Annotated in this window: 46 protein-coding genes; 37 read left to right on the forward strand and 9 right to left on the reverse strand. The window is 38.4% G+C overall.

The features are described 5' to 3' along the window. Positions 1–146: 146 nt before the first annotated feature. Positions 147–989 (forward strand): DegV family protein, encoded by an 843-nt coding sequence (locus CHI06_RS21070; RefSeq protein WP_095250553.1) that lies wholly within the window; start codon positions 147–149, stop codon positions 987–989. A gap of 27 nt (positions 990–1,016) precedes the next feature. Here the strand turns inward: CHI06_RS21070 and CHI06_RS21075 are convergent, their stop codons facing one another. After that, positions 1,017–1,904, reverse strand: coding sequence for an MBL fold metallo-hydrolase (locus CHI06_RS21075; RefSeq protein WP_095250554.1), 888 nt, complete (start codon positions 1,902–1,904; stop codon positions 1,017–1,019). 194 nt (positions 1,905–2,098) lie between these two features. On the opposite strand from CHI06_RS21075, the gene CHI06_RS21080 reads away from it, so the two are divergent. The 6 genes from CHI06_RS21080 (at position 2,099) to CHI06_RS21105 (ending at position 8,061) form a co-directional block, all read left to right on the forward strand. Beyond that, a complete protein-coding gene (locus tag CHI06_RS21080) occupies positions 2,099–3,616 on the forward strand; it encodes a spore germination protein (RefSeq protein WP_095250555.1) in 1,518 nt (505 codons plus the stop codon). A 12-nt stretch (positions 3,617–3,628) separates the two neighbouring features. Then, positions 3,629–4,750: a GerAB/ArcD/ProY family transporter gene (locus CHI06_RS21085; protein ID WP_095250556.1), complete on the forward strand. Its 1,122-nt coding sequence runs from the start codon at positions 3,629–3,631 to the stop codon at positions 4,748–4,750. Further along, a complete protein-coding gene (locus CHI06_RS21090; protein ID WP_095250557.1) occupies positions 4,734–5,888 on the forward strand; it encodes a Ger(x)C family spore germination protein in 1,155 nt (384 codons plus the stop codon). The genes CHI06_RS21085 and CHI06_RS21090 overlap by 17 nt, the downstream gene beginning before the upstream one ends. A 77-nt stretch (positions 5,889–5,965) precedes the next feature. Next, on the forward strand, positions 5,966–6,544 hold the full coding sequence (lptM, locus tag CHI06_RS21095; protein WP_095250558.1) for an LPS translocon maturation chaperone LptM: 579 nt from the start codon (positions 5,966–5,968) through the stop codon (positions 6,542–6,544). Between the two features lie 108 nt (positions 6,545–6,652). Further along, on the forward strand, positions 6,653–7,477 hold the full coding sequence (locus CHI06_RS21100) for an SGNH/GDSL hydrolase family protein (protein ID WP_095250559.1): 825 nt from the start codon (positions 6,653–6,655) through the stop codon (positions 7,475–7,477). Positions 7,478–7,485: 8 nt separating this feature from the next. Beyond that, a complete protein-coding gene (locus CHI06_RS21105) occupies positions 7,486–8,061 on the forward strand; it encodes a YpmS family protein (RefSeq protein ID WP_095250560.1) in 576 nt (191 codons plus the stop codon). A 31-nt stretch (positions 8,062–8,092) separates the two neighbouring features. On the opposite strand, the gene CHI06_RS21110 is transcribed toward CHI06_RS21105, so the two are convergent. After that, entirely contained in the window at positions 8,093–8,839 is a 747-nt protein-coding gene (locus tag CHI06_RS21110) for a DUF4397 domain-containing protein (protein ID WP_095250561.1), read from the reverse strand. A gap of 307 nt (positions 8,840–9,146) precedes the next feature. On the opposite strand from CHI06_RS21110, the gene rsgA reads away from it, so the two are divergent. The 3 genes from rsgA (at position 9,147) to msrB (ending at position 11,348) form a co-directional block, all read left to right on the forward strand. Further along, complete coding sequence (gene rsgA / locus CHI06_RS21115; RefSeq protein WP_095250562.1) at positions 9,147–10,217, forward strand: ribosome small subunit-dependent GTPase A; 1,071 nt, start codon at positions 9,147–9,149, stop codon at positions 10,215–10,217. Positions 10,218–10,381: 164 nt separating this feature from the next. Beyond that, on the forward strand, positions 10,382–10,924 hold the full coding sequence (gene msrA / locus CHI06_RS21120) for a peptide-methionine (S)-S-oxide reductase MsrA (RefSeq protein ID WP_095250563.1): 543 nt from the start codon (positions 10,382–10,384) through the stop codon (positions 10,922–10,924). Next, complete coding sequence (msrB, locus tag CHI06_RS21125) at positions 10,914–11,348, forward strand: peptide-methionine (R)-S-oxide reductase MsrB (protein WP_095250564.1); 435 nt, start codon at positions 10,914–10,916, stop codon at positions 11,346–11,348. The genes msrA and msrB overlap by 11 nt, the downstream gene beginning before the upstream one ends. Positions 11,349–11,373: 25 nt before the next feature. On the opposite strand, the gene CHI06_RS21130 is transcribed toward msrB, so the two are convergent. Continuing rightward, positions 11,374–11,964 carry a DUF502 domain-containing protein gene (locus CHI06_RS21130; protein WP_095250565.1) on the reverse strand — a complete coding sequence of 197 codons (591 nt, stop codon included), beginning with the start codon at positions 11,962–11,964 and terminating at the stop codon, positions 11,374–11,376. A 119-nt stretch (positions 11,965–12,083) separates the two neighbouring features. Here CHI06_RS21130 and CHI06_RS21135 point away from each other — a divergent pair, with 119 nt between their 5' ends. Both CHI06_RS21135 and CHI06_RS21140 read left to right on the forward strand, forming a co-directional pair. Then, positions 12,084–12,233: a YjcZ family sporulation protein gene (locus CHI06_RS21135; protein ID WP_095250566.1), complete on the forward strand. Its 150-nt coding sequence runs from the start codon at positions 12,084–12,086 to the stop codon at positions 12,231–12,233. A gap of 178 nt (positions 12,234–12,411) precedes the next feature. Beyond that, positions 12,412–13,878, forward strand: a complete 1,467-nt coding sequence (locus CHI06_RS21140; protein WP_095250567.1) for an NAD(P)/FAD-dependent oxidoreductase — start codon at positions 12,412–12,414, stop codon at positions 13,876–13,878. Positions 13,879–14,002: 124 nt separating this feature from the next. Here the strand turns inward: CHI06_RS21140 and CHI06_RS21145 are convergent, their stop codons facing one another. Next, entirely contained in the window at positions 14,003–15,367 is a 1,365-nt protein-coding gene (locus CHI06_RS21145) for a TrkH family potassium uptake protein (RefSeq protein ID WP_095250568.1), read from the reverse strand. Positions 15,368–15,509: 142 nt separating this feature from the next. Here CHI06_RS21145 and CHI06_RS21150 point away from each other — a divergent pair, with 142 nt between their 5' ends. The 10 genes from CHI06_RS21150 (at position 15,510) to CHI06_RS21195 (ending at position 29,292) form a co-directional block, all read left to right on the forward strand. Continuing rightward, positions 15,510–19,478: a tetratricopeptide repeat protein gene (locus CHI06_RS21150; RefSeq protein ID WP_179292726.1), complete on the forward strand. Its 3,969-nt coding sequence runs from the start codon at positions 15,510–15,512 to the stop codon at positions 19,476–19,478. A gap of 103 nt (positions 19,479–19,581) precedes the next feature. Next, the gene (locus CHI06_RS21155; protein WP_095250596.1) at positions 19,582–20,928 is read left to right on the forward strand and encodes an aspartate aminotransferase family protein; all 1,347 of its coding nucleotides are present in this window, start codon (positions 19,582–19,584) and stop codon (positions 20,926–20,928) included. Beyond that, positions 20,929–21,621, forward strand: coding sequence for a CoA transferase subunit A (locus tag CHI06_RS21160; protein ID WP_095250570.1), 693 nt, complete (start codon positions 20,929–20,931; stop codon positions 21,619–21,621). Next, positions 21,606–22,271 (forward strand): 3-oxoacid CoA-transferase subunit B, encoded by a 666-nt coding sequence (locus CHI06_RS21165; protein WP_095250571.1) that lies wholly within the window; start codon positions 21,606–21,608, stop codon positions 22,269–22,271. Before CHI06_RS21160 ends, CHI06_RS21165 begins: the two co-directional genes overlap by 16 nt. A 34-nt stretch (positions 22,272–22,305) precedes the next feature. After that, positions 22,306–23,586 (forward strand): peptidase, encoded by a 1,281-nt coding sequence (locus tag CHI06_RS21170; protein WP_095250572.1) that lies wholly within the window; start codon positions 22,306–22,308, stop codon positions 23,584–23,586. Between the two features lie 63 nt (positions 23,587–23,649). Continuing rightward, the gene (locus CHI06_RS21175; protein WP_095250573.1) at positions 23,650–25,071 is read left to right on the forward strand and encodes an aldehyde dehydrogenase family protein; all 1,422 of its coding nucleotides are present in this window, start codon (positions 23,650–23,652) and stop codon (positions 25,069–25,071) included. A 68-nt stretch (positions 25,072–25,139) separates the two neighbouring features. Further along, the gene (ablB, locus tag CHI06_RS21180) at positions 25,140–25,994 is read left to right on the forward strand and encodes a putative beta-lysine N-acetyltransferase (RefSeq protein WP_095250574.1); all 855 of its coding nucleotides are present in this window, start codon (positions 25,140–25,142) and stop codon (positions 25,992–25,994) included. Positions 25,995–26,047: 53 nt separating this feature from the next. Beyond that, positions 26,048–27,433: a sigma-54 interaction domain-containing protein gene (locus CHI06_RS21185; protein WP_095250575.1), complete on the forward strand. Its 1,386-nt coding sequence runs from the start codon at positions 26,048–26,050 to the stop codon at positions 27,431–27,433. A 133-nt stretch (positions 27,434–27,566) separates the two neighbouring features. Beyond that, complete coding sequence (gene ablA, locus CHI06_RS21190; protein WP_095250576.1) at positions 27,567–29,000, forward strand: lysine 2,3-aminomutase; 1,434 nt, start codon at positions 27,567–27,569, stop codon at positions 28,998–29,000. A gap of 10 nt (positions 29,001–29,010) precedes the next feature. After that, the gene (locus CHI06_RS21195; protein WP_095250577.1) at positions 29,011–29,292 is read left to right on the forward strand and encodes a YokU family protein; all 282 of its coding nucleotides are present in this window, start codon (positions 29,011–29,013) and stop codon (positions 29,290–29,292) included. A 37-nt stretch (positions 29,293–29,329) separates the two neighbouring features. On the opposite strand, the gene CHI06_RS21200 is transcribed toward CHI06_RS21195, so the two are convergent. Then, complete coding sequence (locus CHI06_RS21200) at positions 29,330–30,433, reverse strand: AI-2E family transporter (protein WP_095250578.1); 1,104 nt, start codon at positions 30,431–30,433, stop codon at positions 29,330–29,332. Between the two features lie 116 nt (positions 30,434–30,549). Here CHI06_RS21200 and CHI06_RS21205 point away from each other — a divergent pair, with 116 nt between their 5' ends. After that, positions 30,550–30,771: a YozE family protein gene (locus tag CHI06_RS21205; protein WP_257009403.1), complete on the forward strand. Its 222-nt coding sequence runs from the start codon at positions 30,550–30,552 to the stop codon at positions 30,769–30,771. 127 nt (positions 30,772–30,898) lie between these two features. Further along, on the forward strand, positions 30,899–31,609 hold the full coding sequence (locus CHI06_RS21210; protein WP_095250580.1) for a hypothetical protein: 711 nt from the start codon (positions 30,899–30,901) through the stop codon (positions 31,607–31,609). Between the two features lie 3 nt (positions 31,610–31,612). Here CHI06_RS21210 and CHI06_RS29965 read toward each other — a convergent pair whose 3' ends face one another. Continuing rightward, the gene (locus CHI06_RS29965; RefSeq protein WP_179292727.1) at positions 31,613–31,780 is read right to left on the reverse strand and encodes a hypothetical protein; all 168 of its coding nucleotides are present in this window, start codon (positions 31,778–31,780) and stop codon (positions 31,613–31,615) included. A gap of 177 nt (positions 31,781–31,957) precedes the next feature. Between CHI06_RS29965 and CHI06_RS21215 the strand changes: the two genes are divergently transcribed. The 5 genes from CHI06_RS21215 (at position 31,958) to CHI06_RS21235 (ending at position 34,481) form a co-directional block, all read left to right on the forward strand. Beyond that, positions 31,958–32,131, forward strand: a complete 174-nt coding sequence (locus CHI06_RS21215) for a YozD family protein (protein WP_081954691.1) — start codon at positions 31,958–31,960, stop codon at positions 32,129–32,131. Positions 32,132–32,303: 172 nt separating this feature from the next. After that, complete coding sequence (locus CHI06_RS21220; RefSeq protein ID WP_095250581.1) at positions 32,304–32,483, forward strand: hypothetical protein; 180 nt, start codon at positions 32,304–32,306, stop codon at positions 32,481–32,483. Positions 32,484–32,491: 8 nt separating this feature from the next. Next, the gene (locus CHI06_RS21225) at positions 32,492–33,289 is read left to right on the forward strand and encodes a serine/threonine protein kinase (RefSeq protein WP_095250582.1); all 798 of its coding nucleotides are present in this window, start codon (positions 32,492–32,494) and stop codon (positions 33,287–33,289) included. Positions 33,290–33,303: 14 nt separating this feature from the next. Then, positions 33,304–34,074 carry a sporulation protein gene (locus tag CHI06_RS21230; RefSeq protein ID WP_095250583.1) on the forward strand — a complete coding sequence of 257 codons (771 nt, stop codon included), beginning with the start codon at positions 33,304–33,306 and terminating at the stop codon, positions 34,072–34,074. A 98-nt stretch (positions 34,075–34,172) separates the two neighbouring features. Then, positions 34,173–34,481: a YodL domain-containing protein gene (locus tag CHI06_RS21235; RefSeq protein WP_095250584.1), complete on the forward strand. Its 309-nt coding sequence runs from the start codon at positions 34,173–34,175 to the stop codon at positions 34,479–34,481. Between the two features lie 262 nt (positions 34,482–34,743). Here the strand turns inward: CHI06_RS21235 and CHI06_RS29970 are convergent, their stop codons facing one another. After that, complete coding sequence (locus tag CHI06_RS29970; RefSeq protein WP_095250585.1) at positions 34,744–34,881, reverse strand: hypothetical protein; 138 nt, start codon at positions 34,879–34,881, stop codon at positions 34,744–34,746. 159 nt (positions 34,882–35,040) lie between these two features. Here CHI06_RS29970 and deoD point away from each other — a divergent pair, with 159 nt between their 5' ends. From deoD to CHI06_RS21260, 4 genes are all read left to right on the forward strand, one after another. After that, positions 35,041–35,745 (forward strand): purine-nucleoside phosphorylase, encoded by a 705-nt coding sequence (deoD, locus tag CHI06_RS21245; RefSeq protein ID WP_095250586.1) that lies wholly within the window; start codon positions 35,041–35,043, stop codon positions 35,743–35,745. 104 nt (positions 35,746–35,849) lie between these two features. After that, a complete protein-coding gene (locus CHI06_RS21250) occupies positions 35,850–36,650 on the forward strand; it encodes a M15 family metallopeptidase (RefSeq protein ID WP_095250587.1) in 801 nt (266 codons plus the stop codon). Between the two features lie 131 nt (positions 36,651–36,781). After that, the gene (locus tag CHI06_RS21255) at positions 36,782–38,278 is read left to right on the forward strand and encodes a S41 family peptidase (protein WP_095250588.1); all 1,497 of its coding nucleotides are present in this window, start codon (positions 36,782–36,784) and stop codon (positions 38,276–38,278) included. A gap of 109 nt (positions 38,279–38,387) precedes the next feature. Further along, positions 38,388–39,185, forward strand: a complete 798-nt coding sequence (locus tag CHI06_RS21260) for a hypothetical protein (RefSeq protein ID WP_095250589.1) — start codon at positions 38,388–38,390, stop codon at positions 39,183–39,185. Positions 39,186–39,222: 37 nt separating this feature from the next. Here CHI06_RS21260 and CHI06_RS21265 read toward each other — a convergent pair whose 3' ends face one another. Further along, a complete protein-coding gene (locus CHI06_RS21265) occupies positions 39,223–39,933 on the reverse strand; it encodes an AlbA family DNA-binding domain-containing protein (protein ID WP_095250590.1) in 711 nt (236 codons plus the stop codon). 117 nt (positions 39,934–40,050) lie between these two features. Between CHI06_RS21265 and CHI06_RS21270 the strand changes: the two genes are divergently transcribed. After that, entirely contained in the window at positions 40,051–40,989 is a 939-nt protein-coding gene (locus tag CHI06_RS21270) for a CobW family GTP-binding protein (protein WP_095250591.1), read from the forward strand. Positions 40,990–41,059: 70 nt separating this feature from the next. Next, positions 41,060–41,881: a hypothetical protein gene (locus CHI06_RS21275; protein ID WP_095250592.1), complete on the forward strand. Its 822-nt coding sequence runs from the start codon at positions 41,060–41,062 to the stop codon at positions 41,879–41,881. 40 nt (positions 41,882–41,921) lie between these two features. On the opposite strand, the gene CHI06_RS21280 is transcribed toward CHI06_RS21275, so the two are convergent. Next, positions 41,922–42,164, reverse strand: a complete 243-nt coding sequence (locus tag CHI06_RS21280) for a DNA alkylation repair protein (protein WP_095250593.1) — start codon at positions 42,162–42,164, stop codon at positions 41,922–41,924. 96 nt (positions 42,165–42,260) lie between these two features. On the opposite strand from CHI06_RS21280, the gene CHI06_RS21285 reads away from it, so the two are divergent. Beyond that, positions 42,261–42,548, forward strand: coding sequence for a hypothetical protein (locus CHI06_RS21285; RefSeq protein WP_257009402.1), 288 nt, complete (start codon positions 42,261–42,263; stop codon positions 42,546–42,548). 2 nt (positions 42,549–42,550) lie between these two features. Continuing rightward, complete coding sequence (locus CHI06_RS21290) at positions 42,551–43,012, forward strand: FixH family protein (RefSeq protein ID WP_095250595.1); 462 nt, start codon at positions 42,551–42,553, stop codon at positions 43,010–43,012. The last annotated feature ends 22 nt before the right edge of the window (positions 43,013–43,034 follow it).

The following is a 43,034-nucleotide window of genomic DNA, read 5'->3' on the forward strand; positions in this document are numbered from 1 at the left end:
TCGCCGGCTTGTCTTATGCCTGTCGCCCCTGAACGAGGCGCCTCCGCTTTTTTGTTCACATTTATTTCATGAAAATAGGGGAATTTATATCTTATAGAAAAGGGAACATGTATAATACAATGGAGTAATCCTAGGGATGTGAGTAAATGAGCAAGATTAAGATTGTCACGGATTCAACGATGGATATGACAATAGAACAGGCTGAACAACTAGGTGTAGTGGTTGTGCCACTATCCGTAACGATAAATGGTGAAACCTATTTAGACCGTGTAGAAATTCAACCTGCTGAATTTATGGAAACGATGAAGGGCTTAAAGGATTTACCGAAAAGTTCGCAGCCTTCCGCTGGAACCTTCCTTGAAGTGTATGACCAACTTGGGGAAGAAGGCTATGAGGTAATCTCTATACATATGACAGGTAAAATGAGCGGGACGGTTCGTTCTGCTGAAAGTGCTGCGCAAATGACCAAAACTAAGGTAACGGTAGTTGACTCTGAGTTTATATCGATTGCACTCCAGTTTCAGGTTCGAGAAGGTGCTGAAATGGCAAAGCAGGGTAAAAGTATAGAGGAGATCCTCAACCGTCTAGATTCTATCCGCCAAAACTCGAAGCTATATATTATGATAGATACTTTAGAAAACATGGTGAAAGGTGGACGGATTGGGAAAGGGAAGGCATTTATTGGTTCCTTACTTAATATTAAGCCGATTGCTTCATTAGAAGGTGCAGAATACAATCCGGTTGCAAAGGTCCGCAGCCATTCTCAAGTGGTTAAATGGCTCACCAAACAATTTGTAGAGGATTTAAAAGGAAAGGCTGTCAAACGTGTGGGCATTGTTCATGCAGAAGCACTCGAGTTGGCTACAAAATTAAAAGACTCTATCATTGAATTAACAGGCTACACCGATATTTCTGTTGATCACACCGGTCCAACAATCAGTACCCATACAGGACCGGGTACGATTGCTATCATGTATTACTATGAATAAAATGTGGATGGTGCAGTCGCACCATCCTTATTTGTTGACCAATTGTATCTCAGATCCATGAACTGAAAACCCAAGTCGCTGCAAATGCTTGCGAATCCCGCTCCGCTCCCACGTCTTTAGAATCAACGCATCCAGCATTTTTTTCGGATAGAAGATACCGATATTTGTTAACTCTTCGAAATTCAATCCCTGACGCACATACTTCTCAATCAATTCGTCACGTTGATCAATTATCCCAATATATTTGTCCATAGCTTCTATAAATTCCTGTTTCGTGAAAACCCCTTTTTGATGGCCGGTGATGTAGGTTTCTGCATCCAACTCTAACAGTACTTTACTAGATGCAATAAATTCATCAATATCCCCATCCGTTCCAAAGTACCACGGTCCAAAGGAGGTCATATCAAAATCCCCGACATAGACGACTCCTAACTCCGAAAAATAGGGAGAGGTATATCCTTTTGTGTGGCCGGGTGTATGTAGAAAGTTTACCTTCACACCACTAAAGCTGTATTCTTCATCGTATTGATACGTTCCGGAAATTTCTCCGAGGTTTTGAACCCATTCCTTTGGCATGTGCTTTCGCAATGCTTCTACACCTTCAGGACCCCATTCCTGGTAGACTCCGTTCCCTCTTGCTATTCCTTCGATTGACTGAATGGTTTCAAACTCCAGTGGATTTATCCATTTTTCTGTATCCCGAAACAAATGGTTATGCAAAGTATGATCAGGATGGTAATGTGTGTTCACAACCAATTCCACTCCATATTCTCCATCTAAAGCACGGAGCTCCGCTGGGTCTGCACCGGTATCAATAAGTACCTTATCTTTACTATCAATATACAAGCTTCTTGAAAACGGAACTTTACTATTATTAGCTCCTTCAATAATCATTATTGGACCAATTCGCCTCATCACTTCACACCTCTATATCATTTATCAAAATATTCCATTTTATTGAGTGAATACTCATTCATGATACCATAACTTCCTTCTTCAATAAACCTTATTGCATTAAGTCTATTGCCCCATCTTTGCAAATTTGATTTTGGGTAAAATTAGAATATTTGGTAAAGCTATAAAAAAATGATTTTTCAAAGGTGCTGCCAATGTTTAAATGGATGTCAGCAAAGAAAACGCCCGAAGGCGAAAAGGCACATAGCTTAATAATTGATGAATTAAAGGAACAATTGAAAAAAGAGCTTGTAGCTTGTTCAGACTTATTGTTTCGAACGTTAAAAAGAAAAGATAAAAAAATAGTAATTTGTTTTGTGAGCAGCTTGATCGATAAAACGGGTGTGGATGATTACATTCTAAAGCCAATTCAAGAGAGTACAGAATCAGGCTGGAGTGTTGAAGAGCTCGCACAAATACTTCCGATAACAGATTTATCAGGGGCTAATCAATTAAATGAAATTGTTAAGGCCTTAATCGAAGGGAAAACATACATTTATTCGGAAGGCGAACCATTCGGTTTGCTAGCCAATTTGAGTAATACGGTCGAAAGAAGTTTATCACATGCAGAAACGGAATCACTTGTCTTTGGTCCGAAAATTGCTTTTACTGAATCACTCATCGGGAATGTCAACATAATAAGGAACAATATAAAAGATCCTAATTTATGTATGGAAGATTTAGCAATTGGAACCAGGTCAAAAACGAGTGCTAAACTCGTTTATATAAAGGGCATTGCAGAAGAAGAAAATATTAACACATTCAGGCAAAGAGTGAGTCAACTAGAAATTGATCATGTGCAAGGGACCACAGTGCTGGGTCAGTTGATTGAAGGAAACAGCTGGTCTATTTTCCCGCAATTGATGACAACCGAGCTTCCAGACCGGATTACACTTGCGCTAATGTCTGGAAGAGTTGCCGTCTTAATGGACCGAAGTCCTGATGCCATTTATGGACCAACACCCTTTTTTACCTTTTTTGAGTCAACTGAAGATGTCTATATGCGTTGGAATATGGGACTTTTCTTACGGATTCTGCGCTTAACAGCCACCTTTTTATCCGTCCTTTTGACACCAGCCTATGTAGCTGTTCTGACGTATCATTATGAAGTCATTCCATCACCATTACTTGTGTCATTAGGCCAATCAAGGTCGAATGTACCTTTTCCACCCGTCTTTGAAGCCTTTCTTCTTGAATTTGTTATTGAATTATTACGAGAGGCTGGAGCCAGGCTGCCAACAAAGGTTGGTCAGACGATGGGTATCGTAGGCGGTATCGTTATCGGACAAGCGGCAGTAGAAGCAGGATTTACAAGTAATATTTTGATCATTATTATTGCATTAAGTGCACTTGGCTCTTTTACAACTCCTAGTTATTTGATGGGTACAGCCATCAGGATTATTCGCTTTCCCATCATTTTATTGGCTGGCTTTTGGGGGGGGATTGGGATTATGGTCGCATTTTGCTTTTTCATCATTCATCTTTTGAAATTGGACACATTAGGCAGGCCCTATCTTGCACCAGTCTATCCTTTGAACTTGAAGGATTTGGGGTATAGTATATTTCGATTTCCGAGTCAATTTCTTTCCTACCGTCCAGTAACAAACCAACCTGATGATAAAGAGAGATATTCAGCAAAAAAAGCAAAGCAGAAAAAGGATGTAGATGAATAGGAGCGGTTAAAAATGAATGTGAATTTACATCCAAAGGAAGGAATACTTTTTAGCGCTTATCTTTTATTTTTTGTCATACATGGTGTGCAGACTGGTGTAGGAATTGTAGGACTACCGAGAATTGTGTATTTAAGCGCAAAACATGACGCATGGATTTCCGTATTAATAGCGGGGGCGCTTACTTCTGTTGTTCTATGGTTTATGATTATGATGCTCAAGCAATACGATAGTGCTGATTTGTATGGTATCCATGTTGATGTATTTGGAAAATGGGTAGGGAATTCACTTAGCATCATTTACATGCTTTACATGATTAGTAGTTTTTTTATTATTTTTATGAATTATATCGAAATTGTGCAAGTATGGATTTTTCCTAACTTAGCAACCTGGCAGCTTGCTCTCGTTCTCATCTTGTTAACTGTGTATGCTGTATATGGTGGAGTAAGAATTATTGTCGGAGTTGCGTTTCTATCCGTAGTAGGGACAATGTGGATCCTTTTGGTTGCATTTGTTCCGTTACGGTATGCTGATTTCAATCATTTGTTTCCCATTATGAATGTTGGTTTTGGGGCAATCCTTAAAGGAGTGCAAAGTACCACCCTTTCCATGATGGGTTTTGAATTGATCATGTTTCTTTATCCCTATATTAAGGAAAAGAAAAAAAGCATGAAGTATGTTCAAATAGCCAATATTTTTACCACCATCCTCTTTGCTTTTGTGACACTTATTTCGATTGTATTTTTTGCCGGAGATAGCTTAAAAGCCACGATTTGGCCCGTACTATCCATGTTTAAAATTGTCCGTCTTCCCAATCTAGAGCGATTTGAATTTATCGCTGTATCTTTTTGGATGTTAATTATTTTACCTAACATGTGTATCTATTTGTGGGCATCATCAAAAGGGTTTGCGAGAGTTCTAAAGAGAAAACAGAAAACGGGAGTATGGGTTATTGCAATCGTAGCTTTTGGGGCAACCTTCTTCTTCCAAGCAAGATATCAAATGAATATGGTAACAGATTTGGTCGCAAAATCAGGGTTTTATGCTGTGATATGCTATCCAGTTGTTCTATCTATTATTGTCCTTGTGAAAAAATGGTGGTCTAAGAGGAGAAATAGTCATGCAAAGGCGTCATAAATGGAGAATAATCATGGTGAATATTGCATGTGTCTTGACCTTGTGTAGTTGTGTAGAAACAAAGCAATTGGAAAAATTGGGACTTATAACAGCTCAGGGTTATGATTTAGAAAAAGAAAATGAAATTAAAGGAACAGTGGTAGTTCATAAGTTTGATCCGCTAGCTGAGAATTTGACAAAGGTCATCAGCGTTAAATCACATACTAGCAAGGCATTAAGACAAGAGCAGAATCTTGAAATCGACCAAAAGCTCGTCACTGGACAGCTTCGTTGTGTGATTTATAGTAAAGAGCTAGCGAAAAGAGGACTTTCACAGCTCGTTGATGCCCTAAATCGTGACTCTACCATTGGGAATATGGTTTATTTAACAGTTGCAGACAAAGATGCATTTTCGATTGTGAATATAGATGAGAGTAAAATTAAGGTTAACCTAGGGACTTATTTATATAATTTAATCAAACAAAATGTTGAAAGTGAACAGCTTACTTCGCCTACTCTGCATGAATTTAATCATAATTTACAGGACCATGGGAAGGACCCCGTACTGCCAATATTAAAACTTAAAGGTGATGGCGTGTCCATTTATGGAATTGCACTCTTTAGAGACGATCGTATGGTAGCTGAATTGCAAAGTGACAAGCTCTTTTATGCGAAAATACTTAATGATAAATATAGATCTGGGACTCATGAGCTGGGATTTAAACGTTCACTTTTTGAAAAAATTATTAAGACTCAAGGCCGAAAAAATAGGGAAGTATACGATAAGTTATTTATCAGTATTGATAATATTCGAAGCCAATCGAAAATTAAATTGATTGACAAAGAAAAACTTCTTTTTAGAGTGGATGTTACCTTAGATTCTCGGTTACTTGAAGCAACAGAGCCACTAGATTTAACCACTACTAAGAACATCAAGTTTATTGAAAAAAAAGTAAACAAAGAAATGGAAAAGCAAATCAAACAGCTTCTTGAATATTTCAAAAAGATACAGGTTGACCCTGTGGGAATAGGGAATGAATATATGGCTAATTCACGAAAAAAACCACTATCTAAACAGGAATGGAGAGAGCTGTATAAGGATGTAAAATTTGAGGTGCGCGTAAATAATACCATTGTAAAAACAGGGGTCATTGACTAACAAACGCTTTTCTTTCCTCTTGCCCGAATCTTTGTTAAACTAATCACATAAAGAATAAAGGTTACGGGGGATTTTATATGAAGCATCGTTTATACATTTTTTTATTAATAATTTGTGCATTACTACTATCTGCATGTGGTCAAAAAGGGATTCAGAATCCACTGGATTATCCGGTGAAAGATTTTACGGCTGTGACACAAGAGAATAAAGCTTTTGAAAAAAAGAATTTGGACGGAAAAATATGGGTGGCAGACTTTATTTTCACCAATTGTGCAGATGTTTGTCCGCCAATGACGGCTAATATGACCAAGCTGCAAAAGATGGTCGAAGATAAAAAGTTGGAAAATGTTGAGTTTGTTTCATTTAGTGTCGACCCTACTGTTGATACACCCGAAAAACTAACAGAGTATGCGCAGAACTTCGGGCTGAAGGATGATAATTGGACTTTTTTAACAGGCTATTCACAAGAATTTATTGAGACCTATGCGAGAGAAACATTCAAAACTTTAGTGAAAAAACCACAGGAAGGTGACCAGGTTATTCACCAGACATACTTTTTCTTAGTGGGACCAGATGAAAAGGTTAAGAAAATTTACGATGGGTACAAAGAAGTCCCGTATGATGAAATGATTAGTGATATAAAAGCATTGCAATAGACCTTTTCCTAGGTCTATTTTTTTGATGAGTCATAGGATTTAGTACTAGCATGTTTTGAATTATTTACGTCATGTTATAATATCATTAGTAAGAGGGTGGTGAAGAAAATGGAAAAAATTTTCATCCTTCTCATTCTTTCGACTTTTTTCTTAAGTTCTTGCAGTCAATCTGATCGCTGGGAATTGCATAAAGAACGGAGTGCTTCGGCTGTTGTTTATGAAGAGGTTCCTGCCGATTTTGTCCCAAAGGAGATAAGCATTATTTCCGCTGGTGATTCCTTAACAGAAGGTATTGGCGATACTACAAAAACTGGAGGATACCTGCCTTACTTAAGAACTTTGCTCGAGGAAGAAAAGGGAATTAAGGAAGTTGATTTTTATAACTTCGGTGTAAAAGGTAATCGTACCTCGCAATTATTAAAAAGGCTGCAAACAGATGAGATAACAGACAAACTTTCTACTGCTGATTTAGTGATATTGACCATTGGCGGCAATGACATTATGAAGGTAGTAAAGGATAATATCTCAAATCTCCAACTATCCGTTTTTGATAAGGAAAAAGAAGTATATATTAATAATTTATACCAAATCATGAATATGATAATACGAGCAAATCCCGATGCCTATATTGTTTTGGTTGGGGTTTACAATCCATTTTCTCAATGGTTTTCTGAAATAAAAGAGCTCGACCAGATTGTTTCAGATTGGAATGTTGCCAGCCAAAGTGTCGTTTCTAATTATCAGAATGCTTATTTTGTAGGAATCGAAGATATATTTCAGAACCCAACAGAGAGTCTATTGCATACAGATAACTTTCATCCGAATAATAAAGGGTATGAATTGATTGCCGAGCGGTTAAATGATACCTTAGAAGAACGGACATTACCTGATCTCGTAAAGAAGGCGTATATGGTCAGTAAAGAGGAGAATTAGGGCTTTCTATGAAAAATAAATGGAAAACGGGATTCTTTCTTATATTAGGGTTAAATCTTTTTATTGTTATCATTCTTATATCTTTAATCATGGTTCCTGCCGATAAGAAAGGAAAAATTCAAAGTGTCCCAGACGACAAGAGTGTTTCTTTTCAAGTCAAGTCGAATAAGGCTGATTTAAATGTGTTAGTAAACCAGTATATTAAAAAGGAAGCGGCAGATTCACCGATAGATTACAGTATCCAACTTCAGGATGAAGTGGAATTATACGGGACATTAAAATTCTTTAGTCAAGAAGTAGATTTAAAACTTACCTTTGTTCCAGAGGCATTAGATAATGGCGATTTAGTCCTAAAGCAGAAGTCAATTTCGGTTGGCAGTTTGCCGTTGCCTGTATCCTATGTGCTGAAATTTATAAAAGACAATTATAAACTCCCTAAAGGGGTCGAAATTCAGCCAAATGATAAAATGATTCATGTACACATGGAGCAATTAAAGTTAAAGAGCGATGTAAAAATAAAGGCAAATAAGTTTGATCTAGTAAAAGATGATATTGCTTTTACCATAGTTGTACCCGTTGAATAAGGTGGCTCACATACGTGAGTCACCTAATTTTTTAATCCTTCAAAATCATCGCTTGTAATTTAGGCTCTTCGTTTGAAAGACCAATTAATACAATCGTATAGGTTTCATTTGGACGAAACTGTGCTTTTGGCATTGGCAGGATGATGTTTTTCGTTCCAGCCTCTCTAACCTCTAAATCCACAGTCATCGGCATAATACCTAGATAGTCTGTAGTCTGTTTGTATGCGATATTCGGAAAGACTACATCCCGGTCTTTCACAGCAATATCTAAAGCTCCTGTATCCGGTGACAAATGCAGAAAACGTATTTTTGATTCATTCATTGGCACTTGCGGTTGATTAAGGTATGGAAGCAGGCGCATTTTTTTAACCGGGTCAATGATTGCCATTGTATACGATTTATCAGGTTCAACGGTAATCTTTTTATTGAGTATACTATCTACCGAGTTTCCGGTTGGGTAAATGTCAATGTGATACTTTCCAGGCTTCAATGGCAGATAATTGCTAGCCACTCTAAAAGGAAGGCGTTTCACTTTCATTTGACCATTGATATAAATGTCAACCTCGGGGGCATCAGGTGAAGTATGAAGGAACCGGACCCTGCCTTCAGTTTGAGATTGTTGGATATTACGTTCCGTCATCGCTTTATTCATATATTTTAGGTGTTTCAAATAGTATTGCATGTGTAGGTTTGGATTAGAGTATTTATAATTGTGAGCCAACAAATCATACATTGCAGCTCGTTGAAGATAATCAGAATGATTTCTATTTCCAGACATACCCTTCGCTCCTTTCTTTCGTTCTTTACAAATTAATTTATTCAAGCATGTTTAGGTGGGTGTCTATATTCTGATTTTTTGTTTACAAATGGATAAAGTTAACATATACTTATTACAAATAAGTCGGAAGGCGGGTGAAGTGTAATGTTAAATGAAAATACGTTAATTGCCGTTAGTTTCAATATCCTTTGCACAGCCCGCAGATTCACCATTTAGGGGAATCTATTCCCATTATTCCTTTTGCGAATAAAACCATGGGCTGTGTTGCCTATGGTTTTTTATTATGCGAATTTTTGGAGGAATATGGATGAATTTAACCAATATTGGATTAACTGAAAAAATAAATAACGATTTTTTAGCGCAAAAACAAAGTGAAGAGATGATTATCGGTCGTGTTGCTCTAGAACATAAGCATATGTATCGTGTATGGACGGAGCATGGAGAACTACTTTGCGAGGTTTCTGGAAAATTTAACTTTGATGCGATCAATCGTGACGATTATCCTGCGGTCGGGGATTGGGTCATGCTGAAGCCCCGGTTGGAAGAAGGTAAAGGTACAATTTATTCGGTAATGCCGCGGTTCAGCAAGTTTTCTCGTAAATCGGCAGGGAGAACGGCTGAAGAACAAATTGTTGCGGCGAATGTGGATACGGTTTTTCTTGTAAACTCACTGAATGACGACCTTAACTTAAGAAGAATTGAACGCTATCTGCTGCTCACATGGGAAAGCGGTGCAAATCCAGTTATTGTCTTAAGTAAGGCAGATTTATGTGAAAATATTGAAGAGAAGCTTTCAGAAGTTGAAGCCATCGCTTTTGGCGGAGTACCAGTGATAGCAATTAGTGCTGAAATGAAGATTGGAATTGAAGAGCTTGAACCTTACTTACAGCCTGGAAAAACCATTGCATTATTGGGTTCATCGGGGGTAGGAAAGTCAACCTTAACAAATTTGTTATTGGGATCTGATAAGCAGGCAGTCAAGGAGATTCGTGAAGGGGATGACAAGGGCCGCCACACCACCACGCACCGCGAAATGGTATTATTGCCAAATGGCAGTGTCTTGATCGACACTCCAGGAATGCGAGAAATACAGCTTTGGGAAAGTGCAGATGGTTTAACTGAAACGTTCTCTGATATTAATGAGTTAGGTGAAATGTGCCGATTCAGGGATTGTAAGCATAAGGATGAGCCGGGCTGTGCGGTTTTGGAGGCCATTGAAGAAGGTACGATGGATTCCGGACGCTTAACCAGCTACAACAAGCTGCAAAAAGAACTCGCCTATATCGAAAGAAAAGCCGACAAACGGGCGCAAACAGAAGAACAGAAAAAGTGGAAGAACATCACAAAACAAACGCGACAAAAAAAGAAAATTAAGTAGAAGATTGCGGCCGAACCTGGAGATTGGTTCGGCTTTTGTGCGTGTTGTTAGGATTTTATTAAAATAAGGAAATTTTCTATTGATTTAATCAGCAAATTGTATTTCTACAAAGAGTTTCGGTATACTCATTATCAAGGCAAATTAATTCCAAAGGGGTGGGTATCATGGAAGAAAGTAAACAACTGGCTACGTTCGCAGGCGGCTGTTTTTGGTGTATGGTGAAGCCGTTTGATGAGCAGCCGGGAATTATTAGTGTTATCTCTGGATATACCGGCGGACACGTCGAGAACCCTACATATCAACAGGTATGTTCGGAGTCAACAGGGCATTATGAAGCTGTTCAAATTACTTTTAATCCAGAAATTTTTCCATATGAAAGTCTGCTTGAATTATATTGGCAGCAAATCGACCCGACCGATCCTGGCGGTCAATTTTACGACAGGGGTCTGTCCTATCAAACAGCGATTTTTTATCATAATGAAAAACAAAAAGAGCTTGCTGAACAGTCAAAGCAAGTTTTACAGGATAGCAGACGGTTTACAAAACCGGTAGTAACACCGATTTTACCAGCAAAAACCTTCTATCCAGCGGAAGAGTACCATCAGCATTACTATAAGAAAAATAAAGCTCATTATGAAAGTTACCACGTAGGATCAGGGAGAGCTGGATTTATCCAGGCACATTGGAGGGAGAAAAATGAAAAATAAAGAACAGTTAAAGAAAGAATTATCACCGATACAGTATGAGGTAACGCAAAACAACGGAACAGAACCTCCTTTTCGAAATGAATATTGGAATGAAACAAGAGACGGAATTTATGTAGATCTCGTTTCTGGAAAACCACTATTTAGCTCGCTTGATAAGTTTGATGCAGGGTGCGGATGGCCGAGTTTTACCAAGCCAATTGTTGAGGAAGAAGTAATTGAAAAAGAGGATTACAGCCATTTTATGGTCCGTACAGAAGTTAGAAGCAAATCAGCAGATTCCCATTTAGGTCATGTCTTTGATGACGGACCGGGTCCAAATGGATTGCGCTATTGTATTAACTCTGCAGCCTTACGTTTTATTCCCAAAGAGGAATTAGATGAGCAAGGATACGGAGCTTATAAGAAGTTATTTGACGAGAATTAATAAGGCCGCGATTTCGCGGCTTTTCTTATTTTCCTTTTGCTTTAGAAGTGGAGGTCATTCCACCTGAAAGAATAAATTTCATTGCATCCTCGGGTTTAACATCGATAATTTCGACTTGCTCCTTTGGTATTAAGAAAGTAAATCCGGCAACTTGAAAGGTTTGTGGAACATAAACAGCTACATGGTCCTTAAGCGGACTATAAAAATCCTCCAACTGTTCAGCAGTAATAAACCCCATACTTCTCATTTCCGTACCAGGAATGACAACAAGCGCCACTTTTGAAAAAGACTTTTTCTCGCCCAAAAAGGATTGAACCGTATCTTTTATTACGGAATAGATCGTTTTTACAACAGGAATCTTTTCAAGCCATTTATCAATGAGCCTGATAATGCTTCCGGTAACAAATTTTGTAGATAGCCAGCCTAACAACGTAATTAAAACAATCGTCGTCAGCAATCCAATCCCAGGAATATAATCATCCTTTAAATAAGGTCTTAATGTGTTTCCGAGCAGTCCATCGAGGAACAGAAACGTTTTGTAAATAACAAAGATTACAAGAATAATGGGAACAATGGTCAAAATACCGTTAACAAAGCTCTTCAAGAGAGTTTTCATTTTATCACCTACAATTTTATCATTGATTCTCATAATATAGGCGAATGCACAGACAGGTCAAGTACCTATTACATAAAGTAAGAGTGTTAACAGATAAAAACCTTAAGGAGTGAATAGGTATGTATGGACATGGATTTGGTGGTCAAGATTGTTGTGGATTTGGTTATACAGCACCAGCTGTAGGTGGATGTGGTTATGGATATGGCACTTTCGTATTAATCGTGGTGTTGTTTATTCTATTAATCATCATCGGCGCTAGCTGGTGCTAACCACTAAAAGACTCAGGTGAAAAGCCTGAGTTTTTTTGTTATTTTCTAAAAACAAGCTAAACACGAACAATGGTTAGTTATTTTTATTTATAGTTCGTTTTTGTTGTTGACGGGGAGATTAATCTCTGATATATTTACCAAGGGTTAAGTAAATACATACGTCTTGGAGGTTTGGACAATGGAAAATAGATATGATGTTATAGTAGTGGGTGCAGGCCCAGCGGGGATTTTTACCTGCTATGAACTTACACTGAAAATGCCGAACGCAAAGGTGCTGTTGGTGGATAAGGGGCATGATATTTATCGGAGAAATTGTCCAATTCTAGAAAATAAAATTGAGAAATGTCCTCCAGCAGCGGGCAAGAAAGAGTTTGCAGGATGTTTACCAGCGTGTTCAATCACTGCAGGCTTCGGTGGTGCAGGCGCATACTCAGATGGAAAGTTTAATATCACGAGCGAATTTGGGGGTTGGATGACGGATTATCTTCCAGATTCTCAAGTTGTCGATTTGATTAAATATGTTGATTCTATAAATTTGAGTCATGGTGCAACAGAAAGTATTACCGATCCACTTACAGATAAAGTTAAGGATATCGAGCGCCGCGGCTATGCAGCAGGTTTAAAACTATTACGTGCACAGGTTCGTCACCTTGGAACCGAACAAAATTTAAAAATTATGAAAAGTATCTTTGAATACTTAAATGATAAAATTGAAATGTCATATAAAACAGAAGTCCAGGATTTAATTACTGAAAGAACTCCTGATGGGTATGTTGTAAAAGGAATCAAGCTGAAAGGTAATAAGGACATTTATGCAGATAAGGTCGTTATTACTCCAGGTCGTGATGGTTCGAAATGGCTGACTGAGATTCTTAAGTCACGTCGCCTGAAAATGACTAGTAATCAAGTAGATATCGGCGTTCGTGTAGAGACGTCTGACATTGTTATGAAAGAAATCAATGACAATTTGTACGAAGGGAAATTTATTTTCAATACATCCGTTGGAACACGAGTACGGACGTTTTGCAGCAATCCATCCGGACATGTTGTCGTTGAAAATCACTCTGGTATCATGCTTGCAAATGGCCATGCCTATAAGGATCCGAAGCTTGGAAGTCCAAATACCAACTTTGCCTTGCTTGTATCTCATACATTTTCAGAACCTTTCGATAAGCCGACCGAATACGCGCATGAAGTATCACGCCTTGCAAACGCCCTTTCAAATGGCGGCTTAATTGTCCAAAAGTATGGAGATATCTTAAAAGGTCGTCGTTCAACGGATAGAAGAATTAAAGAGGGATTCATCGAGCCTACCCTTAAAGAGGCGGTTCCAGGGGATCTTGGACTGGTACTACCGTATAATACACTTAAGAGTTTAATTGAGATGACCGAGGCGTTAAATCAAATTACACCAGGATTAGCTTCAGAGCACACATTATTCTACGGAGTGGAAGCGAAATTCTACTCTGCACGACCAAAGCTCAATGACCGTTTTGAATCAGAGATCAGCGGTTTGTATGTCGGCGGAGATGGCGCAGGAATTACCCGCGGTCTAGCCCAAGCAAGCGCATGCGGCGTCTGGATTGCAAGAGATATCATCAAAAAAGCAACAACTGAGCGTGAAAAAGAAGTAGTCATGGCCTAAACTCGCTAAAATTAGCGGGTTTGTTTTTTTGATATAGCTACATATCCGCGATAAATAGATATATCTGCGATGCCTCTGATTCCATAAAAACTATACAAAAAACAGGGAAATTCTCCCTGTTTTTTCAACCAATCGTAACTTTTTCTTTCGGATAATGAATTTTCTCCTGGCTTGTATCTTTGCCTCTTAGAATCAGTAAGCAGGTTACAATCCCCAATCGTCCGATAAACATTAATAAGATTATCAGGATTTTCCCAAATGTTGTTAGCATGGGTGTTAAGCCCATAGACAATCCATTCGTTCCAAACGCTGATGTAACTTCAAAGATTACTTGGATCAAGGTACCCTTTTCCGTAATAGAGAGGATTAATATCGAGGCTAAACAGAGCATGGCTGCTGTGGAGATTACGATAAAGGATTTAAGCACATCCTCATTATTCAATTCTCGTCTAAATACTTTAATGGAACCTTTTCCACGTGCATAAAAGAAAATCGCGAGCAAAACAATCGCAAACGTTGTCGTCCGGATTCCACCGCTGGCACTGCTCGGTGAACCGCCGATAAACATTAATAACGACATAAAGAGTTGATTACTTGGTGTGAAATCATTCAAATCCATCGTTGCCAACCCTGCACTTTTGGTGGTGGCAGAATTGAATAAGGAATAGAAAAACGTTTCATGCCAAGATTTATCAGCAAAGAAATGATAACTATCTAGTAAGTAAATCATAATGCCACCAACAATGGTTAGGATGACAAACGTTACAGTAGTTAATTTAGTAAATAAAGTGAAATGATACCTTCTTTTACTCTTCAAACTTAAGAAGTATTCATAAACCTCAACAATAACCGGGAAACCAATTGCTCCGATAATCATCAATAAAATGATGACCGTTTGAACAAAGTAGTCATTACTAAAAGGGATTAATGAACCCCCGGTAATATCAAATCCTGCATTTGTCGTGGCACTAATGGAGCCGAAAAATCCATGTTTAAAAGCTGAAAAGGGGCTGTCAAAGTAATTCAAGAACCGTAATCCTAAAATAATCCCGCCGATAATTTCAACTGAAATAATGGTAATAAAAACCCTCTTTGCCAGCTGCACTAAACCAGATAAGCTGGATTGATTTTGATCTACCATGATCAGTTGGCGTTCCCTTAATCCTACTTTTTTTCCAATCATTATCCATAGGAAGGTACTAAGAGACATTACCCCTAATCCGCCTAATTGGAGAATGATACACAAAAGAAATATTCCGAAATTATTAAAGGTATCTTTTAAGGAGATTACACTCAAACCTGTTACACTTACAGCACTAGCTGATGTAAATAAGGCATCAATAAAACTAATGGATGCATTTTCATGATGTGCCAATGGTATTTTTAAAAGAAATGTTGAAATGATTAAAGCAGATAAGTAAAAAATAACGATTAATTGAATTGTTGATAATTCTTTCTTTTTAGAGAATCGTTTTCTCGAAATATTCATTTGATCCTTCCTTATGTAAATCTATGTGTTATTTTATATTAACCGCTCTTAAAAGTAAAAGATAGTTTTCCCACTAGAATTTTCTGACATTTTTATATATGCTAGTGTTATTAGGACAAAGGATGCCTGGGGGACTATGGATATGATCACAAAGTTGAAATCCTTATATGACCAGAAAGAATACTATCAAGCTTTAGATATCATAAATCAAGAGATACATGTGTTAAAATCGCTGGGCTACTCTGAATTAAAACAAGAGCTAAACAGAATAAAGTCTGCAGAAGAATTTCAGGTATTGATTCGGTTGACAGACCATTTTTTGATGTATCAATATAGTTCTTTTATAGCTCGTTACGCTTACCGCCGTTTCCCTTGCGTTTTAACACTTTCTTGGTATTGTGAGGAGCTTATTGATAATGGAAAGCTGTTAGAAGCAGATGAGCTTATTTCTGCCGCAATTGCTGAAAACCAAGAGGACAATCAGGATGGTGAAGAAGTCGAACGGCTTTATTTTTGCAAGATTCGTTGTTTGTTAGAAATGAAGCTATTTAAACAAGCAGAATTGCTCGTGGAAAAAGTGAAGGAATCTTCCCGCCCTCTACATGACAAGATTGGTTACGTATTTATGCAAACCGGGAATAGGGAGACAGCAGAGAAGTACTTTCAACAAGGCCTAAACGATTCTGAAAAAGGAAGGATTTGTTATTTGCTGCTGGCCGATTTAAAAGCATCAAATGGACAAATTGAAGAGGCGTTAGCGCTTATCGAACAAGGGGAGAAACTCTACCCTGAAACACCTTCTTTCACTTTAGAAAAAATAAGACGTTACCGTGATCTCGGTAAAATGACAGAAATGCTTGATTTGATACAGGAATTGAATGAAAGAATAGCTGAGCATGCCTATCAAAAGTATTTTCGCCATTTAACAAAAACGGCCTACTACCAATTAGGAGAATTTGATCTCTTAAGGAACGAAGAGAAGGGGGAGAAATCCCTTTTTACTGTAAAAAATGAACAGGGTGAATTAATAAAACTTACTATCAAGCCCATTATTCAAAAAAGCAATTATTGTGTTCCAGCAAGCTTAGAGATGATTCTGACCTTTTTTGGAAAAGACATTACCCAGGATGAAATTGCCACTCATATTTTTGATTTTACTGGTTCGAAGCTGTCGACGACTGTTGACTATCTTGAAGAAAACGGATATGAATGTCGATATTTTGTAGGCAAGAAAGAGCTTTATCAAGAATTATTGAAAAGGAATATTCCAATTCTGTTAAGTGTTGATTTTGAGCATTCTTCCCATGTACAAGTGATGACAGGATATGACAGTATGTTTGATTTTTATCATATACAAGAACCTAACCTATTGGAAACGATGTATTTAGCTGCAGATGATCTGGAAAAGGCAAATGCATCAACGAGTTATATGTCCATCGTTTGCGTTCCAAAGGAAAGAGCCCAAGAACTTTCCTTTTTAACAAAAGAAGAGGATGATTATTTCCGCAGATTGCATGATTTAGGCGAAAAGCTGGAGGAGGATGAAGAAAAGTACAAAGAGACTTTTTTAGAATTCTTAAAGGCTGTTATCGATGTCGCTTACACACCAATTTATGTGGTAAAGCATTTTTCTTTTGAGGAATATAGTGATTTCATCGTTCAATGTGCTGAAAAAATGTTAGAGTCTTATCCAAATAATGACTTTATGAATCTACATGTGGCCCAAGCCTATATGCGTCTCCAAAGAATGGAGCAGGCTAGGGAGCAGCTTAACTATACGGCACGGAAAACCTTCTCTCCGCTCTATCATTTTCTTAATGGAAGAATTAGCCTTTATTTTGATGAAATGGAAGAAGCAATTGGCTGCTTTCGGAACTCCTTGCAGCTTGATCCGGACCAATACTATACATGGAGCTATCTTGCGCTCGCCTATCTTTATTCGGATGATGTTAAGAAGGCAGAGTATTTCTCTTCTATTAGTATGGAGCTTGCACCGAAAGAAAGATTTGTCCGAATCAATCATGCAGCAGTATTAATTGAAAAGCAGAAGTACGATGAAGCTCGGGGGATTTATGATCAGCTAATTCGAGAAATACCTACGGATGGTCATGCATGGTATGAACGAGCGCGTCTTGACCAGAAGCTGGGGAAAATAAGAAAGGCGTTGCGTGGTTATTTAATGGCAATTAATTTGGAAGACAATATTCCTTTTGCCGTAATTGCAGCTGCCGACCTCTATGATTACGAGTTGAAGGAGCCTGCAAAAGCAGAAGAAATATTACAATCAGGCATAAATACCGCTGTTTCTGCCCAGCTTTTGGTACGTCTCGGAGATTTCTATCATGAACGTGGGGAAATCGAAAAGTGTAGGGACTGTTATCAAGAATGTATCGATTTATTTCCAGATGAAGGTTTTGCCTATATTGGTTTAGCAGGAATCCTAGGCAGGCAGGATAATAAGGAAAAGGCAGTTGAATTTCTTAAAACCCATGCAGCCAAATTTGATAAAGATAGTGAATACTTGATTAATAGTGGAAGTATGATGGCTGAATGGGCGATGGAAGAAGATAATAATCAGTTAATAGAAGAATCCTTAGAGTTAATAGAGAATGGAATCAACCATATTCACTCCAATTTCAATGAAGCTTTAGAGCTTTATGTAAAAATAGCTGGTGAGACACCTTTCATTATCCGAGCTATTGATTTTCTCAAACAAAAGTTTACAGATAATTCTAGTGTGATAGAAATCAAATGCTATGAGGGAACATTGTTCGAGGAACAACAGCAATACGCTCCTGCTTTGGATTGTTATAAAACTGCCATACAGGTAAGAGAAGATTCTTTTCCTTATTATCGATTGGGGGAAGTATACTTTAAGCTTGGAATGTATGAGCCTGCAGCAAGTGCTTATAAAACGAGCATAAGTATTGACCCTGCCATTGAGCCTGCCTATTTGCGATTAGCTGAAATAGCAGCATTCAATGAAAATCACGAGGAAGAAGCTGAATATCTCCTCCGCCTGCTGGAATTTGCTCCAGTAAGTGTAAATATAGAATATTTAGTTTCAATTTTAGATGAAGACAAACAGAGACAATTACTAGCTACGCTTCAATCATTGCCTAAAGGGTTAAATGAAATTTGGAGGCTTGATTCAGAAGCTTATGTATATGGTGCTCTAGGTGAAACGCAGCTTGAACAAGAGAAGGTAAATGCTGCTCTTCAACTAAATCCAGACTTTTCGGAACTGCTTCATCATCAGGCTAAGATTTTTATTAAAGCAAAAAAGTGGAAGAAGGCTCGGTCTATCTTAACATTGCTTTTAAATAATGACCCTGAGAATGGGGATTTATATCGAACACTCATTATCTACAGTGCTGCTGCAAATAAATGGTCAAGGCTCCCGAATTTCCTGACAAAACTTGGAGGGAAAGATGAAGGTAAAAGCACGAGGTTTTTATTAGCCGCAGAGGCGGGAAAACAATTCGTTCTGGATATGAATTTGAATGATGAAGTTGAAGGTGAAGGGAATGCGTTTGGTCGTTTTGTCACGAAGCTAAAAAACCACACCAAGCAAATTTACCTTTTTGGATCTATCATCGAGCTGTATGAGATGGCGATTAGATTGGATAAAAATAATCTATCAGCAGTAAGTCATTTTGCTAAACTTTATGAGGATTTTGAACTAACTGAGGATGCCATAAAAATTTTACAAAAGGGTCTGAAGAAAAAGTGGGATGAACCTCTTGCTTATCAGTTAGGAATGAATTATTTGAATGAGGAAGATTATTTTTCAGCACTGCCGCTGTTTGAACGTCAATTAAACAGTGACCCAGAGGATTCCCATCTCCGCTATTTGGTTGCATTGTGTCATTGTGAAATGGGAGAAACACGTGTAGCAGAAGACATGATGATGAGGATTATCAAGGAAAACCCTTATGAACATGACGTCCATTTACGGTTAGGGCGTCTATTCAATGAACAAGGCAGACATTTAGGGGCAAAGGATATCCTTGAAAAAGGAATGGAATACCATCCATACGACGCTGAAATCAGGGAAGAGCTTCAACTGACAAATCAGAATTTAGAAAAGTCAATAGTACTCACTAACTAAAACAGATGCGAAGGCGTATCTGTTTTTTTCTATATACAAATATAAGATGAAAGTATTAAAAACCTCGCTCATACAATGAACTAAAAGGGGAAGTGGTGTGGCGGTGGAACGTACGTATTTAATTAAACCATTACTCGATGAATCCTTACCGATGATTGATTATGGTAAAGGGATTTATTTGTATGATAAGGATGGAAAAAAATACCTTGATGGTGCATCAGGCGCTGTTACAGCCAACATTGGACATGGGGTATCTGAAATTATTGAAGCGATGCAGGAACAGGCGAAAAAAGTCTCTTTCGTGTATCGCTCGCAATTTACGAGTGAAAGTGCTGAGAAACTCGCAGAGAAGATCGCAGCTTTAACACCAGCTGATTTAAATTGGTGCTTCTTTGTTAATAGCGGTTCCGAAGCGGTAGAAACCGCAATGAAAATGGCCATCCAATATTGGCAGGAGAAAGGCATACAAACGAAAACGAAGGTGCTTTCAAGGTGGGTCAGCTACCATGGAATCACGTTAGGTGCGCTTTCCTTGTCCGGTCATACTGGCAGGAGAGCACGATTTGTTCCACTTCTAGAGGATTTTCCAGTCATTAATCCTCCATATTGTTATCGTTGTCCCTACAACCTTGAAGCTCCATCCTGTGGCTATCTTTGCGCTCAGGAATTAGAACTTGCGATTAAACGGATTGGTGCCAATCATATTGCGGGCTTTATAGCAGAGCCTGTCATCGGTGCTGCGGGGGGAGCGATTGCACCACCAGAGGGATATTTTAAGAAAATCAAAAAAATCTGTGAAGACCATGACATCCTTTTTATTGCAGATGAGGTGATGACTGGTTTTGGGCGAACAGGATCGATGCTTGCTATGGAGCAATATGGGGTAATTCCTGATATTGTGGCTTTAGGAAAAGGAATGGGGGCAGGCTACGCTCCAATTGCGGCTGCGCTTGCAAGTGAAAAGGTCATTGAGCCCATTTTAGCGGGGACAAAAGTGGTGATGAGCGGACATACCTTAAGTGCCAACCCGCAATCCTGTGCCGTTTCTCTAGCGGTACTAGAATACTTGGAAAAAAATCAGGTTGTTAGCGAAGTAGAATCCAAGGGAGATTACTTAAAAAATATGCTCTTACATTTAAAAAATCAATATTCCTTTATCGGTGACATTCGCGGTAAAGGCTTAATGCTCGGAATTGAATTTGTTGAGGACGTCACCACTAAAGCACCTTTTCCTAGGGAGGCACTCGTTACCAAAGAGATAATTTCCCTTGCTAAGGAAAAAGGGCTGCTTGTTTATCCGGCAGGTTCTGGTATTGATGGTGTCAACGGTGATTCCATAATCATCGCGCCGCCATTAACCATTACCAAAAATGAAATAGACGAATTGGTTTCACTCATGCAAGCAACCTTTGATGCTTTTACTCTGCAATTGAAAACGGGTGGTGTTTAAATGGAAAATCCATTTGGAAAAATTACAACCTTAGAAAAGGTTTTGGAACTTTTCTATAACGGAATGACCTTAATGTTTGGTGGTTTTGGCGGTGTTGGGTCTCCACCAACCCTGATTGATGGAATCCTTGAAAAAGGGATAGAAAGGTTGACTCTAATTGGGAATGATACAGGGTTTCCGCACATCGGCATTGGAAAATTAGTTAGTCAGGAAAGGGCAATAAAGGTAATTGCCTCTCATATTGGTTCTAATCCCATTGCCGGAAAACTCATGCATGAAGGAAAGCTAGAGGTGGAGTTTTCACCGCAAGGAATTTTAGCAGAAAGGATTCGTGCAGGAGGAGTCGGTCTTCCTGCGATTCTAAGTGATATTGGAATGGATAATGATCTAGTATCAAAAAACAAGCCCCATTTTTTCCTCAACGGAAAGGACTACTTAATTGAAACAGCGTTAACCGCAGATGTATCAATACTTTATGCCAAAAAAGCAGACCCCTATGGAAATTTAATTTATGACAAAAGTGCCCGAAATACAAATCCTCTTGTCGCAATGGCAGGGGATATCACGATTGCAGAGGTAGAGGAGATTGTTCCACTTGGAAGCCTCAATCCTGATGAAATTATTACCCCTGGAGTGTTCGTCGATCACATTATCCCTTCGAAGGGAGTGAACTGGAAATGGGCTTGGGAGTAGACTTTCGTAACAAAATAGCAAGAAGAGCAGCAGAGGAAATCACGAATGGAATGGTTGTTAACCTGGGCATTGGTATCCCATCCTTAGTTCCTAATCATTTACCAAAAGACATGATGGTGATGTTCCATGCTGAAAATGGGATTACGGGTATGGGACCTAGCCCAGATAAAGGAATGGAAGATGAGAATTTATGCAATGCTGGAGGTTTTCCAGTCACCTTGAACCAAGGTGGTTCTTACTGTGATAGTGCTATTTCCTTTGGGATGATTCGCAAAGGACGGGTGGATATCACGATTTTGGGTTCGCTTCAGGTTAGTGAACATGGAGATCTGGCCAACTGGATTGTTCCTGGAAAAAAAGTCCCTGGAATGGGCGGTGCGATGGAACTTGCTCAAAAAGCAAGAAAAGTGATTGTATTGATGAATCATTGTGATAAAGCGGGAAATCCGAAAGTTGTTACTTCCTGCACATTACCACTGACCTCTAAAGCCTGCGTTGATATGATCATTACGGAATTAGCTGTTTTCAGGGTAACTCCTGAGGGATTATTGCTAACAGAACTATTTCCGCCCTATGACTTACAAGAGGTCGTAAATAATACAGAATGTGAGTTCACGATTAGTGATATTGTCCGAAAGATATCCTATTAAACTCACCCATCCTTAAAAAGAAGGAGTGAAAGCGTTGACTAATCATGAAGAATCCATTAAACAATGGCTGAAGGACAATCGTGCTAGAGGGACGAGGTTCTTACAAATACTCGTCCAAGAAAATAGTACAAGAGGAAACGAAAGTAGTGCTCAGGCTGTCATTATAGAAAAATGCCGGCAGTTGGGATTGAATCTCGATATCTGGGAAATTGACAGAAATGAGCTCATCCAGCATGAGGCATTCTGCTGTGATCGGGAAAGCTTTGAAGGAAATCCAAATGTAGTCGCGGTGTTAAAAGGGACTGGCGGCGGAAAGTCTATCATTCTAAATGGACATATCGATGTGGTCCCGGTTGGAGATGAGAAAAACTGGGAACATGATCCGTTTAGCGGACATATTGAATGTGGAAAGCTGTATGGACGAGGAAGTACGGATATGAAAGGCGGCACGGCTGCTCTAATTATGGCGATAGAGGCAATCATTTCCACTGGAATTAAGCTTAAAGGGGATGTTGTTTTTCAAAGTGTAATAGAGGAAGAAAGCGGCGGTGCGGGTACACTCGCTGCGGTTCTACGAGGATATCGTGCTGACGGTGCTATTATCCCGGAACCGACCGGGATGAAAATTTTTCCAAAGCAGCAGGGTTCCATGTGGTTTAGAGTTACCGTGAAGGGCAGGGCGGCACATGGCGGAACAAGATATGAAGGCGTAAGCGCCATTGAAAAGGCAGTATTGGTCATCCAAAAGCTGCAGCAATTAGAAAAAAATCGAAATATAAAAATCACCGATCCGCTATTTAACAGTATTCCGATACCAATCCCGATTAATATTGGAAAAATAAATAGTGGTGAATGGCCGTCATCTGTTCCTGATTTAGCTGTAATTGAGGGTAGAATGGGCGTATCCCCTGAAGAAACGATTTCAGCGGCTCAAGGTGAAATGGCTGTGGTGTTAAATGAACTCAATGAGCAAGACGAGTGGTTCCAAAAGAATCCTATAGAGATTGAATGGTTTGGGGGGAGATGGCTTCCAGGTAACCTTGAAGTGGATCACCCATTAATGAAGACACTTTCTGAGAGTTTTGTAGAAATCAAGGGAGAGCAACCAGTTATTGAAGCAAGTCCTTGGGGGACGGATGGTGGAATTCTATCAAATGTCGGAAATACACCTGTAGTTGTATTCGGACCGGGGATAACGGCAACGGCACATGACGCGAATGAACACATCCAGTTGGAAGATCTGTTTGCAGCAAGTAAGATTATTGCTCTAACTCTATTAAAGTGGTGTGAAGTCAGTGATAAGAATCCCTCCTAAAACAGAATTGGCAAAGTTTGGTACAATATTATTAAGAACTTTTTAGCAATTGGAGGGATTGTGATGAAGAAGGATTTGTGGATAGGCGGGGAATATCGAAGTGCTTCTTCCTATATGGAGCTTAAGAATCCATTTGACTTGGAGGTTCTTGCCCAAATTGGCATTGCCAATCAGGAAGATGTGCGCTCAGCAATAAAGGCAGCAGAAGATGCTAAAGAAATAATGGCAGAAATGCCTGCATTTGAACGGGCGGAAATCCTTGAGAAAGTTGCTCAATATTTAAAGGATGACCGAGAGGAATGCGCGAGAATAATAGCCCTGGAGGCTGCAAAACCGCTAAAGGCAGCGAGAGCAGAAGTGGACCGGACGATTATGACATACACTTTTGCGGCACATGAAGCGAGAAGAATTCATGGTGAAACGGTGCCAATGGACGCTGCACCTGGAGGTCAGGGCAGACTTGCCTTTACGATTCGGGAACCATTAGGCGTGATTGCTGCGGTTACCCCGTTCAATTTCCCTATGAATCTAGTTGCCCATAAATTGGGTCCAGCCATTGCGGCTGGAAATAGTGTTGTTTTAAAACCAGCTAGTCAGACTCCTTTATCGGCATATAAGATAGCCGAATACTTTCACTCTGCAGGCTTACCGGCTGGTGCATTGAATGTCATTACGGGAAGTGGCAGTAAAATCGGCGATATACTTATGAAAGACGACCGTATCAAAATGATTACCTTTACAGGAAGTCCTGAGGTAGGTCGCTATATTCGAGAAAACTCTGGTTTAAAGCGGGTGACCTTGGAATTAGGCTCGAATTCTGCATTAATTGTTGACGTTGGTGTTCAATTAGAGAATGTCATCCCAAGAATTGTGAATGGGGCCTTTGCCTATCAGGGGCAGGTTTGTATTTCAATTCAGAGAATTTTTGTCCATGAAAAGGTTTTTGAAGCATTTGTGGAGAAGTTTGTTAGTGAAACCCAAAAGTTAAAAGCAGGTAATCCCCTTGAGGAAGATAGTGATATTTCAGCAATGATTACACGTGGTGACGTACAGCGAACGAAGGAATGGGTAGATGAAGCGATTAGCAATGGAGCAGAATTAAAGGCTGGCGGAAACTCCGAAGAAGGGATTTTCCAGCCTACCGTTTTAGTAAATGTCCCTTCAAGCGAAAAGGTGAGTTGTGAAGAGGTTTTTGCACCCGTTGTGCATATTAATAGCTTCCGTCATTTTGATGATGCAATCAATCTAGTAAACGATTCTAAATATGGGTTGCAGGCCGGAATCTTTACGAATGATATCCACAAAGCACTTCAAGCTGCCAAAAAACTACATGTTGGCGGTGTTATGATTAACGAAATCCCTACCTTCCGCGTTGACCAAATGCCATATGGCGGCGTGAAAATGAGCGGAATGGGGCGAGAAGGAATCAAATATGCAGTGGAAGAAATGACTGAACTCAAGCTGATCAGCTTTAAAACAGAGTAGAAGAAAATGTCTGGCTGATTTCCAGTCAGGCATTTTTTTACCTGCCTTATCGGGAAGGAGTCTATAGGATGAATCAACGTGCCTCCACTATCTATATCGATGATAGTAACTTCTATTTAGAAGTCTATCTAGATCCTTTTAATAAAAGAATTCGCATTGATGATTATCGCGGTAATATAAATTTACTTATGGAAAAAGCGGAGGAGTTAGTCCGCAAGTATCAAGCAGAAAAGTTAATAATGAAAGCGCGGTCCGAGGATTTTTTACACTTATATGAAAAAGGCTTACAGCCGGAAGCGGTGGTGGAACGCTATTTTCTCGGATCTGATGCTCATTTTTTTTCAAAGTTTTATACTGTGGAGCGAAAGAAGAATGACCATTGGATTACGGAGGACGGAATGATTCACAGTATTTATCAATTGAACACCACCATTGATAAGCCCTTTCCGCCAAAGGAGTATGAATTAAAAAAAGCAGATGAAGCCTGTGCCGAAGAGCTGTCAGGATTATATCGACAGGTGTTTCAGATTTACCCTACACCCTTACATGACCCTGAATATGTGAAAAAGACGTTAATGGAAGGGACTATCTATTACGTATACTTTTATCAGGGCAAAATTGTCAGTGCTGCATCTGCTGAAGTGAATTCTTTTTATAAAAATGCAGAATTGACCGATTGTGCGACCTTACCGGAACATCGGAAATATGGGTTAATGAAAATAATTCTCCGTGAGTTAGAGGGTGAACTGAAGAGGCAGGGAATATTCTGTGCCTATTCAATAGCAAGGAGTTTATCCTTTGGAATGAATGCGGTATTATACCAGCTTGGATATAAGTATCGCGGCCGATTAATGAATAACTGCTATATCTACGACAAGCTTGAGAATATGAATATGTGGGTAAAGAATCTGGCAAACTGCTAATATTTCGGCTACAGGTGACGAATTTTCGGCACCTTTTAATAGGAGGTGAAACAATGGTTCAATTAACTGCGTTAACGAAGGAGGTTCTTTCAGCCATCCTGAAAACCATCGATGAAGGAATCCATGTGGTAAATACAGAAGGGAAAACCATTTTTTATAATGAGGTTGCGGCAAGGCATGATGGCATGAATGTGAAGGAAGTTCAGGGGAAAGACCTGCTGGATGTTTTTCCTTCCTTAACCGAGAATTCAAGTACACTGCTCAGGGTGATTAAAACGGGCAAACCCATCTATAATCAGGCACAGGTTTATGTAAACATCCATGGAGCACGGATTGATACCATTAATACGACACTTCCTATTTTTGTAGATAAGGAGATTATTGGTGCGGTTGAAATTGCCAAGGATTACTCCCGGATGAAGCAACTTGCGGAAAGCCTATTAGATTTGCAAAAAAGTGTGAATAAAAACAATAAGAAAAAAACATCAAAAAACGTCAAGTATACATTAGATGATTTAAAGAGTGTAAATCCGATATTCCAGAGCCTGAAGGACGAAGCTAGAAAGCTGGCAAAATCATACTCTCCCATTCTTGTATATGGAGAAAGCGGGACAGGAAAAGAATTGTTTGTGCAAGGTGTCCATCACGAATCCCTTCGCGGGGATGGGCCGTTCATTGCTCAAAACTGTGCAGCCATCCCAGAAACGCTGCTTGAAAGTATTCTATTTGGTACGGCAAAAGGAAGCTATACCGGTGCGGTTGAGAGAAAGGGGCTTTTTGAGCTGGCAGACGGCGGTACACTATTTCTTGATGAACTTCATACCATGCCGATTGAGCTGCAGGCTAAGCTGTTAAGGGTTTTAGAGGATGGGATGGTACGAAGAGTCGGAAGTGCACAAAATATTTCGGTTGATGTCCGCGTCATAGCAGCGATGAATGTCCATCCAAATACGGCTCTAGAAAATCAAAAGCTACGCTCTGACCTTTACTACCGTTTAAATGTCTTTACCTTTTCGCTTCTGCCGATTCGTGAACGAAAAGAGGATATCCTGTATTTAACGGATTATTTTATTCAATTTTTTAATAAGAAATTGAATAAAAGGATTAAAGGGATAGAGAAAAAATTAGAGAGTTTCTTTATGACTCACCTTTGGCTAGGGAACGTGAGGGAGCTAAAGCATACAATTGAGTATATGATGAACGTGTGCGAGGATGAGGTCCTTCAAATGGCGGACCTGCCAATAATGATGAAACAGCATGCGGCAATCAATGAAAATGTTGAGAACAGCCTTTCTTTAAGAAAAAATGTCGAAGAAATGGAAAGACAACTAATTGATTCAGCACTGAAAATGTCAGACGGCAACATCAATCAAGCGGCCAAGCTACTAGAAATCCCAAGACAAACCTTACAATATAAACTTAAAAAGATTAGAGAATAACTGCCGAAAAATCGGCGCTTTTTTTTGAATTTTATTTTAAAATGATTAAGACATGGAATCCTTACCCGGACTAAGTGCATTGGCATAATTCTTGCATAATATCTTAGTAAAGCAGGGTAAGGAGGAATTTAATATGAAACAGACACTATATAAGCCGAATAGGCATTGGAAAGATATAGAGCTTTGGAAAGATGTAAGTGAAGAACAATGGAATGATTGGCTATGGCAGCTAACAAATACCATCCGCACACTAGAAGATTTAAAAAAGGTAATCAACTTAACTCCAGATGAAGAAGAAGGAGTAAGAATCTCAACCAAAACGATACCCTTAAATATAACACCCTACTATGCTTCGCTTATGAACCCTGATGACCCACGCTGCCCCATTCGGATGCAGTCCGTTCCGATTTCAAAAGAAATTCATAAAACGAAATATGACCTTGAAGATCCACTATATGAGGATGAAGATTCACCAGTACCAGGATTGACGCACCGTTACCCAGATCGCGTTCTATTTCTTGTCACCAATCAATGTTCAATGTACTGTCGCTACTGTACGAGAAGAAGATTCTCAGGACAAATTGGAATGGGCGTCCCAAAGAAGCAGCTAGATGCAGCGATAAATTATATCCGGCAAACCCCGCAAGTACGGGATGTGTTAATTTCTGGCGGTGACGGGCTGCTTATAAATGATAATATCCTTGAATATATTTTGAAAAATCTTCGTGAAATTGACCATGTGGAAATTATTCGGATTGGAACAAGAGCACCAGTAGTATTCCCGCAAAGGATTACCGAAAACCTTTGTAACATTTTAAAAAAGTATCATCCAATTTGGTTGAATACTCATTTTAATACATCCATCGAAATAACTGAAGAGTCTAAAAAGGCTTGTGAAATGCTTGCTAACTCTGGTGTTCCAGTCGGGAACCAATCGGTCATCCTCGCTGGTATCAACGACAGTGTGCCGATTATGAAAAAGCTTATGCATGATCTCGTGAAAATTCGTGTACGTCCATATTATATATATCAATGTGATTTATCTGAAGGAATTGGTCATTTCCGTGCACCTGTTTCAAAAGGACTTGAAATAATAGAAGGACTCCGCGGACATACGAGCGGCTATGCAGTGCCGACTTTTGTGCTTGACGGTCCGGGCGGTGGCGGGAAAATTTCACTTCAGCCGAATTATTTAATTTCACAAAGTGCAGAAAAGGTTGTCCTCAGGAATTTTGAAGGAGTCATTACCTCTTATCCAGAACCAGAAAATTATAAGCCAGGAACAGCAGAAGGTTATTTTAAAGAGATTTATCCTGATATGGAGGAGAAACGCTCTAATGTTGGGATTGCAGGAATTATGAATGACCAGCATTTTAACCTTGTTCCAGAGGGCTTACAGAGATTAAATCGTCGAAAAGAATACAATCAAAATCCTACCCATACCACATTGAAGGATAAACGAGTCAAGCGTGATGAGTTGAAGGAAAAGAAATTTCAGGCACTTCAAAACAAACCAGCGCCTGCTGAAAAAAATGATTCTGATGGGAACTCTACATCGAATGAATAGGGGGATGAATATGGGATTAGTCTGTGAATGGTGCGGGAGTGCTGCTAAAAATGGTGAGAATATCGTTTATTGGGAGCTTCCTGACGGCACAAGAGCCATTCAAATAATAGAAACCCCCGCAGTGGTTTGCGATGATTGCAACATGGTCTATCAAACAGATGAAATAACAAAGGAAATTGAAGATCAATTATTCCTGATTGATACGAAGAAAATTGGAAACAGCATCACCTATAAAGAGTTAATGTCCCTTCCGAGACTTTTGAAGAGAAATTATTTTGATTTTTCTTCCTAAAACAAAACCCCCTATCTGCGTCGATAGGGGGTTTTGATTATTCTGTTTGAATCGGTTTTGCTGCGTTTTTCCTCGCTCGTAAAAACTTAACTAGGTTTAAGACAATGGTTTTCATGACTGCATAAAATGGGATTGCCAGGACCATCCCAAGGACTCCAGCCAGATTTCCGGCAGCTAGTAATATAATGATAATGGTTGCTGAATGGGTGTCCAAGCTTTTTCCGAGAATGAGCGGGGATAATACATTCCCTTCCACCTGTTGAGCAATGAGAATAACTACTATGACTAACAATGCTTTTGTTGGAGAATCGAATAACGCTACGATTACCGCAGGTGCTCCTCCAAGAATTGGGCCGATATAAGGAATAATGTTGGTAAATGCTACGATTAAGGCCATGACAAGTGCAAAGGGTAAATCAATAATCAGGTAACCAATAAACGCCAGCGTGCCTACAGCCAATGCTACAGTTACTTGGCCCTGGATATACGCAGAGAGAGTATCGCCTGTCTCTTTAAGGATGGATAAGCCTTCCTCCCTGTATGGGTTGGGAAGGAATTTTGAGATTGCCGTAGGAAACTTGTGTCCATCTTTAAACATGTAGAATAATAAAAAAGGAACCGTGACGAGAATGATAGCTATATTGGTTATCACACCAAGTATATTCGTTATGCTGCCTGTAATCGTGTTAGGCAGGGTATTTGCAAATTCGATGAGTCTTTCCTGAACAGTTTCAAGAAGATCCTTTTGCTCGTCCATGATCCATTTAAATTCAGATGATTTCATGACATTGTCAAAAAACTGCATGGTTTTGTCTGCATATACTGGAAGTTCGTTCGCAAGAGCCGTAAATTGTTTTGTAATCGCAGGAATTAAATTTCCAATTGCAAGTACACAAATGAGTATAAATACAACATAAATGATAAGGATGGCTAATAATCTAGGCACTTTATGGCGCTGTAGAAAATTAACGACTGGATTAAGTAAAAAGTAAAGAAAACCTGTTATCAAAATGGGGAAAAAGATGGTTGAAAAAAAGATTCCGATTGGTTCAAATAAGAAGGATATCTTAGTTGAAACCCAAATGATGGTTAAAATTAACAAGACCTGAATTAACCAATATTGAAATTTCCTATTTGCCAATGTATGTACCTCTGTTTCTATATATTTGGTAAAATTATATCAAATCTTTATCACTTATAGTATCTTTAAGTAAAATCAATTTTTGTCTCAGGATAGAAAGAAAGGCGCTATGTATGATTAAATCCTTTTATCATTTTTTAATGAAATATCGGCACCCAGAACCAAAGGATGCCCTCAGTGTTTTTGCGAATGAGGCTTTTTTGGATCATAGCTTCCCAAAAACATCTGAAGACTACCATGAGCTCAGTTCTTACCTAGAATTTAATGGCCATTATCTAGAGTCCATGACTATATTTGATGAAGCCTGGGACCTTTATGTGTTATCAGAAAGTAATTGAATTTAGGTAAATCCCTTTAGATCGTCTCTGTAAAAAGAGGCGATTTTTCTTTTTCCCCAGTGTGCGCGGGTACATCCATTGGTGCATATACTATTGTAATCAAAATTCACGACTCATCATTGAGAGGATGGAGGATATGAAAAGAAGGAATATACCGAAGTATAAGGTCGGTGATACGGTCGTGATAGCGATGTATGGTACAGTTGGCAAAATAACCGATGTCAAGTTGATTGACGGGAATTATGTGTACGAAGTGAATAAAAGTGATGGTCTTTTTGTTGAATCAGGACTGCAGCTCCTTTCAGAATATGAAGGAGATTTGGTGGAGCAAGAACAAATAGATATTGAATATAAATTCTTCTTCGGAGATTTAGTTCAAGTCGCCGGATATGGCGCAGATTTGTTTAAGATTGTCGGATTTCGAACAGAAATTTGGCGCTACAAAGAAGATGCATGGGAAGATGTTATCTACGAACTTTCAAGAATTAGTGATGGGGAATGGCTGGAAGCGGGTGAAGAGGAAATGACACTCGTTGCAGACGCTGAGAGTGCGGATACGTTTATTCAAAAACTAGGACTCCTTTATTTAGTAAATAACGAAGAGAAGCACCAGGTCGCAATTTCAAAAACACAAAAAAACATTGTGAGAAAAGCAGAACTTGAAGAAATTGAACGAAAAAAGGAAAAGAAGCAGTTAATCGATAATTTATTAGATATTTTTAATGATTACAAAATTTTATATACAATATTTCACGACCAGGAGTATTATCAAGTTATGCGTGTCATTTTAAGGAAATTAAAGAGTATTGTAAATGACGATGGTAAAAGCCATGTCTAGCTTCTACCACCTGGAAATTGCCACTAATAAATAAATGACCAAAGGAAACCCACCCCATTTTATTAGAAAAAATAGGCCGTCTAAAATCTTTTCAAAGGCAGTGATGATCAATCCATCCTCCTGATTTACATCATCAAGAATAGCATCAAATTTCGCTTGTAGATTTGACATACTATCACCTCATAATCGTATTTTTTTCATTCTATGCTTGTCCAAAGAAAAAAAGACATATTTAATCTTTTATTTTGCACTCTATGTTTAAGCTGCAGAATATTTACCGATTCTTCTAGAAGTAAATAGCATGAATGTGCAGAATTCATCATACATTCGTAAAAAGGGGGCGATGCTATGAGAGAAATTGAAGTATTTATTGATACGGAAGAGATTGCTGAATTTTTCTTTCATGAGCTGGTGAAAAGAGGATACGTTCCTACGGAAGAAGAATTGGAAGAAATCGCTGATATCACCTTCGAGTATCTCATCGAGAAAAGTATTATCGACGAAGAAGTAGAAGATGAATAGGTAAAATATCACGATACTGTATTCATCTTTTTAATAAGAAGTAGCGAAAGACGAGCATTTGAACCTGCTCGCTTTTTGTGTGTGATATTTTTTTTGCTATATTTCTTTAATTGGTGAAACTTTACTATCTCTTTATCGTATTATGAATAGCGAAGATGAGGAGGAATGATGGATGCTTAAAAAGATTTTAAAATCAATTCTTGGAAGTAAACTTCATCATCAAAAAAAATATTCACATTCTAGTAATGCTTGGAAGAAAATGAACCACCATAAACATAAGCACCTAGGACATCAGCACTATAAAAAGAAGCATAAAAGCGGCAGTTTATTTTCTAGCTTCTTTAGCAGTTAATTACTTATATGTTTAAAAGAATGACTTTAGTTGCTGCTAACATAATGGAAAGCAGATTTAAGGAAAATGAAATTATTGCAGAGCGATACGAGATTATCAACCATTTAGGCGTTGGAAGCTATGGAAATAGTTACTTAGTAATTGATCAGGTATCGCAGCAAAAGAAAGTACTAAAAGCATTACGCATCCATAAAAGAATTACGAAGTCAGGGAAAAGGGACTTTGAGCTTGAAAAAGACCTGCTCCAAACCATTAATCACGCTGGGTTTCCTCGTTTTTTCGAAGATGGAATTTATAAAAATATACCATTTTATACAATGGAGTATATTGAAGGTAAGAATTTCGAACAGCTGATCTTTCAGGATGGGCAAAAATATTCAGAAATAGAAGCTTTTAGAATTGCGAATCAATTACTAGAGCACATAAATTATTTGCATGAACAGCAGTTAATTCATAGAGATATTCGAATCCCTAATGTAATTGCGAATGGTTCTGAGATTGTGCTTATTGATTTAGGGCTGGCAAGGAAACGTAATCATGTGAATGCAGCAGGAATAAAGCGAAAACGGTATTTGCGAAAAGAGGTAAATCCACAGGCAGACTTTTATGGCCTTGGTCATTTTTTGTTGTTTTTACTTTACTCCAACTTTTCTTTTCCAAAAAAAACCAAGGAAAGCAGCTGGGAAGAGGAATTGGAGATATCATATCATGCAAAGTACATTATCAGCAGACTTTTACAAATAAAAGACTGTTATGAGTGCTGCGCACAAGTAAAGTCAGATATCCAAAAATTATTTGTAGTATAAGGGAGGAAATAAAAATGTCTTTTTTTGACAAAGTATTTGCTAGTGTAGGAATTGGTTCAGCAACGGTAGACACCAAGCTCGAGAGGGATACATATAAGCCGGGTGAAACGGTTAATGGTATTGTAGAAATCAGAGGTGGAAAGGTAGACCAGCATGTAGATGATATCTATTTATCATTGAATACTACCTATTTAAAAGAATCAGATGATAAAAAGTATAATGTTACAGCTACAATCGATCGTTTCCGAGTCACCAGCCCATTTACAATTGGAAAAAATGAAAGAAAAGAAATTCCTTTTTCCTTCCAGCTTCCACTAGATACACCACTGTCTATCGGAAGGTCAAAAATTTGGGTAACAACTGGTTTAGACATTAAGAACGCTGTGGACCCAGGTGATAAAGACTATATTCAAGTTGTTCCTGATCAATTGATGAATGCCATCTTTAACGCAGTCGACAGTCTTGGATTCCGTTTACGTGAAGCTGATTGTGAAGAAGCATCTTACAAAGTTCGCGGCCGCTTGCCATTTGTGCAAGAATTTGAATATGTACCAACTTCTGGACCATTCCGTGGAAGATTAGATGAGCTAGAGGTAGTCCTCAGACCATCAGGAAATGGCATAATAGAGTTGCTTTTACAAGTTGACCGTCGTGCACGCGGATTGGGTGGATTATTTGCAGAAGCAGCTGGTTTGGATGAAAGTAATGTAAGATTAACGGTAACATCCGCCGATATTCCAAACCTCCAACAGCAAATTCAAAGCGTTATTCAAAGATTTTCTTGATTTTCGACAAAAAAAGACAGATTTCTCTGAAGGATTCTCCTATATCCATCTCTAAATATTAAGTAATAAGAATTACTTTAATTATTGGAGGGGATAAGATGATCAAGGCGATAACCAGAAGAGCTAGTATTCAATATGATGTGACAATCTTTCAAACTCCAAAGTACAGGGAATATAAAGGGTACAAACAGGTATATCGTACATTCATTCAAGCAGGCAGCCATGAAAATTGTTTGGAAGAAACGTTTAGTCTCTTTAATGTTACGGATCGAATTCCATCGAATTATCAGGGGAGATTTCTTTCCACTGGAGACATCATATTAATTGATGAAGGTCGAGGCGGACAGCATTATTATCAATTAAAACCTGGCGGGTGGCAGCCTGTTAATCGAATCCAAATAAGATAAAAGAAAACCTAAGGAGAAAATTCCTTAGGTTTTCTTACTGTCCAGCTCCAGCGCCCTAGCGGCTAGTGTTCTTCGCTCTCCGCCCTACGATAAGTCAACATCGAATCGCCTCCGGCTCTTCGTGTTTCCTTTATCTCAGTTGGAGCGCTCCACAAGGAACGCTTCGGCAGCATAAGCTTCGCACGAAGGAAAAGCGTAGCTTTTTCGAGGAGGCCATACGCCGCTGACCAGGGCGCTTGTGCTTTTCTTATTGTTTTAGCTTTTATTGACCATTACTTTTTCGACCGCCTGATGCTTCATTTTCTTTTGCATGGGCATTATGCTCTGCTTCAATGGCCTCAGGGGGAATATGATTATTTTTCTTAGGGCGATTTGTTTGTGCTCTATGCTTTTTTCCCATAATTTTATGAACCTCCTTTGGATAATCTAAAAATAGCTTCCCACAAATAGAAAAATTCATGACGTTTTCAGTGAAAGGTTTTTCATTGGACAAAGTGTTGTGATATATTGACAAGTGTGAAGTTACGAACTTCACTTTAATTGATTGGAGGATTTTATAATGAGTGTACATATTGGTGCAAAAGAAAATGAAATTGCTGAAACGGTATTACTGCCTGGAGACCCGTTAAGGGCTAAATATATCGCGGAAACCTTTTTAGAAGATGCCAAATGTTATAATGAAGTAAGAAATATGTTTGGTTATACCGGTACATACAAAGGGAAGAGAATTTCTGTTCAAGGAACAGGAATGGGTGTACCTTCTATCTCCATTTATGTAAATGAATTAATGAACAGCTATAATGTCCAAAATTTAATCCGAGTCGGCACATGCGGAGCCATCCAAAAGGACGTAAAAGTCCGCGATGTCATTTTGGCAATGACTAGTTCGACCGACTCTAATATAAATCGTCTTACTTTTGGAGGAGTTGATTTCGCTCCTTGTGCGAACTTTGATTTACTTAAAAAGGCCTATGATGCAGGTGTAGAAAAAGGGCTTAATTTAAAAGTAGGGAATATCTTTACTGCTGATTCTTTCTATAATGACAATGCTGAACTTGAAAAATGGGCAAAGTATCAGATTCTTGCCATTGAGATGGAAACAACCGCATTATATACGTTAGCCGCTAAATTTAACCGCAGAGCATTGTCGGTACTTACTGTAAGTGATCATATCTTAACAGGTGAAGAAACAACAGCGGAAGAAAGACAATTAACATTTAATGATATGATTGTAGTTGCACTAGAAGCAGCGACAAAAGAATAGGTAAAACCGCCTCTTTCAAGTATTGAGAGAGGTTTCTTATTGATTTTTTTGGTAAAAATAGATATAGTGCAGAAAGTATAAAGAAAGATAGATAGGTGAGAATTATGGTATGGAAAAATATAGTATTAATTGGTTCAATGACAGTTCTTTTTAGCGGCTGTAGTCAGGTTGATTCATTATTAAATAAACTTCCCTTCACTGGAAATGACTCTAGTAAAAACCAAGAGTCTCAACAAGATGAATCTCCAATAAATGATCCACTTAGTTTAGAATCAATGTTTTTCAATGATATTAAAGAAGTAGATGGCAAAAATGTCATCCAAAATTCTACGAACGTCATGGCATTGGTTAACAAAGAGTTTTATTTGCCAGAAAATTATATACCTGAGGATCTTGTCAAACCAGAAGTGGAATTCTCCTTTGGGGAAGAAGATATAGAAAAAAGCTTAATGAGAAAAGAAGCGGCAGTAGCATTAGAGAAAATGTTTACTAACGCTGCAAAAAATGGAATCGAAATTCTTGCTGTATCGGGATACCGCTCCTATAGCCGGCAGAAATCATTGTATGACGCTGAAGTAAATAGAGTAGGGGTAGAAAAGGCTGAGCAGGCTGTAGCTATTCCAGGTGCAAGTGAACATCAATCTGGATTAGCCATGGATATTTCGAGCAGGTCGAATAAATTATATTTAAATGAAGCCTTTGCAAATACCACAGAAGGTAAATGGCTAAAAGAAAACGCACATCATTTTGGCTTTATTTTGAGATATCCTAAAGAGAAAATGGACATTACAAATTATATGTATGAGCCGTGGCATTTCCGCTATGTCGGTGTAAAAGCTGCAACGATTATGTACGAGCATAGCTGGACACTAGAAGAATATTTCAATGAAGTGAAGAAAATTTAAATCGTGACTTCCGGCACGCCTGACTAATGGATGTGCCCTTTTTCATTATACATAACTTTTCTTTGTTATTTTTTTATGAAAAATGTTATTCTAATCACTAAGGGTTAGTTTTACATATTATTTTTTGGACAATGAAAGTGGTGAAATCTTTGGATGAGCAAAATGTTAATCAAGAAAATCTTGAACAAGAGCAGGAAACAGAGAAGAAATCTGGGTATGTACACATTAAGAAATTTCATTTTATATTGATGTTGTTTTTCCTTGTATTGCTATCTACAGGCATTACAACATTTGCCTTATCGTTTGGGGATGAAAAAGTCATTACAGTTGGTACGGAAAGATCAGAATTTGATAAACTTTATACTGCCTATGATACGCTGAAGAGTGGATATTTTGAGGAGCTTGATCAGAAAAAACTAATTAATGGGGCTATTGATGGAATGGTAAAAGCTCTAGACGATCCTTATACTGACTATATGAGTGTGGAGGAAGCGGAAAATTTCCATGCCTCAATTAATTCTTCATTCCAAGGAATTGGTGCAGAGATTCAAGAGAAAGACGGACATATTATGATTGTCTCACCAATTAAGGGCTCTCCAGCTGAAAAAGCGGGTTTGAGGCCGAATGATATCATTGTATCTGTCGACGGAAAAAGTCTACAGGGAATGACCTCGACTGAAGCCGTAACCATTATTCGTGGAAAAAAAGGAACAAAGGTGGAATTAACCATTCAACGGCCGGGAACAGACGCACCTGTTAAGGTACCGATTACCCGCGATGATATTCCAATTGAAACCGTTTATGGTGAAATGGTTGGCGACGGTATTGCCAAAGTTCAAATTACAAGTTTTTCTACTAATACCTCAAAGGACCTTGCTGCGAAGCTAAATGAACTGCAGAAACAGGGGATGAAAGGGTTAGTCTTAGACTTGCGTCAAAATCCAGGCGGATTATTAGATGAAGCCATTAGTATTTCAAGTATGTTTGTTCCAAAAGGAAAACTAATATTAAAAGTGGAAGACCGGAATGGTAAGACCGAGGAATATCCTTCACAAAATGATGGGGATCCAGACTTCCCGTTGGTCATATTAATTGATAAAGGCAGTGCCAGTGCCTCTGAAATTCTTGCTGGAGCAGTTAGTGAATCTGCTGGTGTTAAGCTAGTAGGTGAGAATTCCTTTGGGAAAGGAACCGTTCAAACGGCCAAGGACTTCCCTGACAATTCAAATATAAAATTTACAACTGCAAAATGGCTCACGCCAAATGGTAATTGGATTCATAAAAAAGGAATTAAGCCTGATTTTGAAGTTCCACTTCCTGAATACGCAACATTACCAATCATTAATCCTGACAAAGAGCTGAAGCTTTCAAGTTCTTCAACTGAGGTTGAATCAGCTCAGAAAATGTTAAAGGCAATTGGGTATGATCCAGGACGTGTAGACGGATTCTTCGATGAGAAAACACAAGAGGCTGTTATTAGCTTTCAAACAGCAAATAATCTGCCTGCTGATGGAATCTTAAAAGGAGATACTACCTTTAAATTAATGGAAAAGCTTAGAGAACAGATTCAAAACCATGATACTCAGCTTCAAAAAGCAATTGAAGTGTTAAAAGAGGAAATGAAATGAAGAAAAGCCTGAACCGTGCTGCTGGTTCAGGCTTTTTCCATGTAGAAGTATAATCTTTGCCTAATTTTCCGAAAATGGAGATAAAAAAAGGAATTAGGTGATTTTAGATATGAAAAAGTTAATCATTGCCGTTATTGTCCTGTCCTTTTTCGGCTTAGGCCCCTTACAGACATTTTTTCAAAGCAGTACGGAGAAGAAGGGAGAAGAAGCGAAGAGTATCCCTTTTCTAGAAAAATTAAAGGATTCTTCTGAAAGTGAGAATAAGGTGGAAACCTTTCTTATTATCGAAAATAGTAAAGGCTCAGCTTCATCAGCAACCGAACCAGGGCTGTTGTTAAAATATGATAAAGACCAAAATAAAATCGAGTACGGATCTATCATGCTTGCACTTGATGGCAAAGAAGGGGAATTGGAGCACCTGAAAAAACAGGCAGCAGAAAAATATCAAGTAGATATTGATTATTGTTTTATCTTTGATACTTCTGGTTTCGGGACTGTAATTGATGTGCTTGCTCCGAACGGGATAGAAATGATGACTGGAATTGAAGGGCATCTGGATGGAGAAAGACAAATACTAAAGGGTGAGGATTTTGTCCAATATTTTGAGCAGCTAAAAATGAATCCAAGTTATGCTAAAGAATTATCTCCAATATTTATGGCATTAAAAGAAGAAGTATTGAAAGAAATATCTGCTGAGGATTTCCTCACTATAGCACCACAAGTTCTGAATGAGACCTTAAAAAATGTCAACACTGACATAGGAAAAGGAAAGTTAATGGATTTGGGATTAACGGTAATGATGAACCCTGTCACTTCAATTGAAGAAATAGAAATAGTGGCTGCCAATAAAAAAAACAAGCTTGAAAATGTAAATAAAATGTTAGAAGATGAGCAAGGGATTTATTAAACAAGTGAGAAAGTGAATGAGTTCATTCACTTTCTCATTAATTTTCAGGAAGAATATCTAATAATTGCCTGATTCTTTCTTTTTTACGTTCTATTACTTCTGCAATAAATTGACTATATTCATTATTTTTTTGCAAGGCAAGCTCCTCATATAATTCCTTTAATTGGTCAAGGTGCTCTTTCAGGGTATATTCATTCACTCCAGAACCTCCTGACTGTACCTTTCGTAGAATAATTTCTACGAGCCTGTCATTGGTTGCTTCCAAAGATTTTGTCCCTTGCCGAACGTATATGGCACCATAACGAAGTTCATTCCGCTGAACAACAGAGGTATACGGAACATATTTTGGATCATATTCAATGACGAGTACCTGAAATCTTTTATTGCTTAATGTTTGTTGGTCCCCGCTAAAATAAAAATCCTCCGTCCGATATTTTAAGTATTTTGGCAATAAATTAGCCAGTTTATTATCAATATCCGCTTTATCTAAAAAATCATCTTCCTGCAGTCCAGTTAAGGAAATGGAACCCTCATCATTTTGACTGACACCAACAATAATACAGCCGCCACCCGAATTTGCAATCGCAAGTACGTGTTTAGCCATCTTAGAAAATTCTGTCCATTTGGTTTTAAAATCTAGAAAATCTGTTTCACCCGTATTGTGAAGAAGGAGGTCTTTTAAGGATTCATGTGATGGGTTTTTAATAAAATGAAGGAGACTTCTTGGGTAGACATACTCATAAATCATGAGGGAAGGTCCTTTCTGAATATTCTTTTACTACTATTATAAGCCACATTTATCTAGTTGATAGCCCAATTTCAGCTATAATAAAAGGAATATCAGAGGAAAAAGAGGTAAACACAGATGAAAAACACTGAGGTATATATTTTATCCGGATTTTTAGGAAGTGGAAAAACAACGCTATTGAAGCGTCTGCTTGAAAATGAGCAATTATCAGGTCGAAAAACCGCCGTAATGATGAATGAACTAGGAAAGGTCTCAATCGATTCAGAAGTCGCTCGGGACGAAGATGTAGCTTTGAAGGAGCTATTAGGGGGCTGTATCTGCTGTTCCATTCAGGACAAGCTTGAAGCACAGCTGCAGGGCTTATTATTGAATGAAAAGCCAGAAGTTATCTATATTGAAACCACGGGGGCTGCACACCCGGTTGAAGTTCTAGATGCCATCCTTTCACCTTTATTTGCGGATCAGTTTACGATAAAGGGTATTGTAACAACAGTGGATGGATTAAGATGGCGTGACAGAAAGACGTTAAGTCCACAGGTTCATCAATTACTGCTCGAGCAGGTCAGACACGCAGATTTTATCCTTGTTAATAAAATGGATGAATTGTCGGAATCAGAGCAATCAAAAATTATTTTTGAGATACAAGGAATTAATTCTGCTGCACGCTGCTTATTAACAAATTATTCTCAGGTCTCTATTGATGAATTGAGAAAACTGACACTTTCATCATTTTCAAAACAAACTAGTGCTGATTTTTCGAAAAGAGCTCTTAATTTAACCACGTTTGTCTATCAATTCCAAGAACCAATCAACCATTCTGACTTCGAGGATTTTTTGAAGGGTTTACCTGAGAGGATATATCGCATCAAAGGCTATATAAAATTTGATTCTTTATCAAAACCATATCTCTTCCAATATTCTTATGGAATGCCTTTATATATGAAGGAAGAAATGAATTTACCTTTAAATCTGGTATTTATCGGCGAAAATATGGATTGGTCTGAGATTGAGGAAAAGCTAGGTAAACTTGAAAAAGACTTCAAAAAACAAAATTAAAATGAATGAACATTTCTTCTTCAGGTAACTCTTTTAATGTAGTTATTTTTTCATTGTAAAGGGGGTTTAGATGAAGAAGAAAACAGTTTTTGTGATGGTTATTCTATTCCTCCTAAGTGGTCAAGGGATACAAGCAGCAACAAATATTAGTTACAAAATTGAAATGCTGCCATGGGAAGAAGTCAATAATGTGCTGCCGAAGTATTCTAAGTTTACGGTTCTAGATCTTGAAACAGGGAAGAAGTTTAAAGTTCAAAGGCGTGCCGGCAGTCATCATGCCGACGTTCAGCCATTGACACCCAAGGATACAAAAATCATGAAAAAGATTTACGGAGGAAAATGGAGCTGGAAGCGGCGTGCCATCATCGTGATTCGCAATGATCAATGGATTGCCGGGTCAATGCATGGAATGCCGCACGGTGGGGGTGCCTTAAAAAATAAGTTTCCAGGGCATTTTTGTATCCATTTTTTCGGCAGTACCACTCATCGGACGAACACAATGGACCTCTCGCATATGTTGATGGTTTATAAGGCGGCTGGGAAATTAGAAGAGTACTTAAGTATAACATCACCTTATGAAACGGTTAAAGCGTATATAGCTGGTTTAAAGCAGCAGGATTCCTATATTTCAAAGTTGATCTCTGTACAGAAGCTTGAATGGAAACCGATATTAGGCAGAATTGAAAATGTTAGAATAACCCGGATGCCAATTTTACCAGCAGAGGATTTAAAACAGGAAATAAGCATGGATGTTCCAATTGAAATTGATTGGTTTATTAAAAATAGAGGAAGTCAGCACTATCGTGGTGAAATCCATTTAATTCGATTTTCAACGATGGATGCCTGGAAAGTAGACTCTGAATCGTTTTTAAAAGAAAATGACTTAAAATAAATAAAAAACACCTTTAGCAAAAGTTAAAGGTGTTTTTCTGTTAGGCTTGTTCTCCGAATTTAATGAATGTTCTTTCGTCCTCAATTAAACCACAGGAGGCACATTGAATTCGATAATCAGGTCCATTGTATGGAAGGTGAAAGGGTTCTAATTCATTTTGACTGTATTCTTTCATCACTTCACCAGATTGAGGGTCAAGCTTCACAGATTGGGAAACTTGTTGAATAATATTAAAGCGGCTTCGATTTGTTTTACAATTAGGACATTTATAGGGTGTAGACATATATTGCTCCTTTCATGGTGTTGTTAAAATCTATTTTTTGCAATAATATTGGAAAGTATGTAACAATGCAATTGAGGAGATATGGAGGTGGGGGTATTGACGATAGGAAATATCAATTTTGATGAATTACTAGCTGAGTATCGAATGATTTGGAATAATCGTATGCTAGCTGCCAGTGATAGAAGTAGTGAAGAAACCTTAACTGAGGCAGTGAAAAGGGAACTGCTTGATGAGAACTCTCATCCGAGAATACGGAAGAATAAATTTGAAAAATACTATTCCGCTATTAGCAGAATCACACAGTCGACCATCTCAAATGAGGCTAAGGTATCACTTATCCATGTCCACAATGGTATTATGGAGAAATTGATAAAGGAGAGGTAAACGTGAAAAAAATTAAATTGCTAAGTCTATTGATTTTAGCTTTATTGGTCGTCACTGCATGCGGTACCAAAGACAATCAAAATCAAGCTGAAAAAGAGTTGCCTGAGTTTGTAGAAGTAAAGTTGACTGTTACTCCGGAGCATGGACAAGCCAATGAACCGATTATATTTGAAGCAAAGGTTACACAAGGAGAAGAGAATGTTGAAGACGCAGACGAAGTGAAATTTGAAATTTGGCGTGCGAAGGATGAAAACCACGAAAAGGTAAAGATCGAGCATGCTGAAGATGGAATCTATCGCTTAGAAAAGTCGTTCGCACAAGAAGGAACGTATTATATTATTTCACACGTAACAGCTAGAGATATGCACAATATGCCTAAGAAAGAATTTGTTATTGGAACAGCAAGTGAAACGGAAGACCCAAATGAATCGAAGGATTCAATGGAAGGAATGGAAGGGCATTAGAGATGTAAAGACAGCAGTGTAA

It is taken from the genome of Bacillus sp. 7884-1 (genome assembly GCF_002272245.1).
In the GTDB taxonomy this organism is placed as follows: Bacteria; Bacillota; Bacilli; order Bacillales; family Cytobacillaceae; genus Neobacillus.

What these genes read in the sequence shown, in the direction of transcription:
- CHI06_RS21145 (WP_095250568.1), bottom strand. Translation starts at nt 15,367, where the DNA reads ATGAATATTTCGAGAAAACGATTCTCTAAAAAGAAAGAATTATCAACA.
- CHI06_RS21165 (WP_095250571.1), top strand. Translation starts at nt 21,606, where the DNA reads ATGGGCTTGGGAGTAGACTTTCGTAACAAAATAGCAAGAAGAGCAGCA.
- CHI06_RS21270 (WP_095250591.1), top strand. Translation starts at nt 40,051, where the DNA reads ATGAAAAACACTGAGGTATATATTTTATCCGGATTTTTAGGAAGTGGA.
- CHI06_RS21220 (WP_095250581.1), top strand. Translation starts at nt 32,304, where the DNA reads ATGCTTAAAAAGATTTTAAAATCAATTCTTGGAAGTAAACTTCATCAT.
- CHI06_RS21185 (WP_095250575.1), top strand. Translation starts at nt 26,048, where the DNA reads ATGGTTCAATTAACTGCGTTAACGAAGGAGGTTCTTTCAGCCATCCTG.
- msrB (WP_095250564.1), top strand. Translation starts at nt 10,914, where the DNA reads ATGAAAAATAAAGAACAGTTAAAGAAAGAATTATCACCGATACAGTAT.
- CHI06_RS21225 (WP_095250582.1), top strand. Translation starts at nt 32,492, where the DNA reads ATGTTTAAAAGAATGACTTTAGTTGCTGCTAACATAATGGAAAGCAGA.
- CHI06_RS21075 (WP_095250554.1), bottom strand. Translation starts at nt 1,904, where the DNA reads ATGAGGCGAATTGGTCCAATAATGATTATTGAAGGAGCTAATAATAGT.
- CHI06_RS21110 (WP_095250561.1), bottom strand. Translation starts at nt 8,839, where the DNA reads ATGTCTGGAAATAGAAATCATTCTGATTATCTTCAACGAGCTGCAATG.
- CHI06_RS21210 (WP_095250580.1), top strand. Translation starts at nt 30,899, where the DNA reads ATGGAGGATATGAAAAGAAGGAATATACCGAAGTATAAGGTCGGTGAT.
- CHI06_RS21160 (WP_095250570.1), top strand. Translation starts at nt 20,929, where the DNA reads ATGGAAAATCCATTTGGAAAAATTACAACCTTAGAAAAGGTTTTGGAA.
- CHI06_RS21105 (WP_095250560.1), top strand. Translation starts at nt 7,486, where the DNA reads ATGAAAAATAAATGGAAAACGGGATTCTTTCTTATATTAGGGTTAAAT.
- ablA (WP_095250576.1), top strand. Translation starts at nt 27,567, where the DNA reads ATGAAACAGACACTATATAAGCCGAATAGGCATTGGAAAGATATAGAG.
- CHI06_RS21255 (WP_095250588.1), top strand. Translation starts at nt 36,782, where the DNA reads ATGAAAGTGGTGAAATCTTTGGATGAGCAAAATGTTAATCAAGAAAAT.
- CHI06_RS21100 (WP_095250559.1), top strand. Translation starts at nt 6,653, where the DNA reads ATGGAAAAAATTTTCATCCTTCTCATTCTTTCGACTTTTTTCTTAAGT.
- CHI06_RS21250 (WP_095250587.1), top strand. Translation starts at nt 35,850, where the DNA reads ATGGTATGGAAAAATATAGTATTAATTGGTTCAATGACAGTTCTTTTT.
- CHI06_RS21195 (WP_095250577.1), top strand. Translation starts at nt 29,011, where the DNA reads ATGGGATTAGTCTGTGAATGGTGCGGGAGTGCTGCTAAAAATGGTGAG.
- CHI06_RS21235 (WP_095250584.1), top strand. Translation starts at nt 34,173, where the DNA reads ATGATCAAGGCGATAACCAGAAGAGCTAGTATTCAATATGATGTGACA.
- CHI06_RS21150 (WP_179292726.1), top strand. Translation starts at nt 15,510, where the DNA reads ATGATCACAAAGTTGAAATCCTTATATGACCAGAAAGAATACTATCAA.
- CHI06_RS21085 (WP_095250556.1), top strand. Translation starts at nt 3,629, where the DNA reads ATGAATGTGAATTTACATCCAAAGGAAGGAATACTTTTTAGCGCTTAT.
- CHI06_RS21130 (WP_095250565.1), bottom strand. Translation starts at nt 11,964, where the DNA reads ATGAAAACTCTCTTGAAGAGCTTTGTTAACGGTATTTTGACCATTGTT.
- CHI06_RS29970 (WP_095250585.1), bottom strand. Translation starts at nt 34,881, where the DNA reads ATGGGAAAAAAGCATAGAGCACAAACAAATCGCCCTAAGAAAAATAAT.
- CHI06_RS21260 (WP_095250589.1), top strand. Translation starts at nt 38,388, where the DNA reads ATGAAAAAGTTAATCATTGCCGTTATTGTCCTGTCCTTTTTCGGCTTA.
- CHI06_RS21230 (WP_095250583.1), top strand. Translation starts at nt 33,304, where the DNA reads ATGTCTTTTTTTGACAAAGTATTTGCTAGTGTAGGAATTGGTTCAGCA.
- CHI06_RS21135 (WP_095250566.1), top strand. Translation starts at nt 12,084, where the DNA reads ATGTATGGACATGGATTTGGTGGTCAAGATTGTTGTGGATTTGGTTAT.
- CHI06_RS21215 (WP_081954691.1), top strand. Translation starts at nt 31,958, where the DNA reads ATGAGAGAAATTGAAGTATTTATTGATACGGAAGAGATTGCTGAATTT.
- CHI06_RS21280 (WP_095250593.1), bottom strand. Translation starts at nt 42,164, where the DNA reads ATGTCTACACCCTATAAATGTCCTAATTGTAAAACAAATCGAAGCCGC.
- lptM (WP_095250558.1), top strand. Translation starts at nt 5,966, where the DNA reads ATGAAGCATCGTTTATACATTTTTTTATTAATAATTTGTGCATTACTA.
- CHI06_RS21265 (WP_095250590.1), bottom strand. Translation starts at nt 39,933, where the DNA reads ATGATTTATGAGTATGTCTACCCAAGAAGTCTCCTTCATTTTATTAAA.
- CHI06_RS21275 (WP_095250592.1), top strand. Translation starts at nt 41,060, where the DNA reads ATGAAGAAGAAAACAGTTTTTGTGATGGTTATTCTATTCCTCCTAAGT.
- CHI06_RS21090 (WP_095250557.1), top strand. Translation starts at nt 4,734, where the DNA reads ATGCAAAGGCGTCATAAATGGAGAATAATCATGGTGAATATTGCATGT.
- CHI06_RS21080 (WP_095250555.1), top strand. Translation starts at nt 2,099, where the DNA reads ATGTTTAAATGGATGTCAGCAAAGAAAACGCCCGAAGGCGAAAAGGCA.
- msrA (WP_095250563.1), top strand. Translation starts at nt 10,382, where the DNA reads ATGGAAGAAAGTAAACAACTGGCTACGTTCGCAGGCGGCTGTTTTTGG.
- CHI06_RS21070 (WP_095250553.1), top strand. Translation starts at nt 147, where the DNA reads ATGAGCAAGATTAAGATTGTCACGGATTCAACGATGGATATGACAATA.
- deoD (WP_095250586.1), top strand. Translation starts at nt 35,041, where the DNA reads ATGAGTGTACATATTGGTGCAAAAGAAAATGAAATTGCTGAAACGGTA.
- rsgA (WP_095250562.1), top strand. Translation starts at nt 9,147, where the DNA reads ATGAATTTAACCAATATTGGATTAACTGAAAAAATAAATAACGATTTT.
- CHI06_RS21140 (WP_095250567.1), top strand. Translation starts at nt 12,412, where the DNA reads ATGGAAAATAGATATGATGTTATAGTAGTGGGTGCAGGCCCAGCGGGG.
- CHI06_RS21175 (WP_095250573.1), top strand. Translation starts at nt 23,650, where the DNA reads ATGAAGAAGGATTTGTGGATAGGCGGGGAATATCGAAGTGCTTCTTCC.
- ablB (WP_095250574.1), top strand. Translation starts at nt 25,140, where the DNA reads ATGAATCAACGTGCCTCCACTATCTATATCGATGATAGTAACTTCTAT.
- CHI06_RS29965 (WP_179292727.1), bottom strand. Translation starts at nt 31,780, where the DNA reads ATGTCAAATCTACAAGCGAAATTTGATGCTATTCTTGATGATGTAAAT.